Annotated in this window: 49 protein-coding genes (2 of these 49 cut by a window edge); 26 read left to right on the forward strand and 23 right to left on the reverse strand. The window is 35.1% G+C overall.

The genetic code is table 11. The features are described 5' to 3' along the window. From DIT68_RS02510 to DIT68_RS02525, 4 genes are all read left to right on the forward strand, one after another. Positions 1 to 355: the end of a dihydroorotase gene (locus tag DIT68_RS02510; protein WP_109358233.1), read on the forward strand. It extends 908 nt beyond the left edge of the window; 355 of the gene's 1,263 nt are visible here — the last part of the coding sequence; its start codon lies off the left edge, out of view; its stop codon occupies positions 353 to 355. A gap of 5 nt (positions 356 to 360) precedes the next feature. Beyond that, on the forward strand, positions 361 to 927 hold the full coding sequence (locus DIT68_RS02515; protein WP_109358234.1) for a class I SAM-dependent methyltransferase: 567 nt from the start codon (positions 361 to 363) through the stop codon (positions 925 to 927). Positions 928 to 1,336: 409 nt separating this feature from the next. After that, on the forward strand, positions 1,337 to 2,146 hold the full coding sequence (locus tag DIT68_RS02520) for a universal stress protein (protein ID WP_109358235.1): 810 nt from the start codon (positions 1,337 to 1,339) through the stop codon (positions 2,144 to 2,146). 37 nt (positions 2,147 to 2,183) lie between these two features. Further along, positions 2,184 to 3,014, forward strand: coding sequence for a CvfB family protein (locus tag DIT68_RS02525; protein ID WP_109358236.1), 831 nt, complete (start codon positions 2,184 to 2,186; stop codon positions 3,012 to 3,014). A gap of 308 nt (positions 3,015 to 3,322) precedes the next feature. Here the strand turns inward: DIT68_RS02525 and gyrB are convergent, their stop codons facing one another. The 5 genes from gyrB to DIT68_RS02550 all read right to left on the reverse strand — a co-directional run bounded on the left by gyrB (position 3,323) and on the right by DIT68_RS02550 (position 12,743). Next, entirely contained in the window at positions 3,323 to 5,284 is a 1,962-nt protein-coding gene (gyrB, locus tag DIT68_RS02530) for a DNA topoisomerase (ATP-hydrolyzing) subunit B (RefSeq protein ID WP_109358237.1), read from the reverse strand. A 263-nt stretch (positions 5,285 to 5,547) separates the two neighbouring features. After that, positions 5,548 to 6,930, reverse strand: coding sequence for a dicarboxylate/amino acid:cation symporter (locus DIT68_RS02535; protein ID WP_109358238.1), 1,383 nt, complete (start codon positions 6,928 to 6,930; stop codon positions 5,548 to 5,550). A 3-nt stretch (positions 6,931 to 6,933) separates the two neighbouring features. Beyond that, positions 6,934 to 8,001: a chorismate synthase gene (gene aroC / locus DIT68_RS02540; RefSeq protein WP_109358239.1), complete on the reverse strand. Its 1,068-nt coding sequence runs from the start codon at positions 7,999 to 8,001 to the stop codon at positions 6,934 to 6,936. A gap of 1 nt (position 8,002) precedes the next feature. Continuing rightward, the gene (locus DIT68_RS02545) at positions 8,003 to 9,415 is read right to left on the reverse strand and encodes a phosphohexomutase domain-containing protein (RefSeq protein ID WP_199223365.1); all 1,413 of its coding nucleotides are present in this window, start codon (positions 9,413 to 9,415) and stop codon (positions 8,003 to 8,005) included. Positions 9,416 to 9,848: 433 nt separating this feature from the next. Further along, the gene (locus tag DIT68_RS02550) at positions 9,849 to 12,743 is read right to left on the reverse strand and encodes an AsmA-like C-terminal region-containing protein (RefSeq protein WP_109358240.1); all 2,895 of its coding nucleotides are present in this window, start codon (positions 12,741 to 12,743) and stop codon (positions 9,849 to 9,851) included. A gap of 99 nt (positions 12,744 to 12,842) precedes the next feature. Between DIT68_RS02550 and DIT68_RS02555 the strand changes: the two genes are divergently transcribed. Both DIT68_RS02555 and DIT68_RS02560 read left to right on the forward strand, forming a co-directional pair. Further along, on the forward strand, positions 12,843 to 13,577 hold the full coding sequence (locus DIT68_RS02555) for a hypothetical protein (protein ID WP_109358241.1): 735 nt from the start codon (positions 12,843 to 12,845) through the stop codon (positions 13,575 to 13,577). Between the two features lie 226 nt (positions 13,578 to 13,803). Continuing rightward, on the forward strand, positions 13,804 to 14,826 hold the full coding sequence (locus tag DIT68_RS02560) for an AI-2E family transporter (protein WP_109358242.1): 1,023 nt from the start codon (positions 13,804 to 13,806) through the stop codon (positions 14,824 to 14,826). Positions 14,827 to 14,977: 151 nt separating this feature from the next. On the opposite strand, the gene DIT68_RS02565 is transcribed toward DIT68_RS02560, so the two are convergent. Then, positions 14,978 to 16,687: a M61 family metallopeptidase gene (locus DIT68_RS02565; RefSeq protein ID WP_109358243.1), complete on the reverse strand. Its 1,710-nt coding sequence runs from the start codon at positions 16,685 to 16,687 to the stop codon at positions 14,978 to 14,980. 145 nt (positions 16,688 to 16,832) lie between these two features. On the opposite strand from DIT68_RS02565, the gene DIT68_RS02570 reads away from it, so the two are divergent. Both DIT68_RS02570 and lpdA read left to right on the forward strand, forming a co-directional pair. Beyond that, on the forward strand, positions 16,833 to 17,075 hold the full coding sequence (locus DIT68_RS02570; RefSeq protein ID WP_109358244.1) for a hypothetical protein: 243 nt from the start codon (positions 16,833 to 16,835) through the stop codon (positions 17,073 to 17,075). Between the two features lie 381 nt (positions 17,076 to 17,456). Then, a complete protein-coding gene (gene lpdA, locus DIT68_RS02575; RefSeq protein ID WP_109358245.1) occupies positions 17,457 to 18,848 on the forward strand; it encodes a dihydrolipoyl dehydrogenase in 1,392 nt (463 codons plus the stop codon). A 211-nt stretch (positions 18,849 to 19,059) separates the two neighbouring features. Here the strand turns inward: lpdA and DIT68_RS02580 are convergent, their stop codons facing one another. From DIT68_RS02580 to DIT68_RS02590, 3 genes are all read right to left on the reverse strand, one after another. Then, on the reverse strand, positions 19,060 to 20,772 hold the full coding sequence (locus DIT68_RS02580) for a T9SS type A sorting domain-containing protein (RefSeq protein ID WP_109358246.1): 1,713 nt from the start codon (positions 20,770 to 20,772) through the stop codon (positions 19,060 to 19,062). Between the two features lie 120 nt (positions 20,773 to 20,892). Next, positions 20,893 to 21,240, reverse strand: a complete 348-nt coding sequence (locus tag DIT68_RS02585; RefSeq protein WP_109358247.1) for a hypothetical protein — start codon at positions 21,238 to 21,240, stop codon at positions 20,893 to 20,895. A 33-nt stretch (positions 21,241 to 21,273) separates the two neighbouring features. Continuing rightward, complete coding sequence (locus DIT68_RS02590) at positions 21,274 to 21,795, reverse strand: lipocalin family protein (protein ID WP_109358248.1); 522 nt, start codon at positions 21,793 to 21,795, stop codon at positions 21,274 to 21,276. Between the two features lie 247 nt (positions 21,796 to 22,042). Here DIT68_RS02590 and DIT68_RS02595 point away from each other — a divergent pair, with 247 nt between their 5' ends. Together DIT68_RS02595 and DIT68_RS02600 are read left to right on the forward strand one after the other, a co-directional pair. Then, entirely contained in the window at positions 22,043 to 22,651 is a 609-nt protein-coding gene (locus tag DIT68_RS02595) for an outer membrane beta-barrel protein (RefSeq protein ID WP_109358249.1), read from the forward strand. Positions 22,652 to 23,182: 531 nt separating this feature from the next. After that, the gene (locus DIT68_RS02600) at positions 23,183 to 24,340 is read left to right on the forward strand and encodes a chloride channel protein (protein ID WP_317133880.1); all 1,158 of its coding nucleotides are present in this window, start codon (positions 23,183 to 23,185) and stop codon (positions 24,338 to 24,340) included. A 34-nt stretch (positions 24,341 to 24,374) separates the two neighbouring features. On the opposite strand, the gene DIT68_RS02605 is transcribed toward DIT68_RS02600, so the two are convergent. Genes DIT68_RS02605 through prmC form a run of 7 tightly spaced genes read right to left on the reverse strand, consistent with a single transcriptional unit; the run spans position 24,375 to position 30,984 of the window. Further along, positions 24,375 to 25,247 carry an FKBP-type peptidyl-prolyl cis-trans isomerase gene (locus tag DIT68_RS02605; RefSeq protein ID WP_109358250.1) on the reverse strand — a complete coding sequence of 291 codons (873 nt, stop codon included), beginning with the start codon at positions 25,245 to 25,247 and terminating at the stop codon, positions 24,375 to 24,377. A gap of 1 nt (position 25,248) precedes the next feature. Next, positions 25,249 to 25,770, reverse strand: a complete 522-nt coding sequence (locus tag DIT68_RS02610) for an FKBP-type peptidyl-prolyl cis-trans isomerase (protein ID WP_109358251.1) — start codon at positions 25,768 to 25,770, stop codon at positions 25,249 to 25,251. A gap of 6 nt (positions 25,771 to 25,776) precedes the next feature. Beyond that, positions 25,777 to 26,787, reverse strand: a complete 1,011-nt coding sequence (locus DIT68_RS02615) for a DHH family phosphoesterase (protein WP_109358252.1) — start codon at positions 26,785 to 26,787, stop codon at positions 25,777 to 25,779. Positions 26,788 to 26,802: 15 nt separating this feature from the next. Continuing rightward, positions 26,803 to 27,675: a 4-hydroxy-tetrahydrodipicolinate synthase gene (gene dapA / locus DIT68_RS02620; RefSeq protein ID WP_109358253.1), complete on the reverse strand. Its 873-nt coding sequence runs from the start codon at positions 27,673 to 27,675 to the stop codon at positions 26,803 to 26,805. Then, positions 27,675 to 28,112, reverse strand: a complete 438-nt coding sequence (locus DIT68_RS02625; protein ID WP_109358254.1) for a DUF6913 domain-containing protein — start codon at positions 28,110 to 28,112, stop codon at positions 27,675 to 27,677. The genes dapA and DIT68_RS02625 overlap by 1 nt, the downstream gene beginning before the upstream one ends. A 7-nt stretch (positions 28,113 to 28,119) precedes the next feature. Then, positions 28,120 to 30,129: an NAD-dependent DNA ligase LigA gene (gene ligA / locus DIT68_RS02630; protein ID WP_109358255.1), complete on the reverse strand. Its 2,010-nt coding sequence runs from the start codon at positions 30,127 to 30,129 to the stop codon at positions 28,120 to 28,122. A gap of 6 nt (positions 30,130 to 30,135) precedes the next feature. Next, entirely contained in the window at positions 30,136 to 30,984 is an 849-nt protein-coding gene (gene prmC / locus DIT68_RS02635; protein WP_109358256.1) for a peptide chain release factor N(5)-glutamine methyltransferase, read from the reverse strand. Between the two features lie 109 nt (positions 30,985 to 31,093). On the opposite strand from prmC, the gene DIT68_RS02640 reads away from it, so the two are divergent. The 4 genes from DIT68_RS02640 to DIT68_RS02655 all read left to right on the forward strand — a co-directional run bounded on the left by DIT68_RS02640 (position 31,094) and on the right by DIT68_RS02655 (position 35,585). After that, positions 31,094 to 31,936, forward strand: a complete 843-nt coding sequence (locus DIT68_RS02640) for a transketolase (protein WP_109358257.1) — start codon at positions 31,094 to 31,096, stop codon at positions 31,934 to 31,936. A gap of 33 nt (positions 31,937 to 31,969) precedes the next feature. Then, positions 31,970 to 33,322: a vWA domain-containing protein gene (locus DIT68_RS02645; RefSeq protein ID WP_109358258.1), complete on the forward strand. Its 1,353-nt coding sequence runs from the start codon at positions 31,970 to 31,972 to the stop codon at positions 33,320 to 33,322. Then, complete coding sequence (locus DIT68_RS02650) at positions 33,322 to 34,278, forward strand: transketolase family protein (protein ID WP_109358259.1); 957 nt, start codon at positions 33,322 to 33,324, stop codon at positions 34,276 to 34,278. Before DIT68_RS02645 ends, DIT68_RS02650 begins: the two co-directional genes overlap by 1 nt. 113 nt (positions 34,279 to 34,391) lie before the next feature. Further along, entirely contained in the window at positions 34,392 to 35,585 is a 1,194-nt protein-coding gene (locus tag DIT68_RS02655) for an aspartate aminotransferase family protein (RefSeq protein WP_109358260.1), read from the forward strand. A 226-nt stretch (positions 35,586 to 35,811) separates the two neighbouring features. Here the strand turns inward: DIT68_RS02655 and DIT68_RS02660 are convergent, their stop codons facing one another. From DIT68_RS02660 to gyrA, 3 genes are all read right to left on the reverse strand, one after another. Continuing rightward, positions 35,812 to 36,504 carry a Crp/Fnr family transcriptional regulator gene (locus DIT68_RS02660; protein ID WP_109358261.1) on the reverse strand — a complete coding sequence of 231 codons (693 nt, stop codon included), beginning with the start codon at positions 36,502 to 36,504 and terminating at the stop codon, positions 35,812 to 35,814. Positions 36,505 to 37,305: 801 nt separating this feature from the next. Beyond that, positions 37,306 to 38,523: a tetratricopeptide repeat protein gene (locus DIT68_RS02665; RefSeq protein ID WP_109358262.1), complete on the reverse strand. Its 1,218-nt coding sequence runs from the start codon at positions 38,521 to 38,523 to the stop codon at positions 37,306 to 37,308. An 18-nt stretch (positions 38,524 to 38,541) separates the two neighbouring features. Further along, complete coding sequence (gene gyrA, locus DIT68_RS02670; protein WP_109358263.1) at positions 38,542 to 41,130, reverse strand: DNA gyrase subunit A; 2,589 nt, start codon at positions 41,128 to 41,130, stop codon at positions 38,542 to 38,544. Positions 41,131 to 41,353: 223 nt separating this feature from the next. Between gyrA and DIT68_RS02675 the strand changes: the two genes are divergently transcribed. The 7 genes from DIT68_RS02675 to DIT68_RS02705 all read left to right on the forward strand — a co-directional run bounded on the left by DIT68_RS02675 (position 41,354) and on the right by DIT68_RS02705 (position 49,402). Then, positions 41,354 to 43,906 (forward strand): ATP-dependent Clp protease ATP-binding subunit, encoded by a 2,553-nt coding sequence (locus tag DIT68_RS02675; RefSeq protein WP_109358329.1) that lies wholly within the window; start codon positions 41,354 to 41,356, stop codon positions 43,904 to 43,906. Between the two features lie 61 nt (positions 43,907 to 43,967). Further along, entirely contained in the window at positions 43,968 to 44,846 is an 879-nt protein-coding gene (locus tag DIT68_RS02680) for a hypothetical protein (protein ID WP_146194099.1), read from the forward strand. A 499-nt stretch (positions 44,847 to 45,345) separates the two neighbouring features. After that, entirely contained in the window at positions 45,346 to 46,752 is a 1,407-nt protein-coding gene (locus DIT68_RS02685; protein WP_109358265.1) for a CCA tRNA nucleotidyltransferase, read from the forward strand. A gap of 42 nt (positions 46,753 to 46,794) precedes the next feature. Then, positions 46,795 to 47,355 carry an IS1096 element passenger TnpR family protein gene (locus DIT68_RS02690; protein ID WP_109358266.1) on the forward strand — a complete coding sequence of 187 codons (561 nt, stop codon included), beginning with the start codon at positions 46,795 to 46,797 and terminating at the stop codon, positions 47,353 to 47,355. A gap of 12 nt (positions 47,356 to 47,367) precedes the next feature. After that, the gene (locus tag DIT68_RS02695) at positions 47,368 to 48,081 is read left to right on the forward strand and encodes a class I SAM-dependent methyltransferase (protein ID WP_109358267.1); all 714 of its coding nucleotides are present in this window, start codon (positions 47,368 to 47,370) and stop codon (positions 48,079 to 48,081) included. Then, entirely contained in the window at positions 48,078 to 48,947 is an 870-nt protein-coding gene (locus tag DIT68_RS02700; protein ID WP_109358268.1) for a TraB/GumN family protein, read from the forward strand. The genes DIT68_RS02695 and DIT68_RS02700 overlap by 4 nt, the downstream gene beginning before the upstream one ends. A 2-nt stretch (positions 48,948 to 48,949) precedes the next feature. Then, the gene (locus DIT68_RS02705; RefSeq protein ID WP_109358269.1) at positions 48,950 to 49,402 is read left to right on the forward strand and encodes an FKBP-type peptidyl-prolyl cis-trans isomerase; all 453 of its coding nucleotides are present in this window, start codon (positions 48,950 to 48,952) and stop codon (positions 49,400 to 49,402) included. 107 nt (positions 49,403 to 49,509) lie between these two features. On the opposite strand, the gene DIT68_RS02710 is transcribed toward DIT68_RS02705, so the two are convergent. The 3 genes from DIT68_RS02710 to DIT68_RS02720 all read right to left on the reverse strand — a co-directional run bounded on the left by DIT68_RS02710 (position 49,510) and on the right by DIT68_RS02720 (position 53,615). Continuing rightward, positions 49,510 to 50,961: a glyceraldehyde-3-phosphate dehydrogenase gene (locus DIT68_RS02710; RefSeq protein WP_109358270.1), complete on the reverse strand. Its 1,452-nt coding sequence runs from the start codon at positions 50,959 to 50,961 to the stop codon at positions 49,510 to 49,512. A gap of 77 nt (positions 50,962 to 51,038) precedes the next feature. Continuing rightward, a complete protein-coding gene (locus DIT68_RS02715; protein ID WP_109358271.1) occupies positions 51,039 to 51,905 on the reverse strand; it encodes a sigma-70 family RNA polymerase sigma factor in 867 nt (288 codons plus the stop codon). 231 nt (positions 51,906 to 52,136) lie between these two features. Further along, the gene (locus DIT68_RS02720) at positions 52,137 to 53,615 is read right to left on the reverse strand and encodes a Do family serine endopeptidase (protein WP_109358272.1); all 1,479 of its coding nucleotides are present in this window, start codon (positions 53,613 to 53,615) and stop codon (positions 52,137 to 52,139) included. 147 nt (positions 53,616 to 53,762) lie between these two features. Between DIT68_RS02720 and DIT68_RS02725 the strand changes: the two genes are divergently transcribed. The 5 genes from DIT68_RS02725 to DIT68_RS02745 all read left to right on the forward strand — a co-directional run bounded on the left by DIT68_RS02725 (position 53,763) and on the right by DIT68_RS02745 (position 57,390). Next, entirely contained in the window at positions 53,763 to 54,371 is a 609-nt protein-coding gene (locus tag DIT68_RS02725; protein WP_109358273.1) for a hypothetical protein, read from the forward strand. Then, positions 54,368 to 55,144, forward strand: a complete 777-nt coding sequence (dapF, locus tag DIT68_RS02730) for a diaminopimelate epimerase (protein ID WP_109358274.1) — start codon at positions 54,368 to 54,370, stop codon at positions 55,142 to 55,144. The genes DIT68_RS02725 and dapF overlap by 4 nt, the downstream gene beginning before the upstream one ends. A gap of 162 nt (positions 55,145 to 55,306) precedes the next feature. Further along, positions 55,307 to 55,822, forward strand: coding sequence for a GNAT family N-acetyltransferase (locus DIT68_RS02735; protein WP_109358275.1), 516 nt, complete (start codon positions 55,307 to 55,309; stop codon positions 55,820 to 55,822). Between the two features lie 3 nt (positions 55,823 to 55,825). Beyond that, entirely contained in the window at positions 55,826 to 56,890 is a 1,065-nt protein-coding gene (gene mltG / locus DIT68_RS02740; protein WP_109358276.1) for an endolytic transglycosylase MltG, read from the forward strand. A 5-nt stretch (positions 56,891 to 56,895) separates the two neighbouring features. Next, a complete protein-coding gene (locus DIT68_RS02745) occupies positions 56,896 to 57,390 on the forward strand; it encodes a phosphoribosyltransferase family protein (RefSeq protein WP_109358277.1) in 495 nt (164 codons plus the stop codon). A 69-nt stretch (positions 57,391 to 57,459) separates the two neighbouring features. Here the strand turns inward: DIT68_RS02745 and DIT68_RS02750 are convergent, their stop codons facing one another. Beyond that, a protein-coding gene (locus DIT68_RS02750) for a M90 family metallopeptidase (RefSeq protein ID WP_109358278.1) crosses the window boundary here: on the reverse strand, positions 57,460 to 57,671 show its 3' end. Its footprint extends 664 nt past the window's final position; the window shows 212 of its 876 coding nt (coding positions 665-876); its start codon lies off the right edge, out of view — the gene reads right to left on this strand; the stop codon is at positions 57,460 to 57,462.

Genomic DNA, 57,671 nt, shown 5'->3' on the forward strand with positions numbered 1-57,671 from the left:
AAACCATCAACCGAAAACTGTAGAGGAAAAAGATATTGAGTTTGATAATGCTGAATTTGGAAGCATTACTTTACAAACTTTTTATGCTTCTTTAGTTGACAAAAACCTAGCTGATCAAGCAGATTTTATTGATAAAATTTCGGTTCAACCACGAAAAATTGCTAATTTTAGTCTAGATACAAGCATAAAAGAAAATAATTTCGCTGATTTAACTCTTTTCGATCCCACAATAGAATGGGTGTTTGACAAGGAATCAAATCTTTCGAAAAGTGAAAACTCACCTTACTTTGGCAAAAATATGAAAGGTAAAGCTATCGGAATTATCAAAAACAATACACAAACATTTAACAACTAGATCACTTGGACAAGAAGAAAGACAATTTTCTGAAGGAATTTTTTAAAGAACGAAAAACAGTCGGTGCTATTCGCCCGAGCTCTAAGTCATTGGCCAACAAAATGTTGAAAAATGTTGACTTTAAAAATTCAAATGTAATTGTTGAATTTGGTCCGGGAACGGGGGTTTTCACAAGGCGCATCATTGAGGAAATGAACGCTGAAGCGAGTTTGTATGTTTTTGAGTTACATGGTCCATTTTTTGAAAAACTTATGGAACAGTATAAAAATGATAGCAGAGTAAAAGTGATTAATGATAGCGCTGCAAATGTGAGGAAATATTTGGAGGAAGACAATAAAGATTATGCTGATGTCATCATTTCATCTCTTCCACTTACTAACTTTGATCAAAAGTTAACCATGCGTATTTTAAAATCGGCAGAAATAGCGCTTAAAACAGAAGGGCAATATATACAGTTTCAGTATTCCTTAAATGCCAGAAAACTATTAAATAAAATCTTTAATTCTATTTCTATCCAGTTCACTGCAAACAACTTGCCTCCTGCTTTTGTATACACGTGCAAAAAAAAATAAGTCCAATTTCTTGGACTTATCTTTAAGCTTTCATTAGTAGTAGTGTTAATACTTGCAATCAAGACGTACATCGATTTGTTAAGGTTGCTTAAAAATTGATAATTATTTTCATTAATTTAACAGGTCTAAACTAACACATTGACCAACTGCACGTTAAAAATGATAATTTTTTATAAAAAATCTGTGTCATCATCACATTGTGCCCCATACAGTCAAATACTCATTCATACCTGTTGACATTAAGGATTACTATATTTTTACCAACTATAAATAGGTATTTCATATTTGACAACCATTTCATTTTTCACCTTACAATTCTTGAGCAGATTTGAGCAAGCAACAAATTATTTTTTCTGATAATTTATTCATAATTTTCCGTATATTTGGTTAACACAAATTTTGAAAACCTATGAGCGCTAATTTATTCGTTGTACCACATGATTTTACAAGCGTTGGAGACGCTGCTTTGCAATATGCTTTGTTTTTAGCACAACCCAGAAACACTTCCATTTTACTACTTCATATTATTAGCAGTAAAACTAAGGAAACCAAAGCTTTAGGTAAATTAAATAAAGTAATTTCTGAGCTAAAAAATGTGCAAGAAGGCATAACTATTGAAGCTAAAGTTGTTGAAGGTAGTATATTTGAAGACATTTCAGAAATAGCGAAGGAAAACAATGCCCGTTTAATAATCATGGGAACCCACGGCGCCAAAGGAATGCAAAAGCTTTTCGGTTCTTACGCCATGAAAGTTGTAAGTAACTCTTCTGTTCCTTTTCTAGTTGTACAAGATGGCGTGGAGCGAAAAACACTAAATAATATTGTTGTACCTATTTCCACTTCTAAAGAAAGCTTGCAAATTATTCATTTTGCTGGAGAAATCGCCAAAACATTTGAGAGTAAAATACATGTTATTGCCGAACACCAATCTGATCAAAGATTATCGCAGCAATTAAAGGTAAGGATTTCTTTGGTAAAGAATCAATTCGAAGAAAAAGGCATTGATGCTGAGGTTCATATTTTGAAGGAGAAAAAAGCATTTCATATGGTGGTTGTAGAATATGCCAAGGCCAACCATTGCGACATGATTGCGGTTTCGCACCACTCTGCTAGCTTATTCTCTCAGTTTGAAAAATACACACAGAACTTGATTACGAATGAAGGTAATTTTCCTTGTTTAATTGTTAATGCTAAGTTACTATCAAAACTGTATTACTAAAAAAGTTAGGTTAACTTTGCAGGAGTAAAAATTGATTATGGTTTATATAGGAGAATACGCAGACTTAAGAATTGACCGTTTCACAAGTGTTGGAGCATATTTAGAAGATGATGAGGGATTTGAGGTTTTATTACCCAATAAATACCTCACAAATGACATGGAGGAAAATCAAATTGTTAATGTTTACATCTATAATGACTCCGAAGATAGACCTGTCGCGACTACCGAAACTCCGAAAATAGAACTCAATGATTTTGCTTTCTTAAAGGTAAAGGCCATAAGTAATTTTGGAGCCTTCCTTGATTGGGGATTAGAAAAAGACTTACTTGTTCCTTTTAAAGAACAAACTGCCAAAATGGTTGAAGAGGGGGTTTACCTCATTCGCCTATATAGAGATGAGCAAACCAATAGGTTAGTAGGCTCTGCAAGAATCAACAGATATTTAGAAAATGAAGTTACTGATTTAGAAGCTGGTGATGAAGTTGATTTATTCATCGCAGAAATTTCAGATTTAGGAAGAAAAGTAATTGTGAATGAAAAATATAGTGGTCTTATTTTTAAAGATCGCTTGGTTAGACCTCTTAGAAACGGGGAGCGCACAAAAGGATTTGTTGAATTTATTCGCGAAGATGGGAAAATAGATATCTCGTTAGTTCCAATAGGTTTAGAGAAATTTGACGAATTTTCTGAGCAACTTCTCACCTACCTCAAAGAAAATGGTGGCGTGAGCACTGTAACTGATAAATCAAGTCCAGATTTAATTAGAACCGAATTGGGAATGAGTAAAAAATCTTTTAAAAAAGCGGTTGGAAACTTATATAAAAACAAAAAGATTAAACTTAACGATACTTCAATAGAGCTCGTTTAAAGATCATTTGGGATTTTTCAATAGTTTAAGAACAAGTTGAAACGGTCACAAGTAACTTACGTTTTGAGGTGATATCAAAATCACACTCCATGAAATAATCTATTTAGCTACAAAGAGAATTCAAGATTAAGGTGTTTAACCTTATTTCGGGATTTGCTGAAATACGCAATTCGCAATGAGTGAAATTTTCATGAGTTTAAATCTTAGTTCATAAACCTTAGCAAAGTAATTTAGTTAGAATTAAAAAAGCCGTACTCTTTCGAATACGGCTTTACTTTTTTTTAAAATATCCAATGTAATCCTAAAATCTAGGTATCTATCGTTGCATATTTTGCATTTTCTTCAATAAATGACCTTCTTGGTGGAACATCATCTCCCATTAATGTTGAGAAAATACTATCAGCTTCCGCAGCATTATCGATAGTTACTTGACGAAGCGTTCTAAATTCAGGATTCATTGTAGTATCCCAAAGTTGAGTAGCGTTCATCTCCCCAAGACCTTTATAACGTTGAATTCCAACAGAAGACCTCGGAGCATTACCTCTTAATCTTTCAATAATTAAATCACGTTGGTCATCGTTCCAAGCATATTCTTGTTTTGCCCCTCTCTTCAATAAATAAAGGGGTGGAGTTGCAATATAGATAAATCCTTGATCAATTAATTCTTTCATGTAACGGAAGAAGAAAGTCAAAATTAAAGTTTCAATGTGCGCCCCATCGACGTCGGCATCACACATGATAACAATTTTGTGGTACCTTAATTTTTCTGTATTTAATGCTTTCGCATCTTCATCTGTTCCTACCCTAACACCAAGTGCAGTATAGATATTTTTGATCTCTTCGTTTTCAAAGATTTTATGTTGCATTGCTTTTTCAACATTCAAAATCTTACCACGCAAAGGCATAATCGCTTGGAAATTTCTGTCACGACCTTGTTTTGCAGTACCACCCGCCGAATCTCCCTCGACTAAGAATACTTCACAAATAGCAGGATCTTTTTCAGAACAGTCGGCCAACTTACCTGGCAAACCACTCCCCGTCATAACACTTTTACGTTGAACCATCTCACGTGCTTTACGCGCAGCATTACGCGCTCTTGCAGCAATAATTATTTTTTCAACGATTCTTTTTGAGTCAGCTGGATGTTCCTCCAAATAATTGGTTAACATTTCCGATACTCCTTGAGAAACAGGAGCTTGAACTTCTCTGTTTCCTAATTTTGTTTTTGTTTGTCCCTCAAATTGTGGTTCTCCCACTTTAATTGAGATGATTGCTGTTAATCCTTCTCGGAAATCATCCCCAGCAATCTCAATTTTTTCTTTTGACAACAATCCTGATTCGTCTGCATACTTTTTCAAGGTAGTTGTTAAACCACGACGAAAACCAGTAAGGTGAGTTCCTCCTTCATGTGTGTTAATGTTGTTAACGTAGGCCAAAATATTTTCAGTATAAGAGCTATTATACATCATTGCTACTTCAATAGGAATTCCATCTTTCTCTCCGTCCATGTAAATCACCTCTTCAATCAGTGGTTCCCTACTTTTGTCTAGAAATTTCACAAATTCACGTAAACCTCCTTCAGAATGAAAAGTCTCTGCTGGCGAATTACCTTCCTCGTCCTTAGACTCTTCTCTATTATCAGCAATTGAAATGGTTAATCCTTTGTTTAAGAATGCCAACTCACGCATACGTGCTTTTAAGGTAGCATAATTGTAATGTACTTCCTCAAATATACTTGGATCTGGACTAAAAGTAACAATTGTTCCATTTAAGTCAGAAGTTCCAATTTCCTTTACGTCATATTGTGGAATACCAATTTTATATTCTTGCTGGAAAATTTTCCCATCTCTGTGCACAACAGCTGATAAGTCAGAAGATAAAGCGTTCACACAAGAAACACCTACACCATGGAGTCCACCAGACACCTTATAAGTATCTTTATCGAATTTACCACCTGCGTGCAGAACCGTCATTACGATTTCCAAGGCAGATTTCTTTTCTTTGGTGTGTATCGCAGTAGGAATACCACGTCCATTATCTTCTACTGTGATAGAATTTCCTTCGTTAATAGAAACACGAATCGTGTCACAATGACCTGCCATCGCCTCATCAATAGAGTTATCTATTACCTCATACACCAAGTGATGTAATCCTTTCACTCCAACGTCTCCAATATACATTGCAGGACGCTTTCTTACAGCTTCTAATCCCTCAAGTATCTGAATATTATCCGCAGAATAATCGTCTTTATTTATTTCTGTTTCACTCATTTGTTTACAAATAATTTAAAAATGTAATCCTGTATCTCTTAAAAATTGAGACACCTACAAATATACGAAATTAAGGACGATTAACGGCCTTGGAACAAAGGTTTTTCAACGGGGTTATCAACAATTTAGGGCTTAAAAAGTTTAAAAGTAATTTGAAGTTAAACAATACCTTAAATTCAAAAATAATTCATAAAGAATGGCATGCGCAAGAGCTTGCTGCAGCCACAATTATGATAAAATTTATCTTGGCCTAATCTAAAAAACTAAATCACTTCTTTTTTGTAGTGGTCATCCCAATCCTTCACAGAGGGATCACCAAGTTTACCCACAGACTTAGCAATTAGCATTGAAACAGATGCATCCCCGGTAACGTTCACAGTGGTTCTTAACATATCCAAAGGTCTGTCAATTGCGAAAATCAACGCTAAACCTGCCTCTGGAATTCCAGCCTGTGCCAGTACTATAACCAACATTACCATTCCCGCTCCTGGAACTGCTGCCGAACCGATACTTGCTAAAGTAGCCGTGACTATAATGCCGAGTTGAGCATATAGGTCTAAGTCCATTCCAAATGCTTGAGCGATAAAGATAGCAGCTACTGCTTGATAAAGACTAGTTCCATCCATATTAATTGTGGCTCCAATAGGCAAAACAAAACTGGTAACTTCCTCTTTAACTCCCAAGTGCTCCTCTACTCTTTCCATGGTTACTGGAAGTGTTGCCGCGGAAGAACTGGTACTAAAAGCCAATAATTGTGCGGGTGAAATTCCATTTAAAAAGAACTTAGGCGATCTTTTAGTGAAAATCCATACCAACATTACATACACTAAAATCATCAGTAACAATCCAATGACCACACTGATGGCGTACCACAACAAGGCCACGAATAAGTCTTGACTTGGAGATTCCACCACAAGTCCTGCCATTAAAGCAAAAACCCCAATTGGAGCAACAAGCATTATGAGGTCAATAAGTTTTAAAATGACTTCATTAAATCCATCGAAAAAAGCTTTAACTGGAGCAGATTTATCTACTGGAATTAAAATTAGTCCTACTCCAAAAAATATGGCAAATACGATTACCTGAAGCATATTGCCATTATCCGTTGCTGCCGAAAAAATATTGTCTGGAATTAGGTCTTCTAAAGCCCTCAAAGGTCCGCTTTCTTTCTGTTCTTCTGCGCTCGAGATTCGTTTTCCAGCTTCTCCACTGTAATTTTCGATTAAATTCTCCCTGGTTTCTTCAGTAATTGTTTTTCCAGGTTGAACAAGGTTTACAATTAACAATCCAATTGAAACTGCGATAATCGTTGTAGCCAAATAGGTTAAAATGGTTCTCAACCCCATTTTTGACAACTTAGAAATGTCTTTTAAATCAGAAACTCCTTTTATCAATGATCCTAGGATTAACGGAACTGCAATTAATTTTAAGGCATTAATAAACATGTTTCCAAAAGGCTTCACCCAATTGCGCACAAACAATTCTGCATTTGAAATTGGAAACTCTTCACCCTTAACTTTAACGCTTGTCATAGAGGCTCCCCAAGAAGTACTCAATAAAATCAAACTAAATAAAACCCCTAACCCCATTCCGATTAGGATTTTCCAATGCAAAGCAAGTTTCTTTTTTTTGGTTTCTTTCGACATATTTTAAATTTGTGTCATTTTGTTGCGTAAATAGTGATCTAACAAGGTGATGGCCGCCATAGCTTCAACGATAGGTACAGCTCTTGGAACAACACAAGGATCATGGCGTCCTTTACCTTCTACTTTCACTCTTTCCATTTTAGAATTCACCGATTCTTGGTCAAGCATTATCGTTGCAACGGGTTTGAAGGCTACACTGAAATATATGGGATTACCATTTGAAATTCCTCCTTGAATTCCGCCGCTGTGATTTGTTGCAGTTAAACCATCACTTTGTATAATGTCATTGTGCTGACTCCCTTTCATTTCAACTCCAGCAAATCCAGACCCATATTCGAATCCTTTTACTGCATTAATTGAAAGCATTGCCTTTCCTAAATCGGCATGCAACTTATCGAAAACAGGTAAACCTAGACCAAAGGGAACTCCAGTGATTCTAGTGAATACAACGCCGCCAATGGTATCTCCCTCTTTACGAATGGCTTTAATATAATCAATCATGCGTTCTGCCATTTGAGGATGGGGACAACGGACAATATTTTCTTCTTTTGGCAAAGAAATCTGGGTTAAGTCGCCCTCTAGCTTTAATTTTCCTACTTGGGACACGAAGGAGTTTACTTCGATTCCTAAAAATTTCAAAAACTGCTTAGCGATTGCTCCAGCCACTACCCTGCTCGCGGTTTCACGTGCACTAGAACGCCCTCCTCCTCGGTAATCTCTATAACCATACTTTTTATCGTAGGTAAAATCGGCATGTGAAGGGCGGTAAATCTCTTTTATGTGACTGTAATCTTTAGACTTTTGATTTTCATTTTCAATTACAAATCCTATTGGTGAACCGGTTGTTTTTCCTTCAAATATTCCTGAAAGAAAACGCACAGAATCGGACTCTTTGCGCTGCGTAACAATTGCTGATTGTCCAGGTTTTCGGCGGTCTAACTCCAATTGAACGGCCTCTAAATTTAAGTTGAAATTAGAAGGAACACCATCTATTACACCACCAATGGCCTCTCCATGAGATTCGCCAAAGGTGGTTAATTTGAATGTATGTCCAATTGAATTGCCCGCCATTTTACTTTTTAAGTAAAGTATCTTCTGTTGCTTTTAAAATAACACGAACTTCATCTAAATCAATAGCCTCAGCATAAACCCTCAATACAGGTTCTGTTCCTGAAGGTCGAATCATTACCCAACTATCATTGGGCAGAAAGAATTTAAATCCGTCTATTGTTTCAACGCTTTGTACTTCATATTTACCAAAAGAAGCGTAGGCATTGTTTTCACAATTGCTGATGATTTCTTGTTTCAATTCCTCACTGATGTGCAAGTCGCTTCTTTCAAATTTAAATGCGCCTACTATTTCATATACTTCATCAATTAAAGAGGCTAATGATTTTCCTGATTTCGCCATGAATTCCCAGATAATCATTCCCATCCATATTCCATCACGTTCAGGGATGTGTCCTTTAGTGGCAATTCCACCTGATTCTTCACCTCCTAAAAGTACATCTTCGTCAATCATAATTCCTGCGATGTGCTTGAAGCCTATTTTCACGGTTTGATGATCTAATCCATAATGTTTACACATTTTCGCAATCTTCGGTGAACAGCTAAATGCTGTAACTACCTTTCCAGTCATTCCTTTATATTTCACCATATAGTGAATCAAAAGAAGTATAATATGGTGAGAATCTATAAATTCTCCATCTTTACCGTAAAGACCTATCCTATCAGCATCTCCATCAGTAGCCAAAGCTGCGTCGATGTTTCCATCCGCTTTTATGAAGGCTTCTAATTCCTTTAAATTCTTTGCAATTGGTTCTGGCGCTTGCCCCATAAATCCTGGGTTGTGCTCACAGTGCAGCATAGACATTTCAGGAAACAATGGTTTGAGTACATTCTGTCCAGATCCATACATTGCATCGAAAGCCAATCTTAATCCAGAATTCTTGATTGCTTCTACATCGAAGCTTTCTTTAACTGCATCTATATACGTTGTTTCTAAATCAACTTTGATTAATCTTTTATCTGCAATTGCTTGATCTAAATCTGCCGATAAAATTTCAGCATCCACAGTGTCAGGAATTAAGTCTTCTACTTCTTGAATTTTATCTGGTAAAAGTGGGCCTCCAAAATTTGACTTCAGTTTGTACCCTCCATAAGAAGGTGGATTGTGAGAGGCTGTTAGCACTACCCCAATATTTGCGCCGTATTGCTTTGTTCCCATAGACACCATTGGTGTAGAAACAAATCCATCTGCATAATACACCTTGATTCCATGATGTAAATACACTTTTATGGCAGTTTCCATAAATAGTCTACCGTTAAAACGACAGTCGTGACCAATAACTATTGTTGGTTCGTCTGATTGTTTTTTCACCCATTTAGCGGTTCCTTCAGCAACACGTGCTATGTTTCTTACTGTATAAGTATCTCCGATTACTGCTCTCCAGCCATCAGTTCCAAATTTTATTTTATCTATCATCAAATTTATTTTTATGTGATTAGGAATGCTAAAATAATAATGTTTGGTCAAATCTAAGGCCATATGAGAAATAATACTTTAAAATCATTGGAAATGGTGGGGTTGGTTTGGTTTGACTTTTATTTTCTCCCGTTGATTTTCTCAGATTTCGTGGATCTTTTTGGTGGGCGCTTCGCTTCTTTTTCTCCCGCGGATTTTCGCTGATTTCGTAGATCTTTTGGGGGTCGCTTCGCTTCTTTTTCTCACGCGGATTTCGGTGATTTCACAGATCTTTTTGGGGTCGCTTCGCTTCTTTTTCTCCCGTTGATTTCGGTGATTTTGTAGATGTTTTTCGGAGGTGCTATGGTCTTGTTTTTTCTTCGGGTTTTCTTGGGTTTATATTAACAAAAAAAGGAAAGCTTTCACCTTCCTTTTCTTCATTTGTTCTATTGTTTTACAAATTATTAGCCCTTTCTCTTGCTTTGCGCATTACATCGTCAGCCTTTGTGTTGGCTTCGTTTTCTATTTTCTTTGCTGCTTCTTCTGCTTTTTCTTTTAGTTTTTTCCCTGCAATTTCTGCTGCTTTTTTCTTCAAAGGATTTGCCCCTGCTTCTTCCATCAGTTTTAGAGCTCCATTATCTGCCTCTTCCCTGGTTTTATTGGCCAACTTTTTACCTTCTGCTTTTATATTATCTGCTTGTTTCTGCGCAGCATCTAACAATTCTTGCTTCTTTTTCTCGAGTTCAGCTTTGGCTTCATTCACCTTGTCATCTACAATTCCTTTGATGCTGTCTTTTGCTTTATCAACAGTTTCATCGATTAAATCTTTTACACCACTTTTAACGTCTCCTCCAAGTTCCATCAATTTCTCCTTCATGTTGGTTTTCACTTTTGGATCTTGAATTGTGTTGGTTAGGAAAGCGGTAACAGGAATATTAGCAGGTAATTCTTTCATTTTAAAACCTGGAATTTTCTTTGCTTGTTCAATCGCTTGTTCTGCAATTTTCAGTACATCTCCTGGAATTTCTTCTTTCGGGATATTCATTTTCAATTCATAATCGATTTCTTGTAAGAAAGAAGTTGTTCCGCCTACAGTGGTTGTGATTTCTCCCATCTTAATATCAAATGGTTTAACTTTCACCTTACCTTCGGAAAATTCAAATGTAGCCCTAAGATTGTCGAGAGTTTGCTGCTTTAACTTTGGAATTTTAATCGTTTCTGCTAATTTTTCCAATGGCTCGAAACCTGAAATTACTACTTTGTTGGAGAAGAACGATCCATTCCCCATCAAGGTCTCAAATACAGGCTCGAAAGACGGCTTCAAACTGGTTGTCATTGAAAAGTCAGATGAAATTTTACCAGAAGTATATTTCGCAACTGGAGCTAACTTATCAATGGTTATAAAATTCTTCGTTAATTCCTGAATGTCTAAGTCCTTAATACTGTAACTAAATTCTGCTTTTGGAACGGCTTTATTTTGGGTGTTGTACTTTCCATTTAATCCAACTCTTCCGCCTAATGCTTGCATGCTTACATCTTGTAAAACAGCTTCTTCATTTCTCAGAATGACCTTACCTGATAAGGCATTAATATCCATTCCATCATATTTAATTTTATTCACTGTCGAATTGAGAACGAAGTCAATTTTCTTAGGAACGAGAATTGGCTCCACTTCGCTCTCAGTAGTATTGGCCTCTGTTGCTTCATCAGTTGTGGTTGTTTCATCTGTAGTTGAGGTAGGCGGCATAATCTCATCAATATCCAATAAATCGGAATGGTAATTAAAAACTCCTTGTAAATCTCCTTCATTAAATAAATAGCCAATATAATTTTTCACTTCACCGTTTAAAGAGAAATCACTTTTCCCCATTGTTGCTTTCAAATTGGCTAATTTTAATTGTTGCGGAGAAAATTCAAACAATAAATCTTGAATATCAACCGGAGCAGGTAAATCAGCGGATGCGTAATGAAAACCTTTTAAATTTAGTGTTCCCGTAGCATTAAATTGGTCGTATTCCTCTTTTTCAATAGTAGACATCCTTCCCTCTAAAGAAATGTCTGAAGTTAGCTTCCCTGTATATTTTTCACCTTCACCCATTGGATAAACCTGATCTAAGGTTTTTAAATCAATATCTGCATGAATCTTAGACTTCAAATAAGGATCTGTCATAGGATTTTTCATGTAGAAATTGGCGTCAATTGAATTTCCAACGAAAGTCGCTTTAAATTGATCAACATCTACAGTAGCTTTGTCTAATTCTGTTCCTCCTGGGAATTTAGATCCTCCCACAATATTGATGTTATCGATTGAGGCGGGCATATCAGGATAAACAATCGAAGCATTATTTACTTTTGCGGCAACATCCCAAGCAGGGTAATTTACATCATCGTATTTTCCTTTTACAAAAGCATCTAAACTTAAAGAACCATTAGCAACCATGCTTTCGTAGCCTGTATAGTAAAATGCAGGAATTAAAGAAAGTAAATCTTTGAAACTGGTATTATCAGCTTTTAATTTCAAATCCATTTCATCATAGCCTTTAAACATTTCATAGAATCCGTCAAAAGATAATTTCAAAGCATTTAGTTGAAGTTCGTTTTCTTTCAAAGTAAATTTATCACTTCCCTCTTTAAATTCCATCAGAATATTCATCACCAAATCAGTCTTTACTTCCGATAGATAAGTCGCACCACTCATTTTATATGTGAGCTCATCAATTTTCGTTTTCGTTTCGAAATCTATAACATCCGCTGTCATATCTCCAGAACCGGAATGATTGAGGTTTTTAATTTCTGCAAACATCTTTCCTAAACGGTCGTCGTATTTAATATTTCCGTCTTTGATTTCATAATATTCTAATGCAAATTTGAAAGGTGAAGAGGTAGTGTCAATTTCCTCCTCTACCATTTCTTCGGAAGTTTTCATGATATCGTAATTGGCTATACCTGTCTCTAAAACTTTCACATGAATATTTGGCTGAATCAAGCTCACCGAACGAACAGCAATGTCATCCATATTAATGACACTCCAGAAATCAAGTTTGGCTTCAAAACTTTTCATGTCAACCAATTTCACTCCATCAAATTCATTTCGACCTGTTACGGAAACATTTTCAAATGCTAGGGTCATTTTAGGAAATGAAGAGAAAATCGTTAAGTCAAAATCTCCCACTGCAATATCTGCTTTCAACATTTTGTTGGCTTCTTTTAAGGCCAGTTCCTTTATATCATCTTTAAAGAAAATTGGGATTAGGACGATGGCGATAACTAATAAGAGAAATGTAATTCCTATAATTTGGAGAATTCTTTTACCTATAGATTTCTTCTTTTTATCTTTATTTGTTGACATAAAACGGTTTTGAGGGTATTTAATTTTAAAATTTTCCTTTAATTAGCTAAATATAAGCTAAATTTCCATTTACTAATTCCCAAGATTTATTAAAATATCATGAAATATATTATAACAATCTCTTTATTAACGCTTAGCGCTTTTGGATATTCCCAAATCATTACAAACAATGAAACGATTGAGGACAAGGAAAAAGTTGTCACCAAAAAAGTAGTAAAACCAAAAACGGGAACGGAACTTTATTTTGGGATTAGTCCTTCGTATACCTATCGCACACTAGATGTTAATGACGGAATTTTTGCACAACCTTTAAATTATCGTGAGGAAGAAATTGGTGAATGGACAACAGGATTTAATGCGGGGGTTAGGACAAGAATAGCAAAAGATTTAAAATTAGAAATCGGTGTGGGCTATGCAAGTAATAGAGAATCTTATGAGTTTAGAACAGCGGATTCCGTTTTCAGCTATATAAACACCTACCGTCACATCTCCTTCCCTATGCGCATTGCTTATAGTTATGGTAATGAAATCTCGTTTTATGGAGGAGTCGGTGTAATTCCCAAAGCGTTTTTAGGGATGAAAAATGAATTAACTACCTTAGATATAAACAATAACGAATCCACTGTTGAAACTATTGAATCTGAAAAATTCAACTTCTTTTTAATTGATGCAGTAGCTACCATTGGAACACAAATAAAACTTTCGGACCACTATGGTTTTTACGCAATGCTAGAAGGACGCAGACAATTAACAAACAACTATGATTCACAATCTGCTTATGTAAGAAAAGCTTTTGCGTTGGGCTTTAATGTTGGGATTGAGATTTATTTTTAGGGGATGTTGATCGGATGATTTAATGCTTATTGTGTTACTGTTAGATGACTTGAAAAACTCAATGAATTATTTGAATTACCAATTGGTAATTCTGTTAAGCGTAAAAAAATTGGTAGTGAATGGATTCCTGTAAAAAATTAAGTCAAGGTAGATTTATCCATTCAAAAATCTGATATTCGCAGAACAAACGCTTAGAAAACGAGAAAAACAGCATAATTATTCACCAATGAAAAAAACAGCATACTTTTTTATAATTACAATTTCTATTGTCTTTATTTTAGTTGTAGGAAAAACCATTCTTATTCCTTTTGTTTTTGCTTTGTTACTTTGGTTCATTGTTCGTTCTATTCGAGAATTTCTAAATAAAATTAGTTTTGTAAATCGCTTTTTTCCGCTGTGGTTAAAAAACCTCATTCCATCGGTCTTTCTTCTGGGGATTTTTCTGCTTATTTCCAGAATGCTCATGGTAAATATCAATACTTTGACAAAGTCATACTCCTCCTACGAGGGAAATGTGCAGGTTTTGATTACTCAACTAAATGATTTTTTTGATATCAACATGCTTGAGTATGTAAAGTCAGGAAGTGTTGATTTCAACTTTCTAAACCTACTTCAAAAAATCGTTGAATCGTTGACCGGATTAGTAAGCAATGCTTTTATTATCATACTCTACGCTTCCTTCATTTTACTGGAGGAAACCTATTTCATTAGCAAATTAAAAATCATATTTTCTCGTGAGAGTCATTTTAGGCAATTATCTAAAGTGATGCGTGAAATTGATACATCTGTGACCAAGTATATGGGACTAAAAACTTTTGTTAGTATAATTACTGGTACCGCTAGTTATTTAGCTTTGTATTTTATAGGTGTTGATGCCCCCCTATTTTGGGCCTTTCTCATCTTTCTTTTAAACTTTATTCCTACAATTGGATCATTAATTGCCACACTTTTTCCTGTGTTTTTCTGCTTACTCCAGTTTGGTGATTTTACAAAAGGATTTTTGGTTTTGGGAATAGTTGGTGGAATTCAAGTTTTAGTGGGAAATATCCTTGAGCCAAGATTAGCGGGTAATACGCTTAATATAAGTCCTTTTGTTGCCATTTTCGCCCTTTCTATTTGGGGAGCAATTTGGGGAATTACCGGAATGTTTCTAAGTGTACCCATCACTGTAATTATGGTAATTATTTTCTCTCATTTCCCTTCTACCAAAGCCATCTCAATTATGCTGTCGGAGAAAGGGAGGATTTGATTTTACAAAAAATGTCATAATCAAAATCAATGATTAGCAATAATGAAAACATTTAGAACAATTGTAGCATTTATTCAGGCATTAATTATAGTTTTCAGTTTTGTATCACAAGGGTTTGCATTTCACAATGTCCACTTTTGAAAAAGTTAATCTAAACTCTTCTCCACCCATCAAAAGCATAGCTTTGTTCTTTGCTCATATTCGAAACTTGTTTTATAAAATAACGCTCATAATAAACCGTATCAGAAGTAGCCAAGTGTATTTTCACCAAAACTCCTTTTCTATTCACTAAAATCTCCTTTTTATCATTTCTGAAGTATTTTGCCCAACGATCTGCATTCGTATTAACCGAAACTCCATTGATTGATATTAATTTATCGCCTATCATTGCACCAGCTAAATCCAAAGCACCACTTGGATAAAGGGCGGTAATTACCGTTTCATTATTCATTTCCATGATTTTCGCTCCTAAATAAGCTCCAAAATCACTTTCTACTGGTTCTGAGTGATATTTTAATCCAATCGTTTCTAAACATTCTTTTAGAAGTGAAGTGTAAGATTTCGTTCCATTAATATAATCATCAAAATACCACTGCATGGAAACACCAGTCACCTTTTCAATCTCACTTTGGTAGTCTTTTTCAGTAATTCCAACTCCTTTGTCACCAAAATTGAGGTACATGCTTTTCATTACATCATCTAGATTTTTTTCATTGTTGGTAAATTTCAACAAGTGAATATCAAGAATAAAAGCCAACAAACAACCTTCCGTATAAATAGAAACTTTTCTTCCTGGAGCCCCAGCTACATAACCATCTAGCCAAGTATCAAAAGATGAATCTGCCACAGAGTAATTGTATCTCCCGAAATTATCCATGTGCTTTTGGATTTGTTTATTCATTTCAAGCAAATACTGCTCTAAATTAAAAACGCCACCTTTATACAACATTAAATCTCCCATGTAGGTTGTTACCCCTTCTGCGATATAACCCAATTTCGAGTAATTTTCCTTTTTGAAATCATAAGGCATCATTTCACTTGGACGAATAGATTTCACATTCCAAGTATGATATAATTCATGCGAACTTACCCCCAACAACTCTTTATAGAGTTCCTCAAACACGGCATAACTCGGTCCTAGCGTGATTACCGTAGACTTTGAGTGTTCCACACCATGATAAGTTTGATAAGGTAAAATTTGAATTAAGTAATGATATTCGTCCGTAGGAAATTTGGAAAAAGCTTTAATTTGAGCTTCTGTATAAGCGATAAAATCCTTTTCTAATCGTTTCCAATCTGGTTTTATAAGGCCATTAAACCACACATAAAAAGTTGTACCTTGAACTTCAAAACTTGTTTTTTGTAATCCCGCTGAACAAATAAATGGACTGTCAACCAATTCATCGTAGTTTGCTGCTGTAAAAACCTTATTCTCCACTTTTAATGAGTGAGCTACTTCCCAAGAATCGGGAATATTTAGCTGAACTTCAATTGGGTCGTTATAAACTTCATCAGTAAACAAGCAACAGTTTACAGGATTTACGTACAGTTGAGTAGCGTCGAGAAATGTTGAACCCGCATTTAAATCTGTTGCATAATAACTGTATTTAATTGTAATACTTTCACAAGCTTCAGTTTGAACTATCCAAGTATTTTTATTTGTCTTTTGATAATCTAAAGCGGAACCATCTCCATTAAAAATCTGAAAATGATTCACATTCTTTGCGAAATCTCCTAATTCGTATCTACCCGGTCGCCAAGCTGGAAAATAAACTGTTGTTTCCTTTCCTGTAACCTTTATTTCTGCTGTAATTTGAATGTATTGTTGTTGCGGAGATTTTATATCGAAAGTGAATTTCATGGATATTTTGTTTTTTGATAAAGTTAAAAATAATTTGAGCTTCGGCTTGGCCAATCTTCCAAATAATTTTTGAAACCCTTTCTATTTGTTTTTATCAAAACAATAGTGCAATTTAGTAAGTACATATAAAATCCTATTTTTAATCATGAATAGCTTCAGCATAAAAATATTAGAAAAAGATTCAAAAGCAATCGCACTTATTAATTACCTCAAAACTTTAGATTTTGTTGAAGTGGTTGAAGAGAAAGATTGGTGGGATGACCTTGGAATTGAAAACAAAGCTTCTATTGATAGAGGTTTGGATGATCTTAACAACAGCAACATCCATAAAGATCAAGATGTTCGAAACGCAATCAAGAAAAGGATTTTAAATGCAGAGACGAAATGATTGTTTGGTCAGATGAATCAAAATTAGCCTATGAACACATCATCGATGACATTTTAGAAAAATGGAATATCGAAGTTGCATTCAAATTTGAGGAACTAACAAATAATTTGCTAGATAGGCTAATCCTAAATAATCGCCTTTGACCTGTAAGCAAATATAGAGGCCTTCGAAAGTGTGTAATTCATAAGAATGTTTCTTTAATATATAGAATCAAGCAATCCAATATTGAAATAGTCACCCTAATTTTTAATAAAGACGACCATAAGTTTTACTAGGAAGCATATTTCCTTTTCCATCTATCCAAAAATTACAAGCCATTTCCCTATTATTAAGCATAAATCATTAAATTCGCACTACGAAAAAATTGAAAAATCTAAGAATATGAGTTACGATATTATTGTTGTTGGTAGTGGACCAGGAGGTTATGTTACGGCTATCCGTGCTTCACAGTTAGGATTGAAGACTGCTGTAGTTGAAAAAGAATCACTTGGTGGAGTTTGTTTGAACTGGGGTTGTATCCCAACAAAAGCTTTATTGAAGAGTGCGAACGTTTTTGATTATTTAAATCATTCGGAAGATTACGGAATTACTGTAAAAGACGCTAAAGCTGATTTTGGTAAAATCATCAAAAGAAGTCGTGACGTTGCGGATGGAATGAGTAAAGGTGTTCAATTCTTGATGAAAAAGAACAAAATTGACGTAATCAACGGAACAGGTAAAGTTATCGCTGGTAAAAAAGTTGAAGTTACTGATGCTGATAGTAAAAAGGAAACTTATGCTGCTGCAAAAGGTATAATTATCGCAACCGGAGCGCGTTCTCGTCAATTGCCAAATCTTCCACAAGACGGTAAAAACATTATCGGATATAGAGAAGCAATGACTTTAGAAAAACAACCAAAGAAAATGGTAGTTGTTGGTTCTGGAGCTATTGGAATTGAATTTGCATATTTCTACAACTCTCTTGGAACGGACGTTACAGTTGTTGAATTCCAAGACAATATCGTTCCTGTTGAAGACAAAGATGTTTCTAAAGAATTGGCGAAAAGCTTGAAGAAACAAGGTATTAAAGTAATGACAAGCTCTTCTGTTGAGAAAGTTGACGTTAAAGGTGGAACTTGCAAAGTAAATATCAAAACTAAAAAAGGAGAAGAAAACATCGAATGTGATGTTGTTTTATCTGCTGTTGGAATTGAAGCAAACATTGAAAACATCGGATTAGAAGATGTTGGAATTGCAACTGACAAAGGTAAAATCATGGTAAATGACTTCTACCAAACAAATATCCCAGGTTATTTTGCTATCGGTGACTGTGTTCCTGGACAAGCATTGGCTCACGTAGCAAGTGCAGAAGGAATTTTGTGTGTTGAGAAAATCGCTGGACACAACCCAGAGCCTTTAGATTATAACAATATCCCAGGTTGTACTTATGCTTCACCAGAAATTGCATCTGTTGGTTATACTGAAGAGCAAGCAAAAGAAGCTGGTTACGAATTAAAAATTGGTAAATTCCCATTCTCTGCATCTGGAAAAGCAAGTGCTGCCGGAGCAAAAGAAGGTTTTGTAAAATTAATTTTTGATGCTAAATATGGAGAGTTACTAGGTGGTCACATGATCGGAATGAACGTAACGGAAATGGTTGCTGAATTAGTAGCGGTTAGAAAACTAGAAACAACTGGAGAAGAATTGATTAAAACAGTTCACCCTCACCCAACTATGTCTGAAGCGGTTATGGAAGCAGCGGCTGCAGCATATGGAGAGGTTATCCATTTGTAAATATTTTTATTTAATGTAGGCAAGCCCTATTAGGGCATGCCTACATTAAATAAAAATATTTAAACAAAAACATTAAAAAACGGGAAACATTGATGTTTCCCGTTTTTTGATTTTAAAGATATATGTGAATTGTGGTTTTTGGATGGCAGGGTGTTGTGGTTTTGAATGGCAGGGTGTTGTGGTAATGTAGGCATGCCCTAATAGGGCAAGCCTACGGTACCACAAACCTGTTCCCCATCCAAACGCCTTCAATTTTCATCATCACAAGGTATGTGCCTGTTTTCAGATTGGAAATATTCAATTTATATAAATTATCCTTTACTTTTAGATAATTCACATTCATTTCTCTTCCTGTGATAGCCAGAACTTTAATCGCTTGAATTACTTTATCTGTATTTACTGTTAATTTTTCACTGGCTGGATTTGGAAATAATTTCAGTTTATAATTTTCATTAAATTCTGATGTCAGTCCCACTATTCCTCCAACTTCTGGGTTTATTACCAATTCACAACCATTCGCATCGGTAATTGTGATTTCATAAATTCCTTTACATAAATCTGTTGCTGCTGAACTTGTATTTGATGGTATATCCGTCCACTCGAAGGTGTAAGGTCCTACTCCACCATCGACCAAAAGTTGAATGCTTCCCTCACAATTTCCTGAATTGTCTGGTGAAATAAATGTATTGTAAACCATTGGGTCTGGCTCTGTAATATTGATGCAGTAATCATCCACCTCACCTAAAGCATCTGTTACCGTAACGCAATAAGTTCCTACACTTAAATTGCTCGCTGTTTGTGTAGTTTGATTATTAGCATTTGCATCCCACTGAAAAGTGTAGGGTGCCTGACCTAAATTAGGTGTAATAGTTGCCGTTCCGTCATTTCCAGCATTACAAGAAACGTTATTTTGACTAGGAACCAAGGCCAATCCGTTACTTGTTGGGTAAGTAACATCTACCTTTAATTCTACTGGCAGGTGATCCGACATATAATATAATGCGCGAACAACACTTGTAGGATACATGCTGTTTGAACCAGAAATTAAACTTGAATTGTAGTGATTTCCATCATTTCCAACTGCTCTGTAACTTCCTGTTTGATATTGAACATTATCATTATTGTTCATTACATTTTGCGAAACTAAAATTTGATCAAATCTATCATCCATTCCTCCTTTTGAACCACAATCAAAATTAGCACTTGTTCGAGTTGATTGCGTGTGATGAATTGCATAAGTACCACTATTGTTCCAATTTCCAGGCGTATTGATAGGGTCTTTCATCGCAAATGAACCTGATATCATGTTTTGATAACCGTCATCATTCGAACTGTAAACATTCATGTCTCCACAGAAAAACACATTTCTATCCGTTGGACGATTGGCCATATAATTCATCAAAATCTGGGTCTGAGCATCTCTTTGTGCCTCGCTAGAATTAGAATTTCCTGCTTTTAAATGCATCATGTACACCTCAATAAAAGTTGTATCGAAAAACACTGCTAAACTGGGGTCGTTTAAATACAAAACATAATGATCAATTTCGCGAGGAGAACTCTGAACCACATGTTGACTTTTAAGCGTTAATTTATTCGAGTTATAAAACATAGCGTTATGTAAATAACCGTTTCCATTGAAGTTAGCAGCTATATAATTCGTGTTTCCATTCGCATTAAGTGCATCATTTAAAACCGCATCAACTCCCGCTTGAGTTTGCACTTCACAAGCTACAAAAATGTCTGGTTGAAGATAATCTGTAATTTTCTTTAATGTATCCGCCCTATTAGGTACAACTGTATTGTTTCCACAATCATTCCTCCCATCTGGGAAATTTAAAAGGTTATAAGAAATAATGGATAAAGTCTCATCTTGTGCAGAAACAAAAGACGAAAGCGCGATAAAAAGGATAAATATATATTTCATTCCGCGAAAATAACCAAATTCAATGTCAGTAGGTGGATCCTTACATTAGAAAAACATTAAGATTTATTTATGCGTGATTATGGATGTTTGAATGGTAGAAAATTCAATTATAATAAAAGATTACCCAAAACGATAAATTGTATTCTCCAACACCCAATACATTATACTGATGGATACATCAAAAAACACATACAGAATTAAAATAGAATCAATAATTTCATTTGCATTAAAGTATTTACCTTTTAAATGCCTTTTGTAACAAAAGTAATATAGAAGTATTCCTGAGAGTGAAAATAAAGCAGGTATAAAATAGATAATGTTTTCTAGACTCCCAAAATCAGAATATTGCTGTCCGAATGAATCTTTAAGAAATTCAATTCCATAAAACGTATCATAGAAGCCTATAGACCGCAATAAAATGGAGAATAGAAAAAGAGTAATTACTAGAATTTTAAGTTTTAAATCCATATCTTTATTACGTTGATAATTAACGACTTAATATTAACCATTAGAATCGTGTTCTACCCAAATCATATTCTCAGTTTCATAACCAATTTCTTGTGCTTTTTTAATGTACTTCTGTTTAATTTCATCTGGAATAGTTGGAGTTCTTGACAATATCCAAAGGTATTTTAAACTTTCACCGGCCACTAAAGCATATTTATAATCATCGTCTAATTCAATAACGTTATATCCAGAATAAAACGGTCCGAAGAAGGAAACTTTTAACATCGCTGTTTGCGGATCTTCAACAAACTTCGCCTTCCCTTCTGCTGATGTCCATTCTTTTTTAACGTAATTATATCCTTTGTTCACTACCTTAATTTTGCCATTATCCATTTTCGAATATTCAGCTGTTGTATTATTAAGGTTTTTCTCAAAACGAAAATCGAATCGCGCTATTTCATACCATTTCCCAAGGTACTTATCCGCGTCAAATTCTTTCACTGCTTCTGCCTTTTTAGGAATTGTTGCACAACTAAAAAGACCAAATATTAATAACGCTAAACTCACTTTTTTCATGATGTATAATTTTTAAATTCGCTTTATATAAATCTACCAATTTCTTCCACGTAATTCGTAATAATTTCATTAAAATTAGTGAAATAAAGTGTCGATAAAAGTGCATAAGCTCCTCAACTTTATATTTTGTTGCCATATTTTAACGCTAAGGTGTTGAATACTTATTTAAATTTGAAATCTATTAATTAACTATATTTTAACCGAACTATTTTGAAAGTTAAAATCTTTATCGAATAAAAAATATGCCATGAGAAAATTGAAAATTATTTCTGTGAGTCTACTTTCCTTGTTTTTTGTTTCAGGATTAAACTCACTCAACGCACAAGTACTGAGCAAAGGGGACTTTTTGTTTGATGCTTACATAGGATCACCTAAAATTTACGAACTAAGCAATAGAAATGCAATTAAAAGATTTGAAAGAGAAGATGGCTATATGAAATTTAGCGGATTTCAAGCTATTGGAATTAGATCAGAATATATGATAAACAATAGAGTTGGTCTTGGTTTAGACGCGAGCTACTCCGATTATAAGGTTTCTACGCTAAGTTTTGGTGAACCCAAACAAACCGAATACCAAACGCTTGCAGGAATGGTGACTTTCAATTATCATTTCCTTAAGAACTCGAAAAAGTTTGATTTACATGGGATACTAGGCATTGGTGCAGCAATTCGCACATCAACAGAAATCACCTATATCCCAAGGTATCAAGAAAATGACAATATATTTAATCACAATTTAGCAGTAAAATTAGGACTTGGTGCTAGATACTTTATCACTGACAAAATTGGAGTAAATCTTTCTGTTGGCTATGGTGAAGGTCCGTTCCTTAATGGAGGAATTTCAATTAAATTTTAAACGCTTCTCGGGAACTTTACCAGCAGTTTAATAAATTACAATAGAAAACGGTTTTCTCTTAAATTTGACAAGATCCTTCCATTGTTGAAAATAGAAATTTGCGAAGGATCTTGTCGGTTCACCGCTTAATCACATAATTGATTAGATGTATTTACTGGTAAAGTATCGGATAGGCATTAAGTTTTAATATATTATTACAAAGGCAAAACAAACACTTAATCTCTATCAACAAATCACTTTATCAATATATGATTTTGTAGAAATTCTAATGATAGCCGAGTTTTACAAGATGACTTGATTTAAATAGAATATTGGGATTAGGAATTCCGAAGCTCATTTTTTAAAGACTAAAACATCCTTTACTCTTTAAGTAAATGATTACTTTTACCGAATCCAATTTTAAAAGTCATTTGAGGTGAGGTTAAAAAGTAGAAGAAAACTCGTTAATTATCTTAATATTCTTGACCAACCTATAAAGTTTAATCCTTTTCTATTTAGTCGTACTTTTTTCTGTGGGCCTTATTGGGATTGATGGGCGGACTAATTGCAGGTATTTATTGGATTGTTTTAGAAGTGGTTGTTCATTTCCTCGGGCAATTTGACGGCTGGTTAGTCATCCCTACAATGACAATTTCGGGCCTATTGGCTGGGATTATTATTCATATTATTGGAGATCCAGGTGAAATATCTTTGATTGTCAATAATATTCGATTCAACAAGGGAAAACTAGATCCCAAACGAAATCCTTCAATGATTTTATCTTCACTTTTATGTGTTGGCTCTGGTGGAAGCTTGGGTCCAGAGGCTCCCTTAGTACAAGTTACTGGTTCAACAGGAACATGGATGGGAAAACTATTTCGATTGAAAGGCGAAGAATTGCGTTCTATGAGTATCGCAGGAATGGCAGCAGGATTTACCGCTTTATTTGGCGCTCCACTTGGAGGAAGTTTATTCGCCTTAGAAATTTTACATCATAAACATGTCGTTCAATATTACAAAGCCATCACTCCTGCCCTGGTTTCTAGTTTATTCAGCTACGTTGTTTTTGCATTGGTTATAAGTCTGGGCTTAGGTGCACTTTGGCATGTTCCAGTTTATGAATACGAAGGAATGTTTGATTTTGGATTAGCGGTTCTCTATGGAATTATTGCTGCGGCTGTTGGCTGGTTTTTTATTTACCTCACAAAAAGTTTCAAAAAGATATTCGAATGGAAAACTATGCCTATTTATATTAAAATGATGATTGGTGGAGTAATCTTAGGGCTTATCTCATACGCTTTTCCTATCACAAGATATTTTAGTCATTATGAAGTAAACGAACTTTTAACAACTCAATATACCTTATGGATGTTGATTGCTATTTTATTCTTTAAAATAATGGCTATTTCAATTACTGTTACCTCTGGGTGGAGAGGTGGATTTATTATTCCACTGTTTTTTGTTGGAGCTACAATTGGACTTATTATCTCCGAAATATTTCCAGATATTAATGCTTCTTTAGCAATAATCTGTAGTATGGCTGCGATAAATTCAACTGTAACAAGAACGCCAATGAGTACAACAATTCTTGTGGCAACTTTAACCGGTTTTACTTATTTAACTCCAATACTTTTTGCTAGTTTAACTGGTTATTTCTTAGCTCCTAAGCTACCGTTTATTGCCTCACAGTTAAGAGAAGAAAAGGAGTAATTCGCAAAGAAAAAATTAAAATCCGTAGCTAAATCTAATTAACTTTCGCTACCTGAACATCGTAGAAAATATCTTCTCCTGGCTTCACCATTTCAATTAATCCTTCGTTTCCGTAAGCTTCTTTTGCTGGAATGTAAATCATTAATCTATCACCCTCTCTAGCAGTAAGCAAGGCTTTGTGTAATCCTGGAACAATATTTCCATCGCCAATAACAAACTCAAAGGGCATTCCTGTTTGATAACTGTTGTCGTATCTTGGTTTACTTTCAGAACTTACAAAGTAGTTGATCAACACCTTATCCCCTTTTTGTATTGAATCTCCAGGTGATTTTAGCTCGTCATATTTCCAAATCTTTACACCATCTACTTCCGTAGTTGGCTTAAATTTCTTTACAATACGCATAGAAAGAATATTATTGGCATTTGGTGGAACTAATCCTTTGATTCCTAATTTTCCTCTTGCGTATTTTGAAGGTAGAAAAATATCTACATCGTCACCTACACGTAATTCTTGCATTGCAATATCCCAACCAGAAGTCTGTTGATTCCAACCTACTAAAAATGGTATACTGGGTTTTTTCACTTTGTGATTCCCATCATAAACAGTTCCATCTTCCAGTTTCGCTCTATAATCAATCATTACAACTTCGCCCTTTTGAAGCTTTTCACCTTTTCCTTTTTTGAAATAGGTGATCTTTACTCCATTTTTCAATTTTAAAGTATCGCTGGCCTTATCTATGACAATTTCTTTTGGTTTTGAGAGTGTATCCGAAATTTCCTCAAGATTTTCTACTGAATCACTGCTCTCCTTTTGTAATTCATCATTTTCAGTTGAAGTTTTAACTCCTTCAATTTCACATGAAGCAAATCCAAAACTTAATACTATAAAAATCAATAAAAATCGCATACTAATATATTTTAACTAATTCTAAATCAACAACCAAAACCTGTAATGGCGGAATTTTTTTAAAGTCACCAAGTAAGCCATGCCCTATATGACTTGGAATAATTAATTTCGCTTTATCACCCTCAGAGAGATACTTAATTCCTTCCATTACCCCTGTTTCGATATCAGATTTGTCCACTTTAAAAGTACTTAACTCTTTATCTTCAGTTTTATAAAGTAAAGAATCATTCAACATTTTAATTTCGAATTTCACATCAACTTTATCTCCTGCTTCTGCAGTCGGCCCTTCTTTATCTTCATAAATCCAGTAGCGCAAGCCAGATCCTGTTGATTTCATTTCCCAATTTTCACGCCGAGATAAATATAAGCGAATATTGATTTCATCCTCTCTGGTGAACTGCTCATTCATTTTTGTAGAATGCTCCACCGACCATTCAGGCTCTGGTGGAAGTTCCTTAGCTTTATCTTCGCATGAAAAAAGTAGTCCAAAAAAACTACTAAATAAAATGAATCTTTTAACCATTGGTTTTTAATTAAATTCGGGCAACACACTTTTAATTTTAGCAATTGCTTCTTCCATGTTTCCATCCCATCGTCCACCCGATGCATTCGCATGACCACCTCCATTAAAGTAGGTGTTGGCCATCACATTAACGGGGTTATTTTGTCCTTTCGAACGAAAAGAAATTTTAATTATTCCATCACCTTCAGTCAAAAATATAGATTTTTTTATTCCTGTTATAGATAAACCAACATTTACAAGTCCTTCTGTGTCACCTTTCACATAGTTAAACTGTTCTAGTTCAGACTTATCCAAAGAAATAATAGCAGTTTTAAACTCATCCAAAATTTCCATTTTTTCGTTAATGGCATAACTTCTTAAGCGCAATTTTTCGAAAGTATTGGTATCAAAAACAGCTTCATGGATTTTATAAGGTTGGACTCCTCCACGCATTAATTGTGCAATTACCTCATGGGTATGCGCCGTAACACTTGGAAAACGAAATGAACCACTATCTGTCATAATTCCACAATACAAGGGCTCTCCTATATTTACATCTAGAAGATTTGAGTTCCCCATAGCTTCAATAAAGTCAACGATTAATTGTGCTGTTGAACAAGAAGAAGTTTCCGAAAACAACAAATCAAACTCATCGCTTGGATCCAAATGATGATCAATCATGATTTTAAAAGCAGCACTTTCAATCATCATGTCTTTCATTACTCCTACACGACTCATTGCGTTAAAATCTAAACAGAAAATTACATCTGCGGTTGATACATGTTCAGAAACCTCCTCTAAGCGCGTTTCCGCATCGATAATTTGGTCAATTCCTGTCATCCATTCTAGGAAATATGGCGCAGGATCAGGATGACAAACTTTTACATCATACCCCAACTTTGTTAAAAAATGAAATAATCCCAAAGAACTTCCTATGGAATCTCCATCTGGGGATTTATGTGCAACAATTACTATCTTTTTTGAAGAATTTAGAACTTCTTTTACTCTAGCAATTCCTTGCTCATTAAATGTATGCATATAATTATATTTAAACTACTTAATTAAGTCTAACTGACTTTTCATTTTTGATTTTAATTCTTCGCTAATTGTGGTTAAAGGCAAACGAACGGTTTCGGTCCCAATTCCAATCAATTCTAGGCAGAATTTTATTCCTGATGGATTTCCTTCGGCAAAAAAGGAATCTGTAATATCTAAAACATCAAAGTGGTGCTTTCTTGCGGTAACTAAATCTCCTGTAAAACCAGCATTGATCATTGTAGAAAATTGCTTTGGTAATGCATTGGCAACAACAGAAATAACCCCATGTCCACCCATTGCAACCAATGGCATTGTTAGTGCATCTTCGCCTGACAACACAGCAAAATCTTCTGGTGCATTTTTCAAAATTTGCATTACTTGCTCTAAATTTCCAGAAGCTTCTTTAATACCAACTATGGTTTCAACTTTTGAAAGTTCTAAAGTTGTTTCTGCCGTCATATTACTCGCTGTTCTTCCAGGAACATTATATAATATAATTGGCTTTTTTGACACTTCTGCAATTGCCTTAAAATGAGCTATTATACCACGTTGACTTGGTTTGTTATAATGTGGAGAAGCACTTAAGAATCCATCTACACCTTCATGGTCAAAGTTCTTAATTTCTTCAACTAAAGCAGCTGTATTATTGTCTGCCATTCCCAATAAAATCGGCAACTTTCCGTTGTTTTCGTCAATAACAGTAGCCAAAACAAAATTCTTCTCGTCTGCTGTTAGCGTAGCAGTTTCCCCAGTTGTTCCTTGCACGACTAAAAAATCTGTTCCATTTTCAATTTGAAAACTAACTAGTTTTCGCAAAGCTATTTCATCAACACTTCCATCTGTTTTGAATGGTGTTACAAGTGCTACACCCGTTCCTTTAAACTGCATTATAATTGTATTTTAATTAAATAATTATTTATCTGTTTGAACAACTTACCTTCCGACAAACTTGAATCACTGAATGACAAATCAAATTTACTTAAAGTTTCTTGCTCCATTCCCACACTTATTAATTTAGAATGCTTTAAAACCGATTTTAATAAAGAATTATCTTTCTCCATTGCAACAATCAAAACACCTTTTGAAGTACTTAAAACTTCTGTCAATTTAGGTGTTTTGATCTTTCCAAAGAGATTAAAATCCTTCTTGGAAAGATAATAAACTTGTTCAATCTGAGGTAATTCAGCTATGCTTTTTGGTTGATTTACAGTTAGTAAATAATAAAATGATTCCGCACTAGATATGTTTCTCTCAACATTATTCTTTAGCTGTTGAAATTCCTTTTCACTTTTCCATTCCGAAATTATAATGATTCTTTTTTTCATTATTCATTCATTTTATCATCTCCATAAACTCAGCCTCCGAAAGAATCTCAACGCCCAATTTTTCGGCCTTCTCTAATTTCGCCGGCCCCATATTTTCTCCTGCAACAATAAATGAGGTTTTGGACGAAATACTCCCAACATTTTTACCTCCATTGGCTTCAATCGCTTCTTTTAGTTCTTTTCGAGAAAGTGTTTGAAAAACTCCAGAGACCACAATAGATTTCCCCTCTAAAACAGCACTGTCTAATTCTTTTTCTTCAATTTCAAATTGTAAACCAGCAGATTTTAAGCCTTCCACAATTTGTATATTTTCTTCTTGTAAGAAATGTTGCTGAATCGCAATAGCAATAACTTCTCCAACTTCGTCAATAGCAATCAATTCATCAAAAGAAGCTTTTTGAATGGTGTCAATATTCTTTAACGCTTTTGCAATTTTCTTCGCGACAGTTTCACCAACATGTCTAATTCCCAAAGCAAAAAGTACACGTTCAAAAGGAATCTTTTTTGAATCCTCTAAACCTTTCAATAAATTATTCGCAGATTTATCGCCCATTCTTTCCAGTCCCGCAATCTGTTCAAAAGTCAAAGTATATAAATCGGCACTGTTATGAATCAGTCCTTCCGCAAATAATTGTTCCACTGTTTCTGATCCGATTCCTTCAATATCCATTGCTTTTCTGGATATAAAATGAATTATTCTACCTGTTATTTGTGGAGGACAACCTAAATCATTTTGACAATAGTGATGTGCCTCTCCTTCCAATCTTTTCAGAGGTTCATCACACTCAGGGCAATTGGAAATGAATTTTATTTTTTCAGCGTTTTCAGCTCTTTGTGTTAAATCTACACCCACAATTTTTGGAATAATTTCACCGCCTTTTTCAACATAAACCGTGTCATTTTCATGCAAATCGAGTTTATTCATTTGATCTTCGTTATACAAAGAGGCCCTTCTAACAATCGTTCCTCCCAAAGAGACCGGAGAAAGATTAGCAACTGGAGTTACCGCCCCTGTTCTTCCTACTTGATAAGTCACCACCTCAAGTTTTGCGCTAGCTTGTTCTGTTTTGAACTTATAAGCGATTGCCCAACGTGGAGATTTAGCCGTACTTCCTAGTTCTTCTTGCTGACTGTAGTCATCCACTTTTATGACTATTCCATCAATTTCCAGAGGTAAATCCACCCTATGTTCATCCCAATAATGGATAAACTCCATGATTCCTTCAATAGAATCTGTTTTCTTCAAGTATTTTTTCTCTACCCTCGGAATTTTAAATCCCCATTCACCTGCGTTCAAAACACTTTCAAAATGACCTTCGGCAGGTAAATCTCTACCGTATACTCCATATAGAAAACAGTCCAATCCTCGTTCTGCAACAACTTTAGAATCCTGCATTTTCAAAGTTCCAGAAGCTGAATTCCTTGGATTTGCAAACAACTCTTCACCAGCAAGTTCTCTTAACTTATTTAAAGCATTGAACGAATCCAAGGTGAAAAATATTTCTCCTCGAATTTCAAAGGATTCAGGGTAATTTCCTTTTAATTTTAGTGGAATTGTTCGAATTGTTTTCACATTTGCTGAAACATCTTCTCCTTGCGTTCCATCTCCTCGGGTTACAGCTTGAACTAAGGCACCATTTTCATATCGGATTCCAATAGCTACACCATCGTATTTTAATTCACAAACATAATTGACTTTTCCAGGAACCAGTTTCTTTACGCGATTTTCCCACTCCACAATTTCCTCTTCAGAATAAGTATTGGACAAAGAAAGCATTGGAAAATCATGCTTTACCGTTTGAAACTTTTTAGTAATATCACCGCCAACCCTTTTGGTAGGGCTATTTGCAGCCGCTAATTCAGGAAATTTATTCTCTAAATCTTGAAGCTCCTTTAATCTTTGATCATACTCAAAATCCGAAACCTCAGAAACATTCTCTATATAGTATTGATGGTTGTAATGATTTAATTCTTTCGTTAAATCTTCTATTCTTTTTACAGCCTCTTTTCTATCCATTTTTCTTTAAAATTGTGCGTGAATCATTCTATCCTTACCCTGTAAATCTTGGCGAATTTCAATTTGATTGAATCCATAAGATTTCAAAACAGCTTCTACATCTTTCGCCATTTCTTCATGTACTTCAAAAAACAAACTTCCCTTTGGTACTAAATGATCTCGCGCATAAAGAGAAATCGCTTTGTAATACAAAAGTGGATTATTGTTGGGGACAAACAAAGCAGATTCCGGCTCAAAATCTAACACGTGATCTTTCATTTGCTCTTTATTGTCTAAGGGTATATAAGGAGGATTGGAAACAATTAAATCCCATTTATAATGGGAGTAATCATGTAGTTTTAGTGCATTGGCAAAATCAAATTGAACGTTTATTTTAAGCTGAATCGCATTTTCATTGGCCAAATCTAAGGCATTTTGAATAACATCTACTCCAAACACATTGCTCTTTGAAATAGCTGATTTTAAAGACAATGCAATACAACCAGAGCCTGTACCCACATCCAAAATTTTTGGACTCCTACCTTGCCATGTGTCCACTATCCAATTTACCAATTCCTCAGTTTCCGGTCTCGGAATTAAGGCCCTACGATCTGTTATTAAATCTAAACCGTAAAAATGAGTCCAACCCAACACGTATTGAACTGGTTTACCTTTATTGATTTGAATAATCGAGTTTTCCAACTTCTCTTCAACTCCCTGAGGTATAGTACTGTCTTTATTCAGTAAAATTTCCGAGGCATCATATTGCATGTAATGCATTAAGAACATTTTGGCAATTTGCTTTTTCTCCCTCTCTGTAAATATATCATTTAGCTTCTCACTAAAATGACCTATCATTTCATTTACGGTGCACATTATAATCCTATTTTGTGTAAAAGTAGTAATAAATTAAGGGCTATTTCCACTTAGATATTCTAAATTAAGTCTAGATTTGTAAAACAAAATAATTTGTTACAAATAAGCTATGGATATTAAAACTATGGAGCAATACGCTTCACAAACAAGAAGAGATATTGTAAGAATGGTAGCAGCCGTAAACTCTGGTCACCCAGGTGGCTCTTTAGGTTGTGCCGACTTTTTTACTGTTATGTATCACAAAATCTTAAAACAAGATCCTAAAAATTTCACCATGGATGGTGAAGGTGAAGATTTATTCTTCCTTTCTAATGGACACATTTCTCCAGTTTGGTATAGTACTTTGGCCCGTGCAAATTACTTCCCAGTTTCAGAATTAGCCACTTTCAGAAAATTGAATTCTCGCTTGCAAGGACATCCAAGTGTAGACCATGACTTACCAGGAATCCGAGCTGCATCAGGTTCTTTAGGTCAGGGACTTTCAATGGGGATTGGTGCTGCAGAAACAAAAAAACTGAATGGAGATGATAGATTCGTTTATGTTTTAATGGGTGATGGTGAATTGCAAGAAGGACAGATTTGGGAAGCTGCTATGTACGCAGCTGCTAAAAACGTTGATAATATAATTGCTTCTGTAGATTATAACGGACGACAAATTGATGGTGATGTAGAGGATGTTCTTTCACTTGGAAACTTGAAACAGAAATGGCAAGCTTTTGGTTGGGAAACACTTGAAGTTGATGGTCATAACATGGAAGAAATGATTTCTACTTACGAAAAAGCACAAGAATTATCTGGAAAAGGAAAGCCTGTTATGGTTTTACTGAAAACAGAAATGGGTCAAGGAGTTGATTATATGATGGGAACTCACAAATGGCATGGAGCTGCTCCAAATGCAGAACAATTAGAAAGTGCATTAAATCAACTAGAAGAAACTTTAGGCGATTACTAGACTAATAAAACATCAGTTGAAAAAAGTGAAAGAATGAAAAAGTTAATCATTGCGTTATTTATAACTCTTGCTGGATTTAGTTATGCACAAGAAGAATTAACGCGTGTACTTTTTGTTCTTGACGCTTCTAATTCAATGAATAAAAAATGGGGGAAAGAAGCCAGATTTGTCACAGCAAAACGAATTCTCTCTAACTCGGTAGATAGTCTTCGAGGAATTCCAAATTTGGAAATCGCCTTACGCGTTTATGGTCACCAATCCCCTATCACTGCAAATTATCAAGATTGTGCAGATACCAAACTAGAAGTGCCTTTTGCAAAAAACAATCATCAACAAGTTCTGAATAAAATCAAGACCATTCGTGCCAAAGGAACCACTCCAATTGCAAGATCTCTTGAACAGGCAGCTGATGATTTTCCAAATAAAAGCTCTAGAAATGTAATCATTTTAATTACAGATGGAATTGAAGCTTGTGATGATGAACCTTGTGTGATTGCAGATAAATTACGGGCAAAAGGCATAACAATTAGTCCTTTTGTGATTGGTTTAGGAATGGATATGTCTTATCTCTCTCACTTTGATTGCTACGGAAACTATAAATCTGCCGAAGATCCAATGGCTTTTGAAGCAGTTTTGAAGAATGTAGTAAACAAAGCACTCGTAAATACAACGGTACAAATCAACTTGAATACAATAGATGGAAAACCGTTGGAGACAGATATTACCATGTTTTTGTATGAGGCAGGAACCAAGAACTTAAAGTACACTTATATGCATACTCTAAATGAGGAGAAACTGCCAGATACTTTAGTTTTAGATCCCAGTATTCAATACGATTTAATTGCAAAAACACTTCCTCCACAAGTAAAGAAAGGAATTAAAATTCAACGCAACACCCACAATACAATAGAATTACCAACTCCTCAAGGTCAGATTAAAGTTGAATTTAATCAGCCCTCGCGATATGATTTCGTTGATGCTCGCATAATGCAGAAAGGAAAAACCACTACATTAAACGTTCAAAAACTGAATACCACTCAGGACTATATTGTGGGAGATTATGAAATAGAAATACTTACATTACCCCGCAGATACGCTAGTGTAAAGGTCAATCAAAGCAGGCTACAAACAATATCTTTGGATGCACCAGGAGTGGTGAACTTCTCTGCTTACAAAATTGTGACCGCCCAAGTATTCGAAATCAAGAAGAACAATGAATTAGAATGGGTTTGTGACTTATTAGAAAACACCTTAAACAACACCTTCATCCTTCAACCGGGGAAGTACAAAGTTGTCTACAGACAAAAAGAATTGAAATCTACCAGCTATTCTAAACAAAAAGATTTTAACGTATATTCGAACAAAACAGTAACGATAAATTTATAATGGAAAAGAAAATCACAATTTTAGGCGAAAAAGACACACGTTCAGGCTTTGGAGAAGGCTTGCACGAATTGGGTAAATCTCATCCAAATGTAGTGGCATTGTGTGCAGATTTAACTGGCTCTTTAAAAATGAATGCTTTTGAAGATGATTTCTCGGATCGTTTCTTCCAAGTAGGTATCTCTGAAGCCAATATGATCAGTATGGCTGCAGGAATGACAATTGGCGGAAAAATTCCTTTTACTGGAACATTCGCTAATTTTTCTACAGGAAGAGTTTATGATCAAATACGTCAATCTGTCGCTTATTCTGGAAAGAATGTAAAAATTTGTGCTTCTCACGCTGGATTAACGCTAGGAGAAGATGGAGCAACTCATCAAATTTTGGAGGACATCGGAATGATGAAAATGATGCCGAATATGACTGTTATTGTTCCTGCTGATTTCAATCAAACTAAACAAGCAACAAAAGCAATTGCAGACTTAGATGGACCTGTTTATCTTCGCTTTGGACGTCCAAAAGTGCCTATTTTTGTTGCTGATGATGCAGAATTTGTAATTGGTAAAGCAGATACCATTTTTGAAGGAAAAGATGTTTCAATTATCGCTTGTGGCCATATGGTTTACAAAGCAATTGAAGCTGCTCAAGAACTAGCAAAAGAAGGAATCGATGCTGAAGTGATTAATATGCACACGATAAAACCTTTAGATGAAAAAGCAATTTTAGCATCTGCTCAGAAAACCGGTTGCGTGGTGACCGCTGAAGAGCACATGATTAACGGCGGATTAGGTGATGCTGTAGCACAAGTTTTAAGCAGAAATAATCCTACTCCTCAAGAATTTGTTGGTGTTAATGACACTTTCGGTGAAAGTGGAACTCCAAATGAATTAATGACCAAATACAACATTGATACTGCGGATGTGATTAAAGCAGCAAAAAAAGCAATTTCACGTAAATAATATTTGATTTCTAACAGTTCTTTGGAATAGGATTCTAGAGAACTGTTTTCTTCACCTACTCCTCTTCTACTTGCATCCATAATTCTACTTTTTCGAAATAATTTTAATTTCTAATGAAAGCATCTTTAACCAAAGCTGAAAAATTTAAACAACTTCAGGGACAAACCAGTCCTTTTCCTTTTTTAATAGATGTAGATTATGCCAAAGGAAGCTATATCTATGATAAATCAGGGAAATCTTATTTAGACATGATTGCAGGAGTTGCTGTTAATAATATTGGCCATAATCACCCAGAAGTTGTCGAAGCTTTAAAAGCGCAAATTGACAGACATTTACATGTAATGGTTTACGGCGAATTTATTCAAGATGCACCATTAGAAATGGCGGAGAAACTAACAGCACTACTACCCAATTCTTTAAATGCCGTTTATTCCGTTAACTCGGGAACAGAAGCCAACGAGGCGGCAATCAAACTGGCTAAACGGGTTACCGGAAGAAAAGAGATTATTTCTTGTTTTGGCGCTTATCACGGAAGTACTAATGGAAGTTTAAGCTTATCGAGTAAGGAAATTAAGAAAAAGCCTTTTGAACCTCTTTTACCAGAAATTAATTTTATTGAGCACAACTCCATTGTAGATTTAGAGAAAATAACAGAAAAAACAGCTGGTGTTTTTATTGAAACTATTCAGGGAGATGCTGGAGTGAGACAAGCTTCAACAGAATATTTAAAAGCACTAAGAAATAGATGTGATGAAACTGGAGCACAACTCATTTACGATGAAATTCAATGCGGAATGGGAAGATCAGGAAAAAACTTCGCTTTTGAACATTCTGGAGTTGTTCCAGATATTTTAACATTGGGAAAAGCATTAGGAGGTGGAATGCCAATTGGAGCATTAGTTAGCAGTCAAGAAAAACTTGATTTATTTAGCCACGACCCTATTTTAGGACACATCACTACATTTGGTGGACACCCAGTTGTTTGTGCTGCGGCTGCAGCGGGATTGAAAGTTTTGTCTGAAATTGATTATGATGAAGTTGAAAAAATAGGTAAATTCATTGAAGATGAACTACTTAAACATAATCTCGTTAAAGAAATTCGAAGAGTGGGAATGATGTTTGCCATTGATATGGAAAACGCAGAAATTGTGAACAAAATCGTTATGGGATGCATGGAAAAGGGTTTAATCTCTTTTTGGTTTTTGTCGCACCCTGATAGTTTTAGATTGAGTCCTCCCTTGACATTGAATTGGGAAGAAGCGAAAAAGGCAGTTGAGATAATCAATGAAGCAATCAATGAGATTTAAAAATTTATATCAGGCCGACAAATCCAGTTTATCCGGTAAAAATTCACAGATCCCTCCGATATTTTTTACTAAGCTGTACAGCTTTTGTTGATTACTATTTTTTCATTATCCTATAAAGTAAAGACCCAAGATAAATCTGCTTCACGACATTAACTTGAGCAATTTTCTCTATTTCATGTTTGCTTTTCGGCGTTACGTTATGAAACTCTTTTTTTCCTCATCTTTTCTACGCTAATAATTTCGAGTCATGCACCAAAATAGAATTTCTTTCCAAGTGAATTAGTCCCGCTTGTTTGAATTCGTTCAATATAGTAGTTACCTTCTGACGTGAAATTCCAGTTAAACTTGCGATCTCTTGATGTGTCAAATTGTGTTTTATCAGCGTTTCATATCCTACGGGTTTCCCAATATCTTCTGCCATTTCTTTAATAAAATCTATGACTCTATTTCTAGATTTTTTCAGCATTACAGACTCCAATCTATTATCTAGTCTACGATAGTCTGTTAACATATTTTTGACCAACCTCTGATAAACTCGCTGATTTCTTACACTTATACTTTTGAATTCTGCTGTAGGGATAGAATACACAATGGTATTTTTATCCATCACCTTGGCAGAATCAGTATGATTGACAAACAAAGTAGAATCTATTGCAGCATGCTCTCCATAATAGTCACCATCATTCAAAATACGCTTGATACTTTCTTTTTCTGAATCAGAATGTTTAATTATTTTTACCCTACCACTATTAACAAAGAATACATTATCCATTGGGTCTCCTTGACGAAATAGAAAATCATTTTTAGCATATTGATTTACTTCAAAAAGACTCTGTAGCGACTTTTTTTGATCAGAGGAAAGTCCCCTAAATAATTCATTATTATCAATAAACCAGAGTTTTGCGTTTTTATTAATCATGTTGTCGGTGTTTTATATCAACTAATATAATGAGTGAAATTAATTACATACAAAACAATAACTTATAAAAAAGGTTCATTGATAGCAGACCAAATCTTAAAAAAAATTAAATAAATTGATAAAACAGTTAATCAAATAGCCTGTCATTCTAAATAAGCAGTACTAAATATTTGAAATGCATAAAAGTAAAATAGCGCTATCCATATAAGTCCTAGATTGTAAAAGACATTTTTCTTACCTACAAAATTGAAAAATTCAGTTTGATGATCAAATCACTGCCTTCCGATGTTCAACTAGAATAAATTATAATGATCCTTCGGAAAAATTTTTATTTTCTGAGGGAAGGATTCCTTCTATTTCACCTATTAGCAATAGTTCTTTATAAGAAAAGTCAAATAGGATTGAACAAAAGTACTTATTTCGATCTAATTAGGCAGTTGTCCTATAAAATATACTTTTGAGTAGTTTTAGCAGTATGTAGCTCTCGCTCATTGAGCAAGTTTGGAATAAATAGCGGATAATTTCTTAAAAGTCCTCTAAGTGTTTAAAAGGCTAATCCTTCAATAATAACAATTCACATCTCTATTTCTGAAGGTCTCAAAAAATAACAGGTCAACAAAAATAATCTCTCGAGTTTATCTATCGACTGAAAATGCCAGTTTTATGGTTTTCACTTTTTATGAAACTTAGAAATTAAAATGAATCCTATATACCCATCATGATGACAGTCACAAAATTTTGTTCATTAAACAAAAAAAGCTGCTACCTAAGTAACAGCTTTTTCACAATACAATTCACAACTTATTTTCCTTCAGCTGCAGCGGCATCGGCGCGTTTCTTATACTCTATTGCTTTCTCAGTATTTCCAGCATTTCTATGTACCTGAAACAATACATTTAATACGCCGGAGTTATTAGGGTCTTGCTTAATGTAAATTTCCAATGGTGCTATTGCGTTTTTATACATTTCTTGACTTCTTGCACTTACCTTGTCATAATCAGGATTATTGAAATCCATCTGACTTGCAGTAGTTTTTAGTTTTTCACCTCTTCCTAAATAAAGAACACCTAGGTTATATGCAGCTTCTGCATATTCAGGGTCAATCTTGATTGCACGCTGTAGGTTGCTTTCCGCCTTAGCATACAACTCCTCTACTTCATCAGATTTTGCTTGGTAACCTTCGTCTGTAATTTCCATCGCAGCAAAATCTGCATAGGATTTATCTGCGGCAGTTAAATAAATTGAACCCATGTTAGAGAACAACACTTTATTGTTTGGAGATGACTTTGCTGCAGCATCAAAATACGCTTCGGCCTTGGCAAGATCGTCATTATCCAGGGCAATATTAACACCTGCTATAGCTAAATCTTCACTTTCAGGAAACATTTCAAGTGCTCCAGAAATAAATTCCATCGCTTTTTCCGGCTCACCAGACTTACTCAACGTATCGATGTAGTTTCTTGCAGCAATAATTGCATTGGTTCTCATAGCTTCACGCTCCTCCTGAATATTCGCAATTTGCTTCACTTGATATGCCCCAGCAAATCCTGCGTAGGCCATCTGATATTTTTTCTGTTTAAACATCATTTCACCAACAGAAACAGCTTGACCTACTTTGCGGTTGAAGAATAAATCAACATCAGACTTGTAACGTCTTTTGCTCTCTGTATGCTTGATAGACTGCTCAATAACATCCAAAATAGAGTCATTTTTGTACACTTCTAAATCTTCAGCTGATGTCAACCCAGCCATTTCAACCAAGCTATAATTAATTACAGCATTGTAATAATTTGCTTTTGGATCTGTCTTTGTAGATTCATCAGTCATTGCCGGATCAATGTACTTTTTTGCTTCCAACAAATAAGATTTAGCTTTAGTTAAATCTTGCTTTTGAAAAGCAGGCTCATATTTTTGAAACTCAAGTGCAGCAGAAACAACGTTGCTATTTTGTGAAAATCCTTGAACACCAACAAAAAGTGATGCACAAACGATTCCTAAATTTACTTTATTCAATTTCATTTTGTCTGTTTTTTATTTTTATTCCTCTGTAGTATCATTTTCTGTGCCATTCTCATCGGATTCATCAGGTGTATCATTGGCATTATCGTCAGAACCTACTACTTCTTCATCAATAACTTCTTCTTCCAACTCCTCTACTTCGTCTTCTTTAGGAACTTTTGCTACAGCTGCAATTTCACCACCTTTAGAAAGGTTGATTACCCTAACACCTTGTGCTGCACGTCCCATCACACGAATTTGATCTACTCTTGAACGAATAGTAATTCCACGTTTAGTAATGATCATTAAATCATCTTCGTCTGTTACATTATTAATGGCAATTAAATTACCTGTCTTTTCCGTAACAGAAAGTGTCTTAACTCCTTTACCTCCGCGATTCGTTACACGATAGATTGGATCTCCAGTTTCTGGATCATTAAAGAATGAACGCTTACCATAGCCGTTTTCAGAAACCACTAAAATACTGTTTTCGCTATCTGGCTCTAAACATATCATTCCAATTACTTCATCATCTGAAGTACTCATTGTAACACCTTTCACTCCAATTGAGTTTCTTCCCACTGTTCTAACAGTTGACTCATTGAAACGAATAGCATAACCAGATTTTTTGGCCAAAATAATTTCCTGTGAACCGTTGGTCAACTTAGCACTCAACAACTCATCACCTTCATTAATATTAATGGCATTAATTCCATTTGATCGAGGTCTAGAATATGCTTCCAATTTTGTTTTCTTGATTATACCCTTCTTAGTACACATAACAATAAAGTTATTGTCTACGTATTCTTCGTCAGTTAAATCTTGAACGTTAATGTAAGCTTTAATCTTATCATCTTGTTCTATATTAATCAAGTTTTGGATTGCTCTTCCTTTAGAGGTTTTACTTCCTTCTGGAACTTCAAATACACGCATCCAGAAACATTTACCTTTTTCGGTAAATACCATTAAGTAGTTGTGATTTGTTGCAACAAAAATTGTCTCTAAGAAATCTTTATCTCTTGTTGTTGAGCCTTTAGAACCCGTTCCTCCTCTATTTTGAACCTTGTACTCACTTAGACTTGTACGTTTAATATAACCTGCATGAGAAATAGTCACAACAACTTCGTCATCTGGTATTAAATCCTCAATTCTCATTTCTGAAGCAGAGAACTCAATAGTTGAGCGACGATCATCACCGTATTTTTCACGAATATATTCTAGTTCCTCCTTAATAATAGCCATTCTACGAGATTCATTGGCCAAAATGTCTTTAAGGTCTTCAATGGTTAACATTAATTCAGCGTATTCCGCTCTTAGTTTATCCTGTTCAAGTCCTGTTAACTGTCTCAATCGCATTTCTACAATTGCACGAGACTGAAGCTCTGACAATTCAAAACGTTTGATTAAGTTTTCTCTTGCTTCGTCAGGACTACTTGATGCGCGGATGATTTTTATAACTTCATCGATGTTATCAGATGCTATAATTAATCCCTCCAATAAATGCGCTCTCTCTTCAGCTTTTCGTAATTCGTATTTTGTTCTTCGAACGATAACTTCATGACGGAAATCAACGAACTTAGCGATCATCTCTTTCAAGTTCAACAACTCCGGCCTTCCATCAACCAAACAAATGTTATTAACTGAAAACGAAGTCTGTAACGCAGTATACTTAAACAACTTATTTAAGACCACATTAGGAATAGCATCTCTTTTCAATTCATAAACTACACGCAGTCCGTTACGGTCAGATTCATCTCGAATATCAGTAATACCCTCGATTTTACCTTCATTCACCATGTCTGCGGTCTTCTTAATCATGTCCGCTTTGTTCACCTGGTAAGGAATTTCACTAACCACAATATGCTCGCGACCATGTTTATTCTCCTCTATAATGGCTTTCGCTCGAATAACAATTCGACCTTTTCCAGTTTCAAATGCAGATTTCACACCGTCATAACCATAAATTATACCACCTGTAGGGAAGTCGGGTGCAGTGATATACTTCATTAAGCCATCCACTTCAATCTCTTTGTCCTCGACATAAGCAATTGTCCCATTGATTACCTCTGTTAGGTTATGAGGTGCCATATTTGTTGCCATACCCACAGCGATACCACTAGCTCCATTAATCAAGAGGTTAGGTACTTTTGTTGGTAAAACCGTTGGCTCTGTTAAACTATCGTCGAAATTAGGAATGAAATCGACTGTTTCTTTGTCGAGATCGCCTAACATTTCTTCAGATATTTTCCTTAATCGCGCCTCGGTATATCGCATCGCAGCTGGACTATCACCATCCATTGAGCCAAAGTTACCCTGTCCATCCACTAAAGGATAACGTAATGACCAATATTGCGCCATACGAACCATAGTATCATAAACAGAACTATCACCATGAGGGTGGTACTTACCAAGTACCTCACCAACGATTCTCGCTGACTTTTTATGTGCTTTATTGGAGTAAACTCCTAAGTCTTGCATTCCGTAGAGTACACGTCTATGTACTGGTTTAAATCCATCACGTACATCTGGAAGAGCACGCGAAACAATAACTGACATTGAGTAATCAATGTAAGCGGATTTCATTTCATCTTCGATGTTAATCTTAATGATTCTTTCTCCTTCTGCCATCTTGTCATTTAATTTATTACTGCACGAATGTTGCGTGCGTTTAGAATGCCCGAAAATAAGGATTTAAATCAAGTTAGGGGTTATGGTTTTCATAAATTATAAACAAAAATCTGTGAATAATTGTGAAGAACTTAAACCATTATCTTGTTTATTCGTTTTATTTTTGAATGTGTTGTTTTTGGGATAGGATAACAACACAAAATTTATGTATATTCGTAAAACTATGGAAGCAAAATTTTCGCCAAGAGTAAAAGACGTTATCAATTTCAGTCGTGAGGAAGCCCTTCGATTGGGAAATGATTATATCGGCGTCGAACACCTATTACTTGGCCTAATTCGTGAAGGAGAAGGCTTGGGCATTCGTGTTTTAAAAGAGTTTAATCTAGACTTAGAACAAATTCGATATCAAATAGAATCGTACCTTAATAAGTCCGCAAATAATTCAGCAAAAGACTTAACTAACATACCCTTAGTAAAGCAAGCTGAAAAAGTATTGAAAATAACCTATTTAGAAGCAAAGTTATTTAAAAGTCCAGTAATTGGAACAGAGCATTTATTGTTGTCCATTCTAAAAGATGAAAACAATGTTGCATGTAGAACTTTGAATAGATATGGAGTAATTTATGACAACATTAAAGATGAAATTGAAGCTATGTTAGAAGAAAATAATCCAAGAGCTGAGTTCCCAGGGACCGGTGATGGCGGCGGTGATGCCGGCTTTGCTGGAGGATCTGGACCAACTGGAGGAGCTAGAAAAGCAGGTGATACCAAATCAAAAACACCTGTGCTTGATAATTTTGGTAGGGATTTAACAAAACTCGCCGAAAATGATCAATTAGACCCTATTGTGGGCCGAGAAAAAGAAATAGAACGTGTGAGTCAAATCTTATCTCGAAGGAAAAAGAACAATCCTATTCTTATAGGAGAGCCTGGAGTAGGTAAAAGTGCAATTGCAGAGGGATTGGCCTTAAGAATTGTGCAACGAAAAGTTTCGCGCGTATTATTCGACAAAAGAATTGTGTCGTTAGATTTAGCTTCCCTTGTAGCAGGGACTAAATACCGTGGTCAGTTTGAAGAGCGCATGAAAGCCGTGATGGCTGAAATCGAAAAAAATAGAGATGTAATTCTATTTATTGATGAAATTCATACGATTGTTGGTGCCGGTGGAGCAAGCGGATCTTTGGATGCCTCCAATATGTTCAAACCAGCTTTGGCAAGAGGCGAATTGCAAGCAATTGGAGCAACTACACTGGATGAATATCGTCAGCACATTGAAAAAGATGGAGCTTTAGAAAGAAGGTTCCAAAAGGTTTTAGTGGAGCCAACTACTGCGGAGGAAACCATTGAAATATTAAATAACATTAAGGAGCGTTACGAAGACCACCACAGCGTTACCTATACACCAGAAGCGATAAAAGCTTGTGTATCTTTAACGGACCGATATATTTCTGACCGCCATTTACCAGACAAAGCCATCGATGCTTTAGATGAAGTTGGTTCTCGTGTACACTTAACCAACATCAATGTTCCTAAACAAATCATCGATATCGAAGGTAAAATTGAAGAAATTAAAGAAAAGAAGAATGACGTAATCAAGTCTCAGCAATATGAAAAGGCTGCAGAATTACGTGATTCGGAAAAGAAACTTCAAGATGAATTAGAAGAAGAAAAACTAAAATGGGAAGAGGATACTAAAAACCACAAGGTCACTGTAACAGAAGAAAACGTGGCTGATGTTGTTGCCATGATGACTGGAATTCCAGTTCAGCGAATTGCAGAAAAAGAAAGCGGTAAGCTGGCAAAAATGTACGAAGAAGTACGTAGTAAGATAATCGGTCAAGATGAAGCTGTTGCCAAGGTGGTTAAAGCCATTCAAAGAAACCGAGCAGGACTTAAAGATCCAAACAAACCTATAGGTTCGTTTTTCTTCTTAGGACCAACAGGAGTGGGTAAAACTTTGTTAACGAAAGTTTTAGCAAAACAAATGTTTGATTCTGAGGAAGCGCTTATCCGTGTAGATATGTCAGAATATATGGAGAAATTCTCCATCTCAAGGTTAGTTGGAGCACCTCCAGGATATGTAGGTTATGAAGAAGGTGGTCAACTCACAGAAAAAGTGAGAAGAAAGCCCTACTCCATCATCCTATTAGATGAAATTGAAAAAGCGCATCCTGATGTTTTCAATATTTTACTTCAAGCATTAGATGAAGGACACATGACGGATGGTCTGGGTCGTAAAATTGATTTTAAAAACACAATTATCATCATGACTTCGAATATCGGAGCTCGCCAACTACAAGATTTTGGTACTGGTGTTGGTTTTGGTACTGCAGCACGTTTGTCCTCAACGGAAGATGATCAAAAATCAGTAATTCAAAGCGCATTACGCAAGGCATTTTCTCCAGAATTCTTGAATCGTGTGGATGATTTGATTTTATTTAAATCACTTGAAAGAGAAGATATTCATAAGATTATTGATTTAGAACTGATTCACTTATATAAGAGAATCAATAATTTAGGATACAACATTGAGTTAAATAAAGACGCTAAAGACTTTATTGTGGATAAAGGATACGATGCAAAATTTGGGGCTAGGCCTTTAAGCAGAGCAATTCAGAAATACATTGAAGATCCATTAGCAGAACAAATCATCAACGCTTCAATTAAAGAAGGCGACACCATCAAAATGTCTTTAAATGAGGAAAAGGATGGTCTGTCAACTGAAGTGATTGAGGGAGAAAAGAAGGTGAATGATTCGAAGGAAGACGAAAAGTGATTTTTATAATTAGACTAATAAAGGGAGTGTTCAAATGCTCCCTTTTTTTTATTTTAACGGCATGAAAAATATATCCATACTTTTAATATTTACTGCTTTAATCAGCAATTATTACGCTCAGGTGAATCCAAATTTAGTTCACATTCCTCACGAAGTTTTTGTAAACGATGGGATTACTAGTTTTGATAAAATTCTTTCTCAGGATGAAACTATTGAAGAAAAAGTTAAGATTCTGCACAGTTATAATGAGCTCGGACATGACTTAACTATACAGACCAATAGTTTTGAGGAATATTGGAGCAGATACAAATCACTTTGGTTTTACATCACTCTAAAACAAGGTGAGCAACCATTTCTTTTATTTAAAGGCTTGAAAAACGATTTGGACGAAAGAGAATACGTTGAAATATTCAATATTGAAAAGCAGAGAAATCAGCGCTCCCTTTTTAGCGATGTTGGGAGATTACTAGCATACAAACTTCATCCAAAAACGAATGAAGTGATTCTATATATTCATAAATACCCTTGCTGTAAAAGCGCGAGTCACAATGTGTACCGTATTAGAAAAGTTCAGGACAACTTAAAAGTAAGCGATAGGTTTTTTGTAGGTAGAGATTCTGGAGATATGGTAGGTCCATTTTTCCCAGAAAAGGTATCATTCTCCGACAAGTACCACACACTTGATGAAAAGACAGCACTGCGCTGGTCACCTGCGGTTGTAAGTGAAAATGCTTTCGAAGATTGGACAGAAAGCAACCTAATGGTTCATTATGAAAAAGGTGCAGTATACCAAATCCTCCACGAGAAAAACAACTGGCAATTTGTTGTTTTCTTTAACGGAATAGCCGAAGAACAAAGCATGGTATTGAATTATACAAATTTTAAGAATAAAGGAGTTTATGGATGGATTCAGGTGGTGAATACGACTAAGCATTTGTGATTCAGATTGCAGATTCCCCCTACTGTTGTATAGGAATTATCTTTCATCTGATTTTGGGTCAGTAAACGATTTACTAGAATTACCTTACTTTATTTTGATCTTTTGAATGAGTTTATAAACTCTTCATTGAAGAGAATTTATAACGGATTAAGGAAGTAGTATAGAAAATGAATACTGCTTTCTTAAACTGCCCCCATTATAACCTGAAAGAAGGTCAAAGCCCTAGGATAAAAAAGATGATAATCCATAGTGAACAATAAAGAGACCATCATTCATAAAGGTTAATTGAATTTGAATAGAACAACGACAAGTTGATATAAGAATCACAATTTTATTTATCAGAGCGTATAGCTAAGTTCTTTTCTAAAATAGAATTGAATAATCAATTTATCTACAAAACACTGAAAATTGGTAATTCTTAATTTTCCCATCCACTCCAACTTCCTTTCACTTTCTCTGTCTTTCCCAAAAGTTAAGTATATTTGCACCCGAAATGAAAATGAATTACAAGGAAAAATTAAAGCACCCCGTTTTTAAGGTAACAAGAGATATCATCACCGAATTAGGCTTGGAAGCTTATGTTATTGGCGGATATGTGAGAGATCTACTTTTGGAAAGACCTTCCAAAGACATAGATATTGTGGTTGTTGGCAATGGACTAGAATTAGCTCAAAAAGTTGCAGAAAAACTACGTGTCAAGAAAGTAACTACTTTTAAATCCTTTGGAACTGCGCATTTTAATTATAAGGATTTAGATATTGAATTTGTTGGTGCTCGGAAGGAGTCTTATAACAGAGATTCTAGAAAACCAATTGTGGAAGACGGAACTTTAGATGAAGACCAAAAAAGAAGAGATTTTTCAATAAACGCTTTAGCATTATCTTTACACGAAGATAATTTCGGAGAATTAATTGACCCTTTTGACGGAATTGCAGACCTTGAAAATGGAGTAATTAGAACTCCTCTTGATCCAGAAACAACCTATTCTGACGACCCTTTAAGGATGTTGCGTGCCATTCGTTTTGCAACGCAGCTCAATTTTAAAATAGAAAATGAGAGCTTAAAAGCCATCAAAGAGAACGCAGAACGACTCTCCATAATTTCTAAGGAAAGAATTGTCGATGAGCTTAATAAAATTGTTTTGAGCAATACACCTTCTCGTGGGTTCAAACTATTGTATTCAACACACCTACTCCATCAGTTCTTTCCAGAAATGGTGAATTTGGCAGGAATTGAAACAATTAACGGACATTCCCACAAGGACAATTTCTATCACACTTTAGAAGTATTAGACAATATATCTGAAAATACAGAGGATTTATGGTTAAGATGGGCAGCAATTATGCATGATATTGCGAAGCCACCTACTAAAAGATACAATAAAAAGACAGGTTGGACATTTCATGGACATGAGGATTTAGGAGCAAAAATGGTTCCCAAAATATTCAGACGAATGAAGCTTCCCATGGATGCTAAAATGAAATATGTTCAAAAATTGGTTCGCTTACATTTACGTCCAATAGCTCTGGTAAAAGGAGATGTTACAGACTCAGCAATTAGAAGATTATTGAATGAAGCAGGTGACGACATTGAAGACTTAATGATGTTGTGTAATGCTGACATTACCTCTAAGAATGATTTTAAAGTTAAAAAATACCGTAATAACTTTAAGAAGGTTGAGGAAAAACTAAAAACTGTTGAAGAAAAGGACAGTGTTCGTAATTTTCAACCTCCAATCGATGGTCAAATAATCATGGAGACTTTTAACATTGAACCATGTAGCGAGATTGGTACCATTAAAAATAGGATCAAGGAGGCTATTCTAGAAGGCGAAATTCAAAACGACTATGATGAAGCATTTGAAATGATGCTAAATTTAGGAGCAGAATTGGGTTTGAAAAGATAGAAAACTATTAACTTCGCTGATTGTTCAATAGGAAACGTTTATATGGCAGGACTTAAATTTAGGGTTTTACTCGATAGTGTTGAAGACAAAGAAGTATTCAGAGATATTTTAATCAATGATGATTTTAATTTTGAACATTTCTATAACACTATATTGGATGCATTTGGATTTTCAAATGATCAGATGGCATCATTTTTCATGAGTGATGAAGACTGGAATAAAGGAGAGGAAATTTCCTTAATGGATATGTCTTTTGGACAAATTGAGGAAGAAGAATCACCTGTTGAAATGAATTCCGTCCTCTTAAAAGACAGAATTAAAAACAACCGTCAAAAGTTCATCTTGGTTCACGACTTTTTGTCAATGTGGATATTCCTAATTGAATTACACGAAATAACTGATGAAGAAATTGAACACCCTCAATTAATTTTGGAGGTTGGAGAAATTCCTCAATCAATTAAAGACAAAGGTCCCAAAAATTTGGAAGACATGAAATTTGAGACTGACCGCGACCCAAATGCAGACGAATTTGATGATTTTAACGACTTTAAGGATGAATTTGGAAATGATCAATTCGACAATATAGACGATTACGACATTTAGCTTATTTCAAACATGAATAAAAAAGACCCGATTGGGAATGCCATTTGGGATTATCACACCCAAAATAACCCTGAAGATATTGTTGTTGAATCCGACTTAATTGACGACGACTTCCTTCCTATTGCCCATTTAATGCGTGCGTTTGAGGATTTCCCCAAGCTAGAAGCTATTGCAATGAAACATTGCAAAGGAAGAATTTTAGATGTCGGGGCAGCAGCTGGTCCGCATGCTAAATATTTATCAAGTAAAGGATTTGATGTAAGTACACTTGAAATAAGTCCGCTTGCTCATCGTTATCTAGAAGAAGTATTACCAAAAGTAAAGCATTATTCTACCCCTATATTAGAGTTCAATATTGGTGAGTACGACACAATTCTACTATTGATGAACGGTATAGGATTAGCCGGGATTTATGATGAAGTTACACCCTTTTTAGAGCATGTAGCCTCACTTTTGGCTCCAGGTGGCTCTATTCTGTGCGACTCTACTGATGTTCAAAATGTATTTGAAGACGAAGAAGGTGGACTTTGGGTAGATTTGAATGCCAATTATTATGGCGAATTCAAATTTAATATGAAATACAAAGACCAAGAAAGTGGTTGGTTTAATTGGGTTTACCTTGATGTAAAAAATCTAGAGAAATTCGCTAAAGCAGCAGGACTCACCTTAACTTTGCTCGAAGATGACGAAAATTCTTTTTTAGTTCAATTAAAAAAACAAATATGAAATTCTTTTTAGCTCTATTTACAAGCCTATTTTTAATAACTCAGTTTGGAATAGCTCAAGAAACACCAAGCAATTCTCTTTTATGGGAAATCACAGGGAAAAAAGTAAAATCTCCCTCTTACATCTTTGGAACAATGCATTTAATTCCGAATGATGACTTTTTATTTCCTGAAACATTACAAGAAAAAGTAAAGACTTCCGATATCTTGGTCATGGAAATTGGTGGTTTAAGCGAACAATTACAAGCCATGCAGTTAATGATGTTGGACTCAGGAACGATGTTTGATTATTTCTCAGAGGAACAACTCGATTCTATATTTACTTATACCAAAGAAAACTTGGGGTTTGAAGAGGAGCAAATGCGAATGGCTTTTGGTAAAATGAAGCCTTTTGTTTTGGTGCAACTCTTTACAAAAGATGCTTTTGGAGCAAATCCTCAAAGCTATGAAATGTCATTAGAAAAGATTGCAAAAACAAATGATGTTGAAATATTGGGACTTGAGACTGTTGAGGAGCAAATGAGTTTTATCGATAACCTAAGTGATAAAGATCAAGTTAATATGATTATGGAAGCCCTGAGAGCTGAGGACAATGGAGCAGAGGAAATGACAAAACTAGTGGATATTTATTTATCACAGGACATCAATAAGATTTATGAATTCGCTGTGACTTCGGATATGAGTTCTCCTGAATTTGAGGAAGACTTTTTAAACAAAAGGAACCAAAACTGGATTGCGCCTATTCAAAAAATAATTAAGAAAAAAACGGCCTTTATTGCTGTTGGAGCGGCACATTTGGGGGGACCACAAGGTGTCATTGAATTATTAAAAGCCGAAGGTTATATATTAACTCCAGTAAAATTATAATTATGAAGTGGATAAGTCTATTGGTAATCGTTCTGTCGCTCATGAGTTGTACTACTTATTCTGAAGAAGAATTAAATTCTTTCGATGCAAAAATCCAGCACTACATTGATTCTACAGGATTACAAATGGAAAGAACTGAAGATGGCCTCTACTATTCTATCCTTGAAGAAGGAGAGGGAGAAGAATTTATTGGATATAAGGATCATGTCACATTTTATTACAAAGGCTCTTTCTTATCTGGTAATTCATTTCAAGTAATTTCAAAAAATGATCCTTTAAATTTCACAGTGAGTCAATTAATAATAGGTTGGCAAGATGCGCTCATGATGTTAAAAAAAGGCGGAAGTATTCATATCATCATCCCACCACAATTAGGGTATGCTGATAGAAGTTCAGATGTTATTCCCGCCAATACAGTATTGGAATATGAATTAACGGTTTTGGATGTGCAGTAGGCATGCCCTAATAGGGCAAACCTACGCACACCAAACATAAAAACATAAAAACATAAAAAGGGCGCACCAAAAGTGCGCCCTTAATTATTTTTACATTTTTACTATTCCTAATAATAAATCAGTCTTCTTACTTTGGCTACATATTTTGCCAAACGAATCACTTGTTTGGTATAACCAAACTCGTTATCGTACCAAGTATAAAGCACAACGTTTTTATTATCATTTGAAACAATAGTTGCTGGTGAATCAAACACTGAACAACAAGTATTTCCAATAATATCATTAGAAACTAATTCCTCATCTACTGAGTAATGAATTTGGTTAATCAAATTACCGTTTAATGCGGCATATTTAATTGCATCATTCACATCTTCTTTATTTACGTCTTTATCTAATTCCAAAGAAATAATTGCTAAAGAACCATTTGGTGTAGGAACACGAACAGCGTTAGCCGTTAATTTATTTTCTAGGTCTGGAATAACTTTCGTTACCGCTTTACCAGCTCCCGTAGACGTAATTACCATATTTATTGCTGCAGAACGACCTCTTCTTGGTTTTTTGTGCATGTTGTCCAATAAATTCTGGTCATTTGTATAGGCATGCACAGTTTCGATGTGTCCCTTAACAACTCCAAATTTATCGTTCATTACATTTAAAACCGGTGCAATTGCATTTGTTGTACAAGAAGCAGCAGAGAAAATCTTTTCATTCTCAATATCCAATGTTCCTTGGTTAATTCCATACACTATATTTGGAATTCCTTTTCCAGGCGCAGTTAAAATTACACGAGAAGCTCCATTTGCTTTCAAGTGTCTTGATAAACTTTCTTTATCCGTAAATACTCCTGTATTGTCGATGATTAATGCATTATTAATTCCGTATGCTGTGTAATCAATATCTTCTGGATTTTTTGCTTCAATCATCTGAACTTTCATTCCATTAATATTTAACACGTTATTTTCCGTGTCAACATCAACAATACCATCAAAAGCTCCGTGAACAGAGTCATTTACAAATAGAGCTGCACGTTTTTTAATAATTTCTGGCGATACATCTCTGGTCACAATGGCTCTTAAACGTAACTGTTGTCCTTTACCTGCTTGCTTAATTAATTCACGAGCAGCAAGACGACCAATTCTACCAAAACCATATAAAACTACATCACGCGGTTCAGTTTTGGCTTTATCTTGTCCAATAAAATCTTTAAGTGTTTCCTTCAAAAATGCTTGCTCATCACTAAACTGATCTTTGACATCATTGTATTCAAAAGCTAGACGTCCAATATCTAATTTTGATGGAGCTAAATCGATAGATAAAAGTGCCTCTGCAAGAGCAGATGTTGTGAACACATCGATCGGCTTCTGAACTACTTTTTGCGAGTAATCATGCAATTTCATAATCTCAGAAACTGTTAAACTCACGAGGTGGTTTCTAAATAATACTAACTCCACTCCTTTGTCATAAAGAAGTTGTCCTGTTTTACTGGCTAATTTTACAGCAGCTCTTTCTCTTTTTACGTGAGCGTCTAACTGTTCTTCATACCCGTTTGAAGTACTCATATTGTTTTGTTTATGATTTGGTTTTATAATAATGCGTATAAAAAAGGGGCTGCTAATAATAGCAGCCCCGAAATTTCTTATCCTAAATAAGCCTTTAAAAGTTTATTTCGCGAAGTGTGTCGCAGTCTTCTAATAGCCTTCTCTTTAATTTGCCTAACTCTTTCTCTAGTTAAGTTAAATTTAGATCCAATTTCTTCTAAAGTAAGTCCGTGATTCATACCTATTCCAAAGAACAAGCGAATAATTTCACGTTCCTTATCTGTTAGCGTTGAAAGGGAACGCTCGATTTCACGCTGAAGTGATTCTGACATCAGCAATGTATCTGCCTTTGGAGAATCAGCATTCGCCATCACATCCATTAATGTTCCACCATCTTCATTTGCTGATAAAGGTGCATCCATTGAAACGTGACGTCCTGAAACGTTCATACTTTCTTTAATCTTATCTTCTGGAACTTCCAAAGCTTCTGCCAATTCCTCAGCTGATGGTGGACGTTCGTATTCTTGTTCTAAACGAGAAAATGCTTTGTTAATTTTATTCAATGAACCTACCTGGTTCAAAGGCAAACGAACAATACGTGCTTGTTCTGCCAATGCAGACAAAATAGATTGACGAATCCACCAAACGGCATAGGAGATAAATTTGAACCCTCGTGTTTCATCAAATTTCTGAGCTGCTTTAATTAAACCTAAGTTACCCTCATTGATTAAATCTGGAAGTGTAAGCCCTTGGTTTTGATATTGCTTTGCAACGGAGACAACAAATCGAAGGTTCGCTCTTGTCAATTTCTCTAAAGCGCGCTGATCACCTTGTTTGATTTTTCGTGCCAACTCTACCTCTTCATCGGCAGTAATCAATTCCTCCTTACCAATGTCTTGTAGATATTTATCTAATGATTGACTTTCGCGGTTAGTGATTGACTTCGTAATTTTAAGCTGTCTCATGTTTTTCTAATCCTTATTTTAATAATGGGAAATAAAGTTTGGCAAATTTACACCAATTAAACTATACTACAAAATATAAGTGAAGGCAAAATCTTAATTTGACCTACAAATTAAGTATTTCTCTTTCGAAAACTTCCTCCATCCCAATTTTGAAAAAGCACAAGATAAACAAAAAACGCCCTTGAACAATTAATTCAAGAGCGTTTCTTTTATAAAAAGGTTTAAATCAAATTACAATCCAAACCCAACATAGTCTTTCTTGCCGCTTTCTGTCATTATTTCTAATAGTACACCTTTTTGATCTTTATCTTTAAGTGCGCTTGTAAGCTGTTCTACACTTGTTACATCTTCATGGTTCATTTTGGTAATAATTATTCCTTTCGACAATCCAATTGATCTTAACTTTCCGGTAGATATAGATGATATTTTAACTCCGTTAGAAATATTTAATTCCTTTTTTTCTTCTTTTGACAATTCAGCAAATGTTGCCCCTAAGGCAGAGTATTTCTCTAACTCATCTTTAGAAGTTAATTCTGTGTTACCATCAATATTCTTCAGCAATACCTCTTTGGTAATTATATCTCCATCTCTTCTCAAAGTCAAAGTAACAATGTCACCAGGTCTTCTTCGTCCGATTTCTTCTTGTAATTCCGCAACTGAATTAATTGCCTTGGCTCCCACTTTCAAAATCACGTCACCTTCCTTCACTTTTGCTTTCTCAGCTCCAGAATCGGCATTTACTCCTGCAACATATAATCCTTTAGCGTCTTTTAAATCTTTAGCATTGATTAAATCCTGAGTGATTTCTTGAATTTGTACACCTAAGAAACCACGTTGTACCATTCCGTAATCAATTAAATCACTCATTATTTTTGCTACTAATCGAGAAGGAACCGCAAAAGAGTATCCAGCATAATTTCCTGTTTGTGAAGCAATAGCTGTATTTATTCCTATTAATTGTCCTTGCGTATTAATTAGAGCTCCTCCTGAATTCCCTGGGTTAACCGCTGCATCTGTCTGAATGAAAGACTCAATAGGCATGATTTCCTTATTCTGACTTCCTATGATATTAATATTTCTCGCTTTCGCAGAGACAATTCCAGCAGTAACAGTAGAGTTTAAATTAAATGGATTCCCTACTGCGAGTACCCACTGCCCCACTTTTACATCATCACTGTTTGCGATTGGTATAGCGCGCAAACCTGTTTTATCAATTTTCAATACCGCAATATCTGTCGAAGGGTCTGTTCCCACAATTTCGGCGTCAAAAGTTGTATTGTCATTTAAAGTTACTTGAATTTCACTTGCATTTTGAATAACGTGGTTATTTGTCACTATATAACCATCATTTGAAACTATTACTCCAGAACCCGAACCACTTCCAAACTGCTTTCTTTCTCTTCCTGCTCCTGGTCCGTAGAAAAACTCTAAAAACGGATCTCTTTGAACATAAGACTGGACCACTTTGGTTTTAACGTGAACTACAGAGTGTACACTTTCCTCGCTGGCCTTGGTAAAATCTAATTTCTCATTAATTTCCGATGCTGCAAAGTTGACTTTAGTTCCTACTAATGGTTCAATTTGTTCTGTTGCATAGTCCTGATTTTCTGTAAATGCTGAATAACTAGTAGAATCCAGCATAAAAAACACACCTAATGGCAAAAGGCCTCCTAAAACACCTAAGCCTATTGATTTCATATTTTTTTTCATATTTCTTAATTTTTAAGGATTCGATTTGATCTCTTCAATATTAACACCAAAACCGTTTGAAAGTGATTCGTTCTGTGTTAAAAGTTGTTAAGCATAATATTCATTCTTTTTATGTACTTTTGAAGCACTTTACCATAGTATAACTTAATGAAAAAGATACTTGTATACTTATTTATTTTAGTGGCCGGCATCGGAATAGGCTATCTATCTAACTATGAGCCTAATAAAAAGGAGACCCCAGAACAAAAACCTGAGAAAATCATAATTGAAAAGATCAAAAAGCAAATTGTAAGAGATACAGTGGAAGTTGAAAAAATCGTTACCGTTATTGCTGAAGTTGATTCTTCAACAACTTCTACTGATATTATTATGACTGACAGCTTGACTTTAGCGGATGATAGAAATGACATTATAGAAGAAAATGAACAAGAAGAAGTAATTATTATGGAGGAGCTAATTGCACAAAGAACTATAGCTTTAAGCGCTGCTCCTTCAGACACCTCGGATGTTTCTGAAATTCTGAAACTTAAAACGGCTGCTTTCGCAAAAGAAATTGTTGTAGAGTTTTGGCAAAGCCCTTTGAATATTACAGGATATGAATTAACAAGAAATAGACTAAAATTATTTGGTTTTAATCCAAGTGAATCGATTTCTTTGCAATTGGACAAAATTGAAAATCAAATCTTACTCAACACAGAAACGATGAGTATTGTGCTTCAAAAATCTAAACAGTTTAAGACTTTAAAATTAAGATGACTTTTTCATTTACAAAATATCAAGGAACAGGGAATGATTTTATAATGGTGGATTGCACAGCAAATAAAACTTTCAAATTGCTTGATGAGCAAATTAAAACCCTATGTGATCGTAGATTTGGAATTGGTGCAGACGGAATAATTCTAATCTCTGAGCACCCTACCCTTGATTTCAAAATGACCTATTACAATTCCGACGGAACGCAAAGCTTTTGCGGAAATGGTGCAAGATGTGCTGTACATTTTGCTAAATCACTAGGATTATTTAAAAACAAAGCGATTTTTGAAGCCATTGATGGCCTTCATGTTGCAGCTGTTCATGAAAATCAAGTGACTTTAAAAATGAATAAAGTTGAAGGAATTCAGAAGGATGAAACCGCTTTTGTGATGAATACTGGAAGTCCGCATTATGTAAAGTTCACAGCTGATTTAGACGAAGAAAATATTGTGGAATACGGAAAAGAAATTCGTTATTCAAAAACCTATAAAAAAGAAGGTATCAATGTTAATCTGGTTGAAGTTTTAGCCAACGATCATGTTGAAATGGTGACCTACGAACGTGGAGTTGAAGATGAAACTTTTTCATGCGGAACTGGCGCTACAGCTGTTGCAATTGCCTACGGTTTGGTTTTAGATATAGAATCTATAGATTTGAAAATTACTGTAAAAGGTGGTGAATTGCATGTAAAAGCGGAACGATATTCTGATACTTTCGATGATATTTATCTTAACGGACCAGCAACGAAAGTATTTGATGGCGAGATTACAATTTAATTGTAGATTTACCAAAACCCAGAACTTTACTTAAAGCCTTATATCAATGAATTACTGATGGATACAAAACAACCATATGTTTGAAACTTACTGTCCAGCCTCGATGAAAGGAATTAAGCTTTATTGACTAAATGAAAACGAAAATCTTATCTTTGACTTACAATGCTAAAAGGAAAGAAAATATATCTTCGACAAATAGAAGAAGATGATGTAAATATACTATTGCTGTGGGAAAATGACACAGAAAACTGGCGTTACAGCGAATCTGAAGCTCCATTTTCGCTTCATCAAATTCAACACTACGTAAAAAACGCGAGTCATGTAAGACAAAATCAACAAATGCGCCTTATAATTTGCCTTTTTGAAAACGACAAAGCCATTGGCACGATAGACTTGTTTAACATTGATTTTAAAAACAAGCGTGCTGGAGTTGGAGTATTAATTGCGAATAAGGCCGATAGAAATAAAGGCTACGCGAAGGAGGCCTTGGAGCTCATGTGTGGCTTTGCATCACGAAGAATTGGCTTACTGCAAGTGTTTTGTGATATTCAAGCAGACAATGAAGCAAGTATTTCACTATTTGAGAATGAAGGATTTATCAAAACAGGAACAAGAAAAAACTGGTATCTTTACCAAGATGAGGCAATCGATGCTTATTTTTACCAAAAATTTATCTAAAACATGAATAAGCAACTTCGAAGGTCAAACTACTTCCTACTCCTTACGTTTTTAATTTTTTTGAACTCCTGTACGAGCATCGACGCTTATTTTGGTGGAAAAAAGGAGAGTTTGAACACAGAAAAAACTAGTTTTTATATCCCAACAGGAACTGGTATTGAAGAATTAAAAAACCTCCTATTAAATCACAAAATTATTGATGATGCAGATGCTTTTCAGGCAGTGTTGGATTACAAAGAATTTCAAGATAACAAAGTTGGCTCAGGAAAATATATCATTGACCCCAACACAAAATACAACACCTTAATCAATGGTTTTACCCTGAATAGCTTAGGTAACGGAAACAAAGAAGTAGAAGTTGAAATAACATTCAATAATTGTCAGAATATCAAAGATATAGCAAGCAAAGTTTCTACTCAAATAGAAATGGACAGCACTACTTTTGTAAATTACATTTTATCAGATTCAATCTTAAAAAAATATGGATTTAATGAAGCTAAAATAGGTGCTCTATTTTTACCAAATACTTACCGTGCTTTTTGGGATACAGACCATGAAGAATTTGTTTCTAAAATGGCTGAAGAATTTAGAAAATTTTGGACTCCAGACAGAATAACTAAATTAAAACAAGTGGGATTAAGTAGTCAGTCTGACGCTGTAACATTGGCTTCAATCGTTTATAAAGAACAAGACAAGTACCCAGAAGAATGGAAAACAATTGCAGGATTGTATTTGAATAGAATTCGTAAAGGGTGGAAATTGCAATCTGACCCAACCTTTAGGTTTTGTTGGGGCGATGAATTAGATGGAGTTGAAAGACTAACCTATGAACATCGCGACAGAGATTGTCCATACAATACCTATATTTATGCAGGTTTACCGCCTGGTCCCATATTTATACCTCCTGCAGATGTTGTTGACGCTGTTTTGAATGCTGAAAACAATAACTACATGTACATGTGCGCAAAACCAAAAGGAGATGGATTACATAACTTTGCCAGAACATTAGCTCAGCACAATAGAAATGCTGCAGAATTTCAACAATGGATTAGAAATAGGAAAAGATAAATAGAATGAAAACAATTGTACTCAACGAAAGACAAATCAATCAAAAACTAGACAGAATAGCCTACGAGATTGTTGAAAACAATTTTCAAGACGAAAATATTTTTCTTGTCGGAATAAAAGGAAACGGTTTTGAAATAGCCCAAGAACTGGGAAGAAGATTAGAGGCGATTGGTCAGCAAAAAATCAATGTCAGCGAGCTAAGTATTGACAAAAAAAGTCCACTAGATCATGAAATTTCTACAAGCATTTCTTTAGAACATTTCGACCACCAAACGATTGTTTTAGTCGATGATGTAATTAACTCTGGCCGCACAATGCAATATGCCTTGATTAAATTATTGGAACGTCCTACAAAACGTGTGAAAACCGTTGCTCTTGTAGACAGAAAACACCGAAGCTTCCCTATTCGATGCGATTATGTTGGATTAACGCTTTCTACTACACTGCAAGATAGAATTGAGGTAGATTTGGAGGGGGATAAAAAAGCATATCTGGTCTAAAACAGCTGGAAATCACTAATTTTCCAGGGATAATTGACAATTGTACAATTTCTAATTTTAAATTGACAATTACTTTTTGTTTTGGTTAAAATATTCGTCAAGAAATTCAAATAATGGTCTGTTCTTTACTTTTAATAAGCTCGGACATTCTTTGTAGTAAGTCGTAACCACAGCAAAAAACTCTGCTTCTGACGTTCCACCATAAGCAGGAATAGTTGAGTCATTATTTCTAATGTTTTCCATGGCTTCTCTCATCAATCCAACCCAAATCTTTTTATCTT

Origin of the sequence: Brumimicrobium oceani (genome assembly GCF_003143775.1) — a bacterium.
Classification (GTDB): domain Bacteria; phylum Bacteroidota; class Bacteroidia; order Flavobacteriales_D; family Crocinitomicaceae; genus Brumimicrobium; species Brumimicrobium oceani.

Excerpts from the sequence above, each read along its gene's own strand:
- DIT68_RS02685 (WP_109358265.1), top strand. The coding sequence starts at position 45,346 with ATGAATTACAAGGAAAAATTAAAGCACCCCGTTTTTAAGGTAACAAGA.
- DIT68_RS02675 (WP_109358329.1), top strand. The coding sequence starts at position 41,354 with ATGGAAGCAAAATTTTCGCCAAGAGTAAAAGACGTTATCAATTTCAGT.
- DIT68_RS02585 (WP_109358247.1), bottom strand. The coding sequence starts at position 21,240 with ATGGATTTAAAACTTAAAATTCTAGTAATTACTCTTTTTCTATTCTCC.
- DIT68_RS02655 (WP_109358260.1), top strand. The coding sequence starts at position 34,392 with ATGAAAGCATCTTTAACCAAAGCTGAAAAATTTAAACAACTTCAGGGA.
- DIT68_RS02570 (WP_109358244.1), top strand. The coding sequence starts at position 16,833 with ATGAATAGCTTCAGCATAAAAATATTAGAAAAAGATTCAAAAGCAATC.
- DIT68_RS02640 (WP_109358257.1), top strand. The coding sequence starts at position 31,094 with ATGGATATTAAAACTATGGAGCAATACGCTTCACAAACAAGAAGAGAT.
- DIT68_RS02625 (WP_109358254.1), bottom strand. The coding sequence starts at position 28,112 with ATGAAAAAAAGAATCATTATAATTTCGGAATGGAAAAGTGAAAAGGAA.
- dapA (WP_109358253.1), bottom strand. The coding sequence starts at position 27,675 with ATGCAGTTTAAAGGAACGGGTGTAGCACTTGTAACACCATTCAAAACA.
- DIT68_RS02645 (WP_109358258.1), top strand. The coding sequence starts at position 31,970 with ATGAAAAAGTTAATCATTGCGTTATTTATAACTCTTGCTGGATTTAGT.
- DIT68_RS02690 (WP_109358266.1), top strand. The coding sequence starts at position 46,795 with ATGGCAGGACTTAAATTTAGGGTTTTACTCGATAGTGTTGAAGACAAA.
- DIT68_RS02725 (WP_109358273.1), top strand. The coding sequence starts at position 53,763 with ATGAAAAAGATACTTGTATACTTATTTATTTTAGTGGCCGGCATCGGA.
- DIT68_RS02695 (WP_109358267.1), top strand. The coding sequence starts at position 47,368 with ATGAATAAAAAAGACCCGATTGGGAATGCCATTTGGGATTATCACACC.
- DIT68_RS02600 (WP_317133880.1), top strand. The coding sequence starts at position 23,183 with ATGGGCGGACTAATTGCAGGTATTTATTGGATTGTTTTAGAAGTGGTT.
- gyrB (WP_109358237.1), bottom strand. The coding sequence starts at position 5,284 with ATGAGTGAAACAGAAATAAATAAAGACGATTATTCTGCGGATAATATT.
- DIT68_RS02555 (WP_109358241.1), top strand. The coding sequence starts at position 12,843 with ATGAAATATATTATAACAATCTCTTTATTAACGCTTAGCGCTTTTGGA.
- DIT68_RS02735 (WP_109358275.1), top strand. The coding sequence starts at position 55,307 with ATGCTAAAAGGAAAGAAAATATATCTTCGACAAATAGAAGAAGATGAT.
- DIT68_RS02535 (WP_109358238.1), bottom strand. The coding sequence starts at position 6,930 with ATGTCGAAAGAAACCAAAAAAAAGAAACTTGCTTTGCATTGGAAAATC.
- dapF (WP_109358274.1), top strand. The coding sequence starts at position 54,368 with ATGACTTTTTCATTTACAAAATATCAAGGAACAGGGAATGATTTTATA.
- DIT68_RS02705 (WP_109358269.1), top strand. The coding sequence starts at position 48,950 with ATGAAGTGGATAAGTCTATTGGTAATCGTTCTGTCGCTCATGAGTTGT.
- DIT68_RS02665 (WP_109358262.1), bottom strand. The coding sequence starts at position 38,523 with ATGAAATTGAATAAAGTAAATTTAGGAATCGTTTGTGCATCACTTTTT.
- DIT68_RS02715 (WP_109358271.1), bottom strand. The coding sequence starts at position 51,905 with ATGAGACAGCTTAAAATTACGAAGTCAATCACTAACCGCGAAAGTCAA.
- DIT68_RS02680 (WP_146194099.1), top strand. The coding sequence starts at position 43,968 with ATGAAAAATATATCCATACTTTTAATATTTACTGCTTTAATCAGCAAT.
- DIT68_RS02590 (WP_109358248.1), bottom strand. The coding sequence starts at position 21,795 with ATGAAAAAAGTGAGTTTAGCGTTATTAATATTTGGTCTTTTTAGTTGT.
- DIT68_RS02700 (WP_109358268.1), top strand. The coding sequence starts at position 48,078 with ATGAAATTCTTTTTAGCTCTATTTACAAGCCTATTTTTAATAACTCAG.
- DIT68_RS02520 (WP_109358235.1), top strand. The coding sequence starts at position 1,337 with ATGAGCGCTAATTTATTCGTTGTACCACATGATTTTACAAGCGTTGGA.
- DIT68_RS02605 (WP_109358250.1), bottom strand. The coding sequence starts at position 25,247 with ATGCGATTTTTATTGATTTTTATAGTATTAAGTTTTGGATTTGCTTCA.
- DIT68_RS02615 (WP_109358252.1), bottom strand. The coding sequence starts at position 26,787 with ATGCATACATTTAATGAGCAAGGAATTGCTAGAGTAAAAGAAGTTCTA.
- DIT68_RS02560 (WP_109358242.1), top strand. The coding sequence starts at position 13,804 with ATGAAAAAAACAGCATACTTTTTTATAATTACAATTTCTATTGTCTTT.
- DIT68_RS02610 (WP_109358251.1), bottom strand. The coding sequence starts at position 25,770 with ATGGTTAAAAGATTCATTTTATTTAGTAGTTTTTTTGGACTACTTTTT.
- DIT68_RS02660 (WP_109358261.1), bottom strand. The coding sequence starts at position 36,504 with ATGATTAATAAAAACGCAAAACTCTGGTTTATTGATAATAATGAATTA.
- DIT68_RS02545 (WP_199223365.1), bottom strand. The coding sequence starts at position 9,415 with ATGATAGATAAAATAAAATTTGGAACTGATGGCTGGAGAGCAGTAATC.
- DIT68_RS02550 (WP_109358240.1), bottom strand. The coding sequence starts at position 12,743 with ATGTCAACAAATAAAGATAAAAAGAAGAAATCTATAGGTAAAAGAATT.
- gyrA (WP_109358263.1), bottom strand. The coding sequence starts at position 41,130 with ATGGCAGAAGGAGAAAGAATCATTAAGATTAACATCGAAGATGAAATG.
- lpdA (WP_109358245.1), top strand. The coding sequence starts at position 17,457 with ATGAGTTACGATATTATTGTTGTTGGTAGTGGACCAGGAGGTTATGTT.
- prmC (WP_109358256.1), bottom strand. The coding sequence starts at position 30,984 with ATGTGCACCGTAAATGAAATGATAGGTCATTTTAGTGAGAAGCTAAAT.
- DIT68_RS02650 (WP_109358259.1), top strand. The coding sequence starts at position 33,322 with ATGGAAAAGAAAATCACAATTTTAGGCGAAAAAGACACACGTTCAGGC.
- DIT68_RS02525 (WP_109358236.1), top strand. The coding sequence starts at position 2,184 with ATGGTTTATATAGGAGAATACGCAGACTTAAGAATTGACCGTTTCACA.
- DIT68_RS02580 (WP_109358246.1), bottom strand. The coding sequence starts at position 20,772 with ATGAAATATATATTTATCCTTTTTATCGCGCTTTCGTCTTTTGTTTCT.
- DIT68_RS02745 (WP_109358277.1), top strand. The coding sequence starts at position 56,896 with ATGAAAACAATTGTACTCAACGAAAGACAAATCAATCAAAAACTAGAC.
- DIT68_RS02565 (WP_109358243.1), bottom strand. The coding sequence starts at position 16,687 with ATGAAATTCACTTTCGATATAAAATCTCCGCAACAACAATACATTCAA.
- DIT68_RS02595 (WP_109358249.1), top strand. The coding sequence starts at position 22,043 with ATGAGAAAATTGAAAATTATTTCTGTGAGTCTACTTTCCTTGTTTTTT.
- DIT68_RS02720 (WP_109358272.1), bottom strand. The coding sequence starts at position 53,615 with ATGAAAAAAAATATGAAATCAATAGGCTTAGGTGTTTTAGGAGGCCTT.
- aroC (WP_109358239.1), bottom strand. The coding sequence starts at position 8,001 with ATGGCGGGCAATTCAATTGGACATACATTCAAATTAACCACCTTTGGC.
- DIT68_RS02710 (WP_109358270.1), bottom strand. The coding sequence starts at position 50,961 with ATGAGTACTTCAAACGGGTATGAAGAACAGTTAGACGCTCACGTAAAA.
- ligA (WP_109358255.1), bottom strand. The coding sequence starts at position 30,129 with ATGGATAGAAAAGAGGCTGTAAAAAGAATAGAAGATTTAACGAAAGAA.
- mltG (WP_109358276.1), top strand. The coding sequence starts at position 55,826 with ATGAATAAGCAACTTCGAAGGTCAAACTACTTCCTACTCCTTACGTTT.